This is a genomic window from Halalkalibacter wakoensis JCM 9140, from assembly GCF_000513095.1.
Taxonomy (GTDB): Bacteria; Bacillota; Bacilli; order Bacillales; family Bacillaceae_D; genus Halalkalibacter; species Halalkalibacter wakoensis.
The window spans coordinates 1-51,263 of the sequence record NZ_BAUT01000024.1; the positions used below are offsets into that span (position 1 = coordinate 1).

The 51,263-nt window shown below is 38.8% G+C and carries 47 protein-coding genes, 10 tRNA genes and 5 pseudogenes; 56 read left to right on the forward strand and 6 right to left on the reverse strand.

Annotation, left to right across the window (positions count from 1 at the left end):
• Positions 1-120 precede the first annotated feature (120 nt).
• Positions 121-1,638 (reverse strand): NarK family nitrate/nitrite MFS transporter, encoded by a 1,518-nt coding sequence (locus JCM9140_RS10860; RefSeq protein WP_034746023.1) that lies wholly within the window; start codon positions 1,636-1,638, stop codon positions 121-123.
• Between the two features lie 608 nt (positions 1,639-2,246).
• On the opposite strand from JCM9140_RS10860, the gene cobA reads away from it, so the two are divergent.
• The 10 genes and pseudogenes from cobA (at position 2,247) to JCM9140_RS10910 (ending at position 14,796) form a co-directional block, all read left to right on the forward strand.
• On the forward strand, positions 2,247-3,713 hold the full coding sequence (gene cobA / locus JCM9140_RS10865) for a uroporphyrinogen-III C-methyltransferase (protein WP_034746026.1): 1,467 nt from the start codon (positions 2,247-2,249) through the stop codon (positions 3,711-3,713).
• Positions 3,714-3,725: 12 nt separating this feature from the next.
• Positions 3,726-6,149 (forward strand): nitrite reductase large subunit NirB, encoded by a 2,424-nt coding sequence (gene nirB / locus JCM9140_RS10870; protein ID WP_034746028.1) that lies wholly within the window; start codon positions 3,726-3,728, stop codon positions 6,147-6,149.
• A gap of 17 nt (positions 6,150-6,166) precedes the next feature.
• Entirely contained in the window at positions 6,167-6,496 is a 330-nt protein-coding gene (gene nirD, locus JCM9140_RS10875; RefSeq protein ID WP_034746031.1) for a nitrite reductase small subunit NirD, read from the forward strand.
• Between the two features lie 243 nt (positions 6,497-6,739).
• Complete coding sequence (locus JCM9140_RS10880) at positions 6,740-8,179, forward strand: PTS mannitol transporter subunit IIBC (RefSeq protein WP_034746034.1); 1,440 nt, start codon at positions 6,740-6,742, stop codon at positions 8,177-8,179.
• A gap of 275 nt (positions 8,180-8,454) precedes the next feature.
• Positions 8,455-10,554 (forward strand): BglG family transcription antiterminator, encoded by a 2,100-nt coding sequence (locus tag JCM9140_RS10885; RefSeq protein ID WP_034746037.1) that lies wholly within the window; start codon positions 8,455-8,457, stop codon positions 10,552-10,554.
• A gap of 14 nt (positions 10,555-10,568) precedes the next feature.
• The gene (locus JCM9140_RS10890) at positions 10,569-11,006 is read left to right on the forward strand and encodes a PTS mannitol transporter subunit IIA (RefSeq protein ID WP_034746040.1); all 438 of its coding nucleotides are present in this window, start codon (positions 10,569-10,571) and stop codon (positions 11,004-11,006) included.
• 1 nt (position 11,007) lies between these two features.
• Positions 11,008-12,165, forward strand: coding sequence for a mannitol-1-phosphate 5-dehydrogenase (locus JCM9140_RS10895; RefSeq protein ID WP_034746044.1), 1,158 nt, complete (start codon positions 11,008-11,010; stop codon positions 12,163-12,165).
• A gap of 111 nt (positions 12,166-12,276) precedes the next feature.
• Positions 12,277-13,089, forward strand: coding sequence for a uroporphyrinogen-III synthase (locus JCM9140_RS10900; protein WP_034746047.1), 813 nt, complete (start codon positions 12,277-12,279; stop codon positions 13,087-13,089).
• Positions 13,090-13,244: 155 nt separating this feature from the next.
• A pseudogene (gene pxpB / locus JCM9140_RS10905) lies at positions 13,245-13,960 on the forward strand (5-oxoprolinase subunit PxpB).
• Positions 13,957-14,796 carry a 5-oxoprolinase subunit C family protein gene (locus JCM9140_RS10910; RefSeq protein ID WP_235715326.1) on the forward strand — a complete coding sequence of 280 codons (840 nt, stop codon included), beginning with the start codon at positions 13,957-13,959 and terminating at the stop codon, positions 14,794-14,796. The pseudogene pxpB and the gene JCM9140_RS10910 overlap by 4 nt, the downstream one beginning before the upstream one ends.
• A 128-nt stretch (positions 14,797-14,924) precedes the next feature.
• Here the strand turns inward: JCM9140_RS10910 and JCM9140_RS10915 are convergent, their stop codons facing one another.
• Entirely contained in the window at positions 14,925-15,689 is a 765-nt protein-coding gene (locus tag JCM9140_RS10915) for an IclR family transcriptional regulator (RefSeq protein WP_034746050.1), read from the reverse strand.
• Positions 15,690-15,826: 137 nt separating this feature from the next.
• Here JCM9140_RS10915 and JCM9140_RS10920 point away from each other — a divergent pair.
• From JCM9140_RS10920 to JCM9140_RS10940, 5 genes and pseudogenes are all read left to right on the forward strand, one after another.
• Positions 15,827-17,013, forward strand: a pseudogene (locus JCM9140_RS10920) (NRAMP family divalent metal transporter).
• A 15-nt stretch (positions 17,014-17,028) separates the two neighbouring features.
• Positions 17,029-17,805 (forward strand): annotated as a pseudogene (locus tag JCM9140_RS10925) (5-oxoprolinase subunit PxpA).
• A 362-nt stretch (positions 17,806-18,167) separates the two neighbouring features.
• Positions 18,168-18,779, forward strand: coding sequence for a YitT family protein (locus JCM9140_RS10930; protein WP_034746053.1), 612 nt, complete (start codon positions 18,168-18,170; stop codon positions 18,777-18,779).
• A gap of 189 nt (positions 18,780-18,968) precedes the next feature.
• Positions 18,969-19,484: a GNAT family N-acetyltransferase gene (locus JCM9140_RS10935; protein ID WP_034746056.1), complete on the forward strand. Its 516-nt coding sequence runs from the start codon at positions 18,969-18,971 to the stop codon at positions 19,482-19,484.
• A 315-nt stretch (positions 19,485-19,799) separates the two neighbouring features.
• The gene (locus JCM9140_RS10940) at positions 19,800-21,212 is read left to right on the forward strand and encodes an alanine/glycine:cation symporter family protein (RefSeq protein WP_034746059.1); all 1,413 of its coding nucleotides are present in this window, start codon (positions 19,800-19,802) and stop codon (positions 21,210-21,212) included.
• Positions 21,213-21,354: 142 nt separating this feature from the next.
• Here JCM9140_RS10940 and JCM9140_RS10945 read toward each other — a convergent pair whose 3' ends face one another.
• Positions 21,355-21,663, reverse strand: a complete 309-nt coding sequence (locus tag JCM9140_RS10945; protein ID WP_034746062.1) for a winged helix-turn-helix transcriptional regulator — start codon at positions 21,661-21,663, stop codon at positions 21,355-21,357.
• Between the two features lie 216 nt (positions 21,664-21,879).
• Here JCM9140_RS10945 and JCM9140_RS10950 point away from each other — a divergent pair, with 216 nt between their 5' ends.
• Positions 21,880-22,296: a universal stress protein gene (locus JCM9140_RS10950; protein WP_034746065.1), complete on the forward strand. Its 417-nt coding sequence runs from the start codon at positions 21,880-21,882 to the stop codon at positions 22,294-22,296.
• Positions 22,297-22,443: 147 nt separating this feature from the next.
• A complete protein-coding gene (locus tag JCM9140_RS10955) occupies positions 22,444-22,584 on the forward strand; it encodes a BH0509 family protein (RefSeq protein ID WP_034746068.1) in 141 nt (46 codons plus the stop codon).
• A 344-nt stretch (positions 22,585-22,928) separates the two neighbouring features.
• Here JCM9140_RS10955 and mgtE read toward each other — a convergent pair whose 3' ends face one another.
• A complete protein-coding gene (gene mgtE / locus JCM9140_RS10960) occupies positions 22,929-24,293 on the reverse strand; it encodes a magnesium transporter (protein ID WP_034746071.1) in 1,365 nt (454 codons plus the stop codon).
• 234 nt (positions 24,294-24,527) lie between these two features.
• Between mgtE and JCM9140_RS10965 the strand changes: the two genes are divergently transcribed.
• From JCM9140_RS10965 to JCM9140_RS11020, 14 genes and pseudogenes are all read left to right on the forward strand, one after another.
• Positions 24,528-25,511: a phosphate/phosphite/phosphonate ABC transporter substrate-binding protein gene (locus JCM9140_RS10965; RefSeq protein WP_034746074.1), complete on the forward strand. Its 984-nt coding sequence runs from the start codon at positions 24,528-24,530 to the stop codon at positions 25,509-25,511.
• A gap of 66 nt (positions 25,512-25,577) precedes the next feature.
• Positions 25,578-26,321, forward strand: a complete 744-nt coding sequence (phnC, locus tag JCM9140_RS10970) for a phosphonate ABC transporter ATP-binding protein (RefSeq protein WP_034746077.1) — start codon at positions 25,578-25,580, stop codon at positions 26,319-26,321.
• 14 nt (positions 26,322-26,335) lie between these two features.
• Positions 26,336-27,208 (forward strand): phosphonate ABC transporter, permease protein PhnE, encoded by an 873-nt coding sequence (gene phnE, locus JCM9140_RS10975; RefSeq protein ID WP_052002202.1) that lies wholly within the window; start codon positions 26,336-26,338, stop codon positions 27,206-27,208.
• The gene (locus tag JCM9140_RS22530) at positions 27,205-27,651 is read left to right on the forward strand and encodes a PhnE/PtxC family ABC transporter permease (protein WP_052002203.1); all 447 of its coding nucleotides are present in this window, start codon (positions 27,205-27,207) and stop codon (positions 27,649-27,651) included. The genes phnE and JCM9140_RS22530 overlap by 4 nt, the downstream gene beginning before the upstream one ends.
• Positions 27,621-28,004: a PhnE/PtxC family ABC transporter permease gene (locus tag JCM9140_RS22535; protein WP_052002204.1), complete on the forward strand. Its 384-nt coding sequence runs from the start codon at positions 27,621-27,623 to the stop codon at positions 28,002-28,004. Before JCM9140_RS22530 ends, JCM9140_RS22535 begins: the two co-directional genes overlap by 31 nt.
• A 65-nt stretch (positions 28,005-28,069) precedes the next feature.
• Positions 28,070-28,909 (forward strand): Cof-type HAD-IIB family hydrolase, encoded by an 840-nt coding sequence (locus JCM9140_RS10985; RefSeq protein WP_034746080.1) that lies wholly within the window; start codon positions 28,070-28,072, stop codon positions 28,907-28,909.
• 10 nt (positions 28,910-28,919) lie between these two features.
• Positions 28,920-30,164, forward strand: coding sequence for an MFS transporter (locus JCM9140_RS10990; RefSeq protein WP_034746083.1), 1,245 nt, complete (start codon positions 28,920-28,922; stop codon positions 30,162-30,164).
• A 148-nt stretch (positions 30,165-30,312) separates the two neighbouring features.
• Positions 30,313-31,370: pseudogene (locus JCM9140_RS10995) on the forward strand (ABC transporter ATP-binding protein).
• Between the two features lie 220 nt (positions 31,371-31,590).
• Positions 31,591-32,724 (forward strand): extracellular solute-binding protein, encoded by a 1,134-nt coding sequence (locus JCM9140_RS11000; protein ID WP_034746130.1) that lies wholly within the window; start codon positions 31,591-31,593, stop codon positions 32,722-32,724.
• A gap of 35 nt (positions 32,725-32,759) precedes the next feature.
• A complete protein-coding gene (locus tag JCM9140_RS23705) occupies positions 32,760-32,918 on the forward strand; it encodes a hypothetical protein (protein WP_162232193.1) in 159 nt (52 codons plus the stop codon).
• On the forward strand, positions 32,858-34,444 hold the full coding sequence (locus JCM9140_RS11005) for an ABC transporter permease (protein ID WP_156314849.1): 1,587 nt from the start codon (positions 32,858-32,860) through the stop codon (positions 34,442-34,444). Before JCM9140_RS23705 ends, JCM9140_RS11005 begins: the two co-directional genes overlap by 61 nt.
• A gap of 136 nt (positions 34,445-34,580) precedes the next feature.
• Positions 34,581-34,901 carry a DUF2325 domain-containing protein gene (locus tag JCM9140_RS11010; RefSeq protein ID WP_034746086.1) on the forward strand — a complete coding sequence of 107 codons (321 nt, stop codon included), beginning with the start codon at positions 34,581-34,583 and terminating at the stop codon, positions 34,899-34,901.
• 16 nt (positions 34,902-34,917) lie between these two features.
• The gene (locus JCM9140_RS11015; RefSeq protein ID WP_034746088.1) at positions 34,918-35,460 is read left to right on the forward strand and encodes a hypothetical protein; all 543 of its coding nucleotides are present in this window, start codon (positions 34,918-34,920) and stop codon (positions 35,458-35,460) included.
• Between the two features lie 118 nt (positions 35,461-35,578).
• The gene (locus JCM9140_RS11020; RefSeq protein ID WP_034746091.1) at positions 35,579-36,466 is read left to right on the forward strand and encodes a metal ABC transporter solute-binding protein, Zn/Mn family; all 888 of its coding nucleotides are present in this window, start codon (positions 35,579-35,581) and stop codon (positions 36,464-36,466) included.
• An 849-nt stretch (positions 36,467-37,315) separates the two neighbouring features.
• Here JCM9140_RS11020 and JCM9140_RS11025 read toward each other — a convergent pair.
• Complete coding sequence (locus JCM9140_RS11025; protein ID WP_034746094.1) at positions 37,316-38,065, reverse strand: rhomboid family intramembrane serine protease; 750 nt, start codon at positions 38,063-38,065, stop codon at positions 37,316-37,318.
• A gap of 167 nt (positions 38,066-38,232) precedes the next feature.
• On the opposite strand from JCM9140_RS11025, the pseudogene acpS reads away from it, so the two are divergent.
• The 14 genes and pseudogenes from acpS (at position 38,233) to JCM9140_RS11095 (ending at position 49,371) form a co-directional block, all read left to right on the forward strand.
• Positions 38,233-38,594: pseudogene (gene acpS, locus JCM9140_RS11030) on the forward strand (holo-ACP synthase).
• A gap of 220 nt (positions 38,595-38,814) precedes the next feature.
• Complete coding sequence (locus JCM9140_RS11035; RefSeq protein WP_034746097.1) at positions 38,815-39,825, forward strand: LolA family protein; 1,011 nt, start codon at positions 38,815-38,817, stop codon at positions 39,823-39,825.
• A gap of 116 nt (positions 39,826-39,941) precedes the next feature.
• Complete coding sequence (gene alr / locus JCM9140_RS11040) at positions 39,942-41,075, forward strand: alanine racemase (protein ID WP_173585933.1); 1,134 nt, start codon at positions 39,942-39,944, stop codon at positions 41,073-41,075.
• 187 nt (positions 41,076-41,262) lie between these two features.
• Complete coding sequence (locus JCM9140_RS11045; RefSeq protein ID WP_034631317.1) at positions 41,263-41,547, forward strand: CopG family ribbon-helix-helix protein; 285 nt, start codon at positions 41,263-41,265, stop codon at positions 41,545-41,547.
• Between the two features lie 3 nt (positions 41,548-41,550).
• Positions 41,551-41,901: a type II toxin-antitoxin system PemK/MazF family toxin gene (locus tag JCM9140_RS11050; protein WP_034631315.1), complete on the forward strand. Its 351-nt coding sequence runs from the start codon at positions 41,551-41,553 to the stop codon at positions 41,899-41,901.
• A gap of 252 nt (positions 41,902-42,153) precedes the next feature.
• Complete coding sequence (gene rsbRA, locus JCM9140_RS11055) at positions 42,154-42,972, forward strand: RsbT co-antagonist protein RsbRA (protein WP_034746101.1); 819 nt, start codon at positions 42,154-42,156, stop codon at positions 42,970-42,972.
• A 17-nt stretch (positions 42,973-42,989) separates the two neighbouring features.
• The gene (locus tag JCM9140_RS11060) at positions 42,990-43,346 is read left to right on the forward strand and encodes an STAS domain-containing protein (protein WP_034746104.1); all 357 of its coding nucleotides are present in this window, start codon (positions 42,990-42,992) and stop codon (positions 43,344-43,346) included.
• Between the two features lie 2 nt (positions 43,347-43,348).
• On the forward strand, positions 43,349-43,762 hold the full coding sequence (locus JCM9140_RS11065) for an anti-sigma regulatory factor (RefSeq protein ID WP_034746107.1): 414 nt from the start codon (positions 43,349-43,351) through the stop codon (positions 43,760-43,762).
• Positions 43,763-43,802: 40 nt separating this feature from the next.
• Entirely contained in the window at positions 43,803-44,816 is a 1,014-nt protein-coding gene (locus JCM9140_RS11070) for a PP2C family protein-serine/threonine phosphatase (RefSeq protein ID WP_034746110.1), read from the forward strand.
• 58 nt (positions 44,817-44,874) lie between these two features.
• Entirely contained in the window at positions 44,875-45,198 is a 324-nt protein-coding gene (locus JCM9140_RS11075; protein WP_034746114.1) for an STAS domain-containing protein, read from the forward strand.
• The gene (gene rsbW / locus JCM9140_RS11080; protein ID WP_034746118.1) at positions 45,195-45,683 is read left to right on the forward strand and encodes an anti-sigma B factor RsbW; all 489 of its coding nucleotides are present in this window, start codon (positions 45,195-45,197) and stop codon (positions 45,681-45,683) included. The genes JCM9140_RS11075 and rsbW overlap by 4 nt, the downstream gene beginning before the upstream one ends.
• Entirely contained in the window at positions 45,643-46,431 is a 789-nt protein-coding gene (gene sigB, locus JCM9140_RS11085) for an RNA polymerase sigma factor SigB (RefSeq protein ID WP_034746121.1), read from the forward strand. Before rsbW ends, sigB begins: the two co-directional genes overlap by 41 nt.
• Positions 46,431-47,030 carry a SpoIIE family protein phosphatase gene (locus JCM9140_RS11090; protein WP_052002205.1) on the forward strand — a complete coding sequence of 200 codons (600 nt, stop codon included), beginning with the start codon at positions 46,431-46,433 and terminating at the stop codon, positions 47,028-47,030. Before sigB ends, JCM9140_RS11090 begins: the two co-directional genes overlap by 1 nt.
• 157 nt (positions 47,031-47,187) lie before the next feature.
• Positions 47,188-49,371 (forward strand): Tex family protein, encoded by a 2,184-nt coding sequence (locus tag JCM9140_RS11095; protein ID WP_034746124.1) that lies wholly within the window; start codon positions 47,188-47,190, stop codon positions 49,369-49,371.
• A 54-nt stretch (positions 49,372-49,425) separates the two neighbouring features.
• Here JCM9140_RS11095 and cmpA read toward each other — a convergent pair whose 3' ends face one another.
• Positions 49,426-49,548, reverse strand: a complete 123-nt coding sequence (cmpA, locus tag JCM9140_RS23710) for a cortex morphogenetic protein CmpA (protein ID WP_156314850.1) — start codon at positions 49,546-49,548, stop codon at positions 49,426-49,428.
• Between the two features lie 105 nt (positions 49,549-49,653).
• Here cmpA and JCM9140_RS11100 point away from each other — a divergent pair, with 105 nt between their 5' ends.
• The 11 genes from JCM9140_RS11100 to JCM9140_RS11150 all read left to right on the forward strand — a co-directional run bounded on the left by JCM9140_RS11100 (position 49,654) and on the right by JCM9140_RS11150 (position 51,206).
• Positions 49,654-50,103, forward strand: coding sequence for a SprT family protein (locus JCM9140_RS11100; RefSeq protein ID WP_034746141.1), 450 nt, complete (start codon positions 49,654-49,656; stop codon positions 50,101-50,103).
• Positions 50,104-50,227: 124 nt separating this feature from the next.
• Positions 50,228-50,302, forward strand: a tRNA-Asn gene (locus JCM9140_RS11105).
• Position 50,303: 1 nt separating this feature from the next.
• Positions 50,304-50,394 (forward strand) — tRNA-Ser (locus JCM9140_RS11110).
• A 12-nt stretch (positions 50,395-50,406) separates the two neighbouring features.
• Positions 50,407-50,481: transfer RNA gene (locus JCM9140_RS11115), tRNA-Glu, on the forward strand.
• Positions 50,482-50,502: 21 nt separating this feature from the next.
• A tRNA-Val gene (locus JCM9140_RS11120) sits at positions 50,503-50,578 on the forward strand.
• Positions 50,579-50,585: 7 nt separating this feature from the next.
• Positions 50,586-50,662 (forward strand) — tRNA-Asp (locus JCM9140_RS11125).
• 9 nt (positions 50,663-50,671) lie between these two features.
• A tRNA-Leu gene (locus JCM9140_RS11130) sits at positions 50,672-50,753 on the forward strand.
• 34 nt (positions 50,754-50,787) lie between these two features.
• Positions 50,788-50,874 (forward strand) — tRNA-Leu (locus JCM9140_RS11135).
• A gap of 34 nt (positions 50,875-50,908) precedes the next feature.
• Positions 50,909-50,985: transfer RNA gene (locus JCM9140_RS11140), tRNA-Pro, on the forward strand.
• 28 nt (positions 50,986-51,013) lie between these two features.
• A tRNA-Gly gene (locus tag JCM9140_RS11145) sits at positions 51,014-51,087 on the forward strand.
• A gap of 42 nt (positions 51,088-51,129) precedes the next feature.
• Positions 51,130-51,206: transfer RNA gene (locus JCM9140_RS11150), tRNA-Ile, on the forward strand.
• Positions 51,207-51,263 lie beyond the last annotated feature (57 nt).

The window sequence follows — 51,263 nt, forward strand, 5'->3', positions numbered from 1 at the left end:
CATTCCCCTGCTAGGGTTACTTTTTCATTCATAAATGTATTTATTGTACACACATATAGTGTTGAGAAAAAAGAACACCTAGCTTAAGAGATACCTCAAGCTAGGTGTATTTTTGTTTGATTATAGTGCTTTTTTCGCTAAAGAGCTTTTTGCAAGAGCGGCGTCTGCGTCAGCTTGTTCTTTTAATTCTGCTTCTGTTAAATAGTATTCTTCATCAAACGAGTTTTTAGGCTCCTCTAACGTAAAGAAGCAAATGACGAAACTGACAAAAGCACCTGTTGCTAGAATGAAGAAAAATTGCTGCGGTGTGACAAATGTATAAAGAGTTAAATAGATTGTTGCCCCAACGTTTCCGTAAGCACCAGACATTCCCGCGATTTGACCAGTTACACGCTTTTTAATCATTGGAATGACAGCAAATGTTGCCCCTTCGGCCCCTTGGATAAACATCGATGTTAATACGGTAATAGCAATCGCTAATACTAAAGGCCAACTAGAATCCATGAAGCCCATTAATAGTAGACCAATGGAAATACCGAACATATACACAAGCATAACATTACGACGGCTTCCCATACGATCTGACAGTACTCCGCCTAAAGGTCGAGCAATTAAGTTTACAAAGGCAAAGGATGAGGCAATCAGTCCGGCTTGAGCGGCTGATAATGAGAAAGTTAACTGAAAAAACATGGGTAGCATGGAGATAATAGCAAGTTCCGCACCGAAATTAGCAAAATACGTACTATTTAATGCCCCGACATTTTTAAATTTGTATTTATCTTCCTCAGGAACCCCTTGTTTCAATCTAGGTACATTGACTTTTAAAATGTTGTAAAGCTGATAAACGACTACTAGAGCAATAATACCGTAAATGGTATACAAGATTTCTCTAGACATAAAGCCCATGCCTTCTAATCTCCAAGCACTAACAGCTAATGCACCACCGAGTGGAATCGTCCAAATAATTAATTGAACCAAGTCACCCCAACTGCTTACTTCAAGAGCTGACGCTTTCTTTGGTTTCACTAGTGCTTTTCCTTCAGGCGTATCTCTTACACAAATATAATAGATAATTCCATACACGAAGCAAACAACACCAGTAAGAGCAAGAGCATATCTGTAGCCGTTATCGCCACCTAACATTGTTAAGGCAAACCATGGGAGTACCATAGCGGCTGCAGCGGAACCAAAGTTCCCCCAGCCACCATAAATTCCTTCTGCAAACCCTACATGCTTTGGAGGGAACCACTCAGCAACCATACGAATCCCAATAACGAAACTAGCACCAATACTTCCTAGAATTAAACGAGAGACCATTAGCTGTGCCCACGTATCACCAAAGGCAAACGTAATCGCTGGGATGGACATGATGATTAAAAGACCAGAGTAAACAATTCTTGGACCATATTTATCTAGTAATGATCCAATGATAATTCGAGCTGGAATGGTTAATACGACGTTACAGATTCCAAGTGCAGCTATATGTTGAGGAGTTAACCAACCCATATCCTCCATCATTGTTGTCGCAAGTGGAGCCATACTGTACCACGCAAAGAACGATACAAAAAAGGCAAACCAAGTAAAATGCAATACTTTTACACGCTCACTTTTAAATTTGAATATTTCAGAAACGGTCATGTTCAAACACTCCTTTTAAAATATGGATAATGGATTTAAGTGAATATTCAGTTATTTTTGTCAGTAAATTGGAAAAGCATTTCTATAGAATGGTACGAACTAAGTCAATTCGGATCATCCTCCTTAACTAAGAAAATGATGTTCAGTTTTTTGTCTTCTTCTTTGAAGTTGTTTTATACGGTTAGATGGTTCTGAAGTTGTTAAAAGCAAACTCTAAAATCCTTTTTTAAAATGTTGAAGCATGAAAGAGTATTTTAAATACATTTTCTATCATTACATTGAATTTCACTGTTGTCAGAGAAGTCGGAAGGAATTCTAACAAGGTTTTTCCTTCTCTTATAATGAGAGGGTTTTCATTTTGAAAAGAGATATTTGTTCAATTTAGTGAAATTTTTAGATGGTAGTTAATGATTCCTATTCTCAATTAGTGAAGTTGTAGTTTGGAAAAAAAGATTCTTTTCTATTCAAATAAGAAGAATGAGAGAAACATGAAAAAACTATGTCAGATTAAGTGACAGGATATAACATGCATTCGAAATGTTGGTTTAGGATATAACATATAATTCAAATAATTCTTAAAGAATCAGTGAAAAAAGGGGGAGTGATTAATGAATAAGGGAATGGTCTACTTCGTAGGAGCTGGCCCAGGTGACGTAGATTTAATTACAGTAAAAGGAAAACGGGCTCTACAACAGGCTGATGTAGTCATTTTTGATCGATTAATCAATCCTTTCTTATTAACAGATATAAGAAATGATGCGAAGCTAATTTATTGCGGGAAGCAACCATGTAAGCACACATTAAGACAAGAAGACATTCAAAGAGAAATTCTAATTCATGCCAAAAAAGGAAAAACGGTTGTCCGCTTAAAAGGTGGAGATCCGGCTGTTTTTGGGAGAGTGGGTGAGGAGGCAGAATTGTTAGCTGAACATCGTGTTGCTTATGAAATTATTCCGGGAATTACAGCAGGTATAGCAGCTACGATGTATGCAGGAGTGCCCATTACTCACCGAAACCATTCGAAATCATTTGCGGTTGTAACAGGTCATGCTAGCAAGGAAGATGGAACACCGAAGATTGATTGGCCATCCATTTCAAAAGGAGTCGAAACCATCGTCTTCTATATGGGAGTCAAACATCTAAAAATGATTTCAACTGAATTAGTGAAACATGGAAAAGCGAAAGACACAGGAGCTTTAGTTGTTCAATGGGGAACATATAGTAGGCAAAGGACCATAGAAGGGACTCTTGCTACGATCGCTAATAAAGTAGAACAAGCAAAGATAACGAATCCAGCTATTATCGTGGTAGGAGATGTTGTCAAACTACGAAACAAGCTAGCCTGGTTTGATCAAAAGCCACTTAGTGGGAAAAGTTTTCTTATTCCAAGAAAAATGGAAACGAATGAAAAAACCGTTTCAACACTTAAAGAAAATGGAGCAGATGTGTTTGAACATGATTTGCTAATAAATAGAGAAGAAAAGCAAAACATTAAAAACTTGCTAAACCTTTCATCTAAGAGAGAACTTGTATTTCTTTCAGAAAAAAGCGTCTATGCATTCTTATTAACAGTTGGAACGAACGGTCTGGATCTAAGACAAATCCAATCGACCTTCCTAGCCATTAATGAAAAAGTCCAAAGAACGTTGCAGTCAGTTGGTTTGCAAGCAAATCTTTTTGTTAAACGAGTGGGGATGTCACCAGTTTTAGTTGGAGGAGAATTAGAAATAAATTACTACCAAGACCAATTAAACAACAAAGCAGAAGAACTTGTTCTTACTAAGCAGATCGTTGCTCAAAAAGATGTCGAGTCTTTTACTAGGTTAATAGAGGAGCAGCATGTAAACACGATTTTCGTTTCCAATCCAATGGACGCGTTGACTCTTATAAGATTCATTGAATTAAGTGGCATTTCAATGAAGGATGTTTTAGATAAAGTGAAAGTAATTTGTCAGGGGAAAGAAACCATGCATGTACTAAACAAACATAATGTCCCTTTTGAGTGGGCCATAGAAGATCTACCAGATCTAGTATCAACTTTAGGAGAAGTCGTTTTACAAAAGGAAAGTTCATAAAAAGGAGAGGTTATGATGAGACAAAAATTAGTATTAATTGGAAACGGGATGGCTGGAGTTCGAACAATAGAAGAAATTTTAAAGAATGATCGTGATCGTTTTGATGTGACGATTTTCGGGGAAGAGCCTCATCCTAACTACAACCGAATCTTGCTTTCGTCTGTTTTGCAAGGCGATACAACCGTCGATGATATTGTGTTAAATGAATATAGCTGGTACGAAGAGAATCAAATTGAACTGCTTACAGGCGATCCTGTCGTAAAAGTCGATACAGAAAAACAAGTAGTTGTCAGCCAAAACGGGGTTGAGCGGTCGTATGATAAGTTGATTTTTGCAACAGGTTCGAATCCATTTATGCTTCCACTGCCAGGGGCTGACAAAGAAGGCGTAATCGCATTCCGTAACATAAAAGACTGCGAAACGATGATTGATACAGCGAAAAACTACAAGCGAGCTACGGTAATCGGGGGCGGACTGCTCGGTCTAGAAGCTGCTCGTGGTCTATTAAACTTAAATATGGAAGTAGACGTTATTCATATCGCTGATTATTTAATGGAGCGTCAATTAGATGATCAAGCAGGGAAGATGTTAAAAGAGCAGCTAGAAGCACAAGGTATGACGTTTCATTTACAAAAGAACACAAAAGAAATTGAAGGAAAGAAACGTGTAGAGAGCATTTCGTTCACAGATGGCACAAGATTTAAAACAGACTTAGTTGTTATGGCGGTTGGAATCAAGCCGAATATTACTTTAGCTCAAGAATCGGGTTTAGAGACAGAGCGTGCCATTGTCGTTGATGACTTTATGCAAACGAATGTACCAAACGTCTATGCAGTTGGAGAGTGCGCGCAACATAGAGGGATTGCTTACGGACTTGTTGCCCCACTTTTTGAACAAGGAAAAGTATTGGCTGCTCACATTTGTTCAGAAGATGGAGTGCTTGAGCATGGATATCAAGGTTCACTCGTATATACACAATTAAAGGTTTCTGGTGTAAAAGTGTTTTCAGCTGGTCAATTCCAAGATGCAGAAGACACAAAAGCGATCCGTGTTCATGATGAATTTGAAGGTGTTTACAAAAAAGTTGTCATGAAGGATAACAAAGTGGTTGGTGCTGTTTTATTCGGTGAAACATCCGATTCGACGAGACTTCTAAGTATGATGCGGAAAGAAGAAGATATTTCAGGAATGAGTAAAGTTGCTCTTCTTCCATCTGAAAGTGGAGAAGCACCTGTTAGTCCAGTCGTGGCAATGGCTGACGAAGATAACATTTGTGACTGTAATGGAATTTCAAAAGGGCAAATTTGTTCAGCGATTACAGAAGATGGTCTTAAAACATTCGAACAAGTTAAACAATGTACATCAGCCGGTCGATCTTGTGGAGGCTGTAAACCGTTAATCAATGATCTTCTGACGTTAACAACGGGTGAAGAAGTTGGCAATGTTCCTGAACCGCTTTGTGGTTGTACGACACATACTCATGAAGAAGTGGTCGCTGAGATTCGTGAACTCGGGCTATCTCACCCTCGTGAAGTTATGAATGTTCTTGGTTGGGAATCGGATGAAGGCTGTTCGAAATGTCGTCCAGCGATCAACTACTATTTGAAAATGGTCGATCCGATTAAAAATGCAGACGACCCAACGTCACGCTTTATCAATGAACGTGCTCATGCCAACATTAACCATAACGGAACATTCACGGTTGTCCCACGAATGTACGGTGGGGTAACAAATGCTGAGCAATTAAGGAAAATTGCTGATGTTGCGGATAAATACAACGTTCCATTATTAAAAGTCACAGGTGGTCAGCGTATTGACTTGTTTGGAGTCGAAAAAGAAGATTTACCAAAGGTATGGAATGACCTTGACATGAGATCGGGTTCAGCATATGCAAAAGCGCTTCGTACTGTCAAGACCTGTGTCGGAGAGCAGTTCTGTCGCTTTGGAACACAAGACTCTATCGGTCTGGGTGTCGAGTTAGAAAAGAAATTCGAATACATCAATACACCACATAAAGTAAAAATGGCAGTATCAGCTTGCCCACGTAACTGTGCAGAGTCTGGCATTAAAGATTTTGGTGTTGTCGGTGTTGATGGTGGTTGGGAGCTGTATGTTGGTGGTAATGGTGGGGTTGATCTCCGCGGGGGAGATTTGTTCTGTAAAGTGAAAACGAAAGAAGAAATCATTGATACCATCAGTGCCTTCATGCAGTACTATAGAGAAAATGCAAGATACCTAGAGCGTACCTCACACTTTGTGGAACGTGTTGGATTAGATCATATGAAGAAAGTCGTGTTAGAAGACGCGGAAGGACGTAAAGCTCTCATTGAGAGAATGGACGTAGCCCTTTCAACAGGAAAAGATCCTTGGAAAGAAATTGTGGAGAACGAAGAGCTTCAACAAGAATTTAAGAAAAATGTGGGAGTATTATCATAATAGAGGGGGAGAGTTCTATGAGTAAGGTTGATAGTGCGAATAAGGTAAAAGTAGCAACCGTTTCGGATTTATCTGTTGGAATTGGTCAACGAGTGAATGTAGAGGGGGAAGAAATTGCTCTTTTTAAACAAAAAGATGGAACCATACGCGCTCTGCAAAATAGCTGTCCACATAAAGGTGGACCTTTATCGGAAGGGATTGTTAGCGGTGAACATGTTTTCTGTCCCCTTCATGATTGGAAGATTAGCATGAAAGATGGAATGGTTCAAGCACCAGATGTCGGCTGTGTCAAGAAGTACAATGTAGAGGTTATCGAGGAAGCTGTTTATATTGTAATGGATAAATAAAAATAAAAAATGCAAAGTATAAAAAAGACGGAAACAATAGTTTCTGTCTTTTTTTTGAGAAAACCAAAAGTGAAACTGGACATTTTTGACAAAAAAAGAACAATTACATATCTGTCTTTAATTTTGGCAACAATCCAATTGACAAAACGACCTTTTCTATAGATAGCTTCTTACCTGTAACCGCTTTATTATAAAAGTACAGAAAGAAGCAAAGAAACAAGCAAGATGAAGGGAGATAGAAAAATGGAAGCACAGCAATCTAATTCAAATGTCAAAGTAAAGATTCAGCGCTTTGGTAGTTTTTTAAGTGGCATGATCATGCCAAATATTGGAGCATTTATAGCATGGGGACTTATTACAGCATTATTTATTCCAACAGGTTGGCTGCCGAATGAGAACTTGGCTGAACTTGTTGGTCCAATGATTACGTACTTACTTCCACTATTAATCGGTTTCACTGGTGGTCGTATGGTATATGGCCTTCGAGGCGGGGTCGTTGGTGCGACCGCTACAATGGGGGTAATTGTCGGAGCGGACATCCCAATGTTCTTAGGAGCCATGGTGATGGGTCCACTTGGTGGATGGCTCATTAAACAAGTAGATAAATATTTCGAGAACAAAGTGAAGTCTGGTTTTGAGATGTTAGTGAATAACTTCTCAGCTGGTATCATTGGTGGAGCATTAACCATTGTAGCTTATATTGGGATTGGTCCAATTGTTTACGGATTAAATCAAACACTTGCAGCGGGAGTTAACTTTTTAGTAACAAACAATTTATTGCCACTTGCGAGTCTATTGATTGAACCAGCGAAAGTTTTATTTTTAAACAATGCGATTAACCACGGAATTTTAGGTCCGATTGGAATTGAGCAAGCAGCACGTGAAGGCATGTCCATCTTATTCTTACTAGAGGCAAACCCAGGACCGGGTCTAGGGATCTTACTTGCTTTTATGTTCTTTGGAAAAGGAATGGCCAAACAATCTGCACCTGGTGCAACGATTATTCATTTCTTCGGGGGAATTCATGAGATTTACTTCCCGTATATCCTAATGAAGCCGGCATTGATTATTGCAGCAATTGCTGGTGGAGCAACAGGCGTATTTACGTTATTGTTATTCAACGGTGGACTTGTAGCAGCCCCGTCACCAGGTAGTATCATTGCCGTACTTGCTATGACACCAAGAGGTGGATACTTTGCAGTTATTGCTGGTGTTCTTGCCGCGACAGCCGTTTCATTCATTATCGCTTCAATCATTTTGAAAAGCTCTAAAGCAACAGATGAAGATGATTTAACAAAGGCAACAGAAAAAACATCTGCATTAAAAGGGAAAGAAAGCAGAGCGTCTGTACTAGTTAATAAAGAGGAAGTAAAAGAAGAATCAACGAACAATAATGAAGTAGTAAAAGAAAACGTCAATAAGATCATTTTTGCTTGTGACGCAGGTATGGGTTCGAGTGCGATGGGAGCATCTATTTTACGAAACAAAGTGAAAAAAGCTGGTTTAGATATTTCTGTAACCAATACAGCGATTAATAATATTCCAGATGATGCGGATATCGTAATTTCACATAAAGATTTAACAGATCGTGCAAAAGCAAAACTTCCAACAGCTGTTCATATTTCTGTTGAGAACTTCTTAAACAGTCCGAAATATGACGAGCTAGTAGAAAAACTAAAATAAACGTAATAATTAATTGGATTACTAGTCACCTTGAGAGGAGAACCCACTCCTCTCAAGGTTTTTTTAGGTGGAGGGACTCGCTAATTAAAACTAGTATGTTGTTACAATGGTCAAACTAAGCTTTGAGGTAGTCTCTTTTTAAGTTTTGGCAACAATGCATTTGACGAGATTACAATTATCTTAAATTGAATCAATAAAAAAGGTGGATTAAGATAAAATTATAGTTATAGTAATTTAATTTTGTCATCAACTACTTAAGGATTGAGGTGAACAGATTGTACATCACGGCAAGAGAGAGACAAATTCTCGAACAGCTATTGGCAACAGATCAAGAAATGACAGTAAAAGGGTTAGCTGATTCAATAGATGTTAGTGTTCGTACGGTTCACCGTGATTTAAAAGGTGTTGAGAATATCTTAAAAGATTATGACTTAAAATTAGTAAAAAAATCAGGTGTTGGGATTCAAGTAATTGGACCTGATGAGCAAATAGAAAGTTTAAAATTGTTTCTCTTCAATATTACTCATAACGAGTACACAGCGGAAGAAAGACAAACGATCATTTTGTGCTCACTATTGGAAGCGGTTGAACCAGTGAAATTACTGTCACTAGCAAGTGACCTTAATGTAACAATTGCCACAATAAGCAACGACTTAAACAAAGTGGAAGAATATTTGAGTAAGTATAACCACCTTACATTAGTTCGAAAAAGAGGGTACGGTGTGGAGATTACGGGTGATGAGTCGGCTAAAAGAAAGGCGATGAGTAAAATTATTGCCGAACAGGTAGATGAATTTGACTTGTTATCGCTTATTCGAGAAAACATTCAAAAAAAAACAACCCAGCATACCGAGTTGATTTCGGAGAGGTTGTTGGGACTTGTTGAAAAAAAGAATTTGCTCATTGTAGAAAAAGCCATTGAGGAAATGAACAAGGAATTACCTTACTCCATTGCAGATAGTTCCTACATGGGGCTAGTTGTCCACTTGGCTTTAGCGATGGAACGAATTGTTCGAGGAGAAAATATTTCGATAGATCAAGGATATTTGGAACAATTACAAGTAACATCTGAATATCAAATTGCTGAAAAAATTGTTCAAAAGTTAGAAAAAGTTTTCCAAACAACGATTCCAAAAGCAGAAATAGGTTATATTACAATGCATCTTCGTGGGGCAAAACTAAGACATGATAAGGAATACTTCATTGAAGATAAAAGCCTGCAACTTGCACTAAAAGTAAAAAGCCTTATACATTATGTGGAAAAAAGAACGGGCCAACCGCTAATGGGTAATCATGAACTGCTTCAAGGGTTAGTCGCACATCTGAATCCTGCCATTTTTCGAATTAAAGAAAACATGGGAATAAGCAATCCTCTATTAGATAAGATCAAAAGTGACTACGAAGATATTTTTAACGTCGTAAAAAACGGGGTAGAAGTTGTTTTTCCTGAATTAGATGTTCCTGATGAGGAGATTGGCTATTTAGTTCTTCATTTTGGGTCTGTTTTGCTCAGGGGTGGCTCGAAAGCGTTACGGGCTTTAATCGTCTGTTCAAGTGGGATTGGAACATCAAAGATGCTTGCAACAACAGTTCAAAAAGAAATCCCAGAAATTAAAGTAAGCAGAAGTATTTCTTTATTTGAATTAAACCAAATGAATTATGATGAATATGACGTTATTTTATCGACGATCCGTCTTCCGGATTTAAATAGGGAATACATTGTTGTGAACCCCATCTTAACAAAAGATGAAGTGAAAAAAATAAAGTCGTTCCTATTCAATCAAAAAGAATTACCTGGTACTACCCCGAAGAAAGAAGCAGAATTTACAACCATTAATAAGGCAGAAACGACATTGCAAAGAATGCAGATGGCCAAAGAGTATTCAGAGGCAATTGTTACGATCCTAAAAGGGTTTACGGTAACGTCTTTTGCAGATGATTTAAACATTTCAGAGGTTCTGAAAAAAGCGTGTGAGAGGTTAGAAACAGATGGAATTGTGACTGATGCAGCACTCGCGTTAGAAGACCTATTAACTAGAGAAGAAAAGAGTGGAGTAGGGATTCCAAATACTAGTCTTGCCTTGTATCACGCAAGAAGTGAAGCTGTAACAAAACCATCTTTTACCGTAATGACTTTAGCTCATTCAAAAGAAATTTTGGCTATGGATCAATCTGAAATGGACTTAGAGACTGTTTTGTTGATGCTTTCCCCTATAGAACTTTCTACCCCATCTTTAGAAGTTCTTAGCCATATAAGTACGGTTATTATTGAGAACGAGTATAGTATACTGAGATTTGAATCGAAGGATGAACAAAAGATTTCTTCCTACTTGGCAAGCAAATTAGAAGAGCTTTTTATAGAGAAAACAACTTAAAGGAGTGTTGGGTTATGTCTTTATCCATCTTAACGAAAGAAAATGTTTTATTAAATCAGGAAGTTGATACAAAAGAAAATGCTATTAAAATGACTGGTGAATTACTTGTCGAACGTGGTTATGTTGAACCATCATACATTGACAGAATGTTAGAGAGAGAAGAATTGACATCTACTTATATGGGTAATTTTGTAGCGATACCTCATGGGACGGAAGAAGGGAAATCATCTGTGAAAGAATCAGGAATTGCCATTATTCAAGTTCCAAATGGTGTTGAGTTTGGAGAAGGGAATGTAGTAAAGCTTCTGATTGGTATTGCTGGTAAGGGCGATGAACATTTAGAAATTTTATCTCAGATTGCCATTGTTTGTTCAGAGGAAGAAAATGTAGAAAAAATCGTAGCAGCACAATCAACGGAGGAAATTCTCGAGATTTTCGAAGAGGTGAACTAATATGAAAGCTGTACATTTTGGAGCTGGAAATATCGGAAGGGGCTTTATTGGTTCCTTATTATATGATGCTGGGTATGAAACGATATTTGTTGATGTTAACAAAGAGATTGTCGACTTACTAAATGCAAGAAAAGAATATAATGTGGTATTAGCAGCTCAATCAAAAGAAACGGTTACGATCAAGAATGTGTCGGCGATTAATAGTATGGAACACCCAGATCACGTACTAGAAGCCATTGCAGAAGCCGATCTTATTACAACTGCAGTTGGACCGACTATCTTGCCCACTATAGCTAAAAGCATTGCTCAAGGGTTGCGCTTGCGGGTGGAGGTTAACAAGACCCCTTTAAACATCATTGCATGTGAGAATTTAATTGGTGGAAGTACCATTTTAAAGGAACATGTATTTGATCAATTATCAGAAGCGGAAAAAAACACATATAATGATTATTTTGCCTTTCCAGATGCAGCTGTCGATCGTATTGTTCCAAACCAGGTAAATGAAGATAAGTTGCAAGTTATGGTTGAACCTTATTATGAGTGGGTTGTTGAACGATCGAAAATGATTGGGGTTATTCCGCAAATTGATGGAATCACATATGTTGATGATTTAAAGCCTTATATAGAGAGAAAGCTTTTTACAGTTAATACAGGACATGCGGTTGCGGCATACTTAGGGTATCACGCGAATATTCAAACCATTGATCAAGCACTAGACAATAAAGACATTCGAAATCAATTAGAACAAACGTTATTAGAAACAGGTACATTGCTATCAAAGAAGCATGGGTTCGATCTAGAGGAGCATAAGGAATATATTGAAAAAATCATTAAACGCTTCCTAAATGTTAATTTAGCTGATGATGTGACTCGAGTAGGAAGAGGTCCTCTTCGAAAATTAGGTCCGAATGATCGCTTAGTTGGACCAGCAAAGCAGTTTGTAGAAATTGTGAAAGAAGAGCCCGTTTACTTAGCAAAAGCCATCGCAGCAGCTTTCCATTATGATGTAGAATCCGATGATGAAGCTTTTCAAGTGCAACAACTAATTGAAGAAAAAGGGATTCGTGCTGCTGTAACAGAGGTTACAAAGCTTGAATCAAGCAGTCATTTATTTGAGTTGATTGTAGAACAATATGAGCAACTAAAAACAAGTAAATAATGAAAAGCACAAACCGAAGTATTGGTTTGTGCTTTTTTTTATCCTATAATTAATGTTAGAGAATGTAAGAGAACCGGTAGAGGAAATAGAAAAAAAGAAAGTAGTGAAACCATGAAAACTGGATTGAGTGGAAAAAAGATTGTCCTTGCAGCCTCAAGAAAAACAGATGAAATGAGTAAGCTGGTTGAAAAGCAAAATGGGACGCCGCTTGTTCGATCTTTACAAGGGACTGTCTTTAAAGCAGACGAGCAAGTAAAAGCAGATATTAAAAAGATTGTAAATGAACAGTTTGATTGGATGATTTTCACGACGGGAATTGGTACAAATGCTTTAGTTGATTTAGCGGAAGAGCTTGATCTTTTGCAACCATTTTTACAAGTCATTCAAAAGGCGAAAGTAGGTTCTAGAGGGTACAAAACATTTGCAGCTTTAAAAAAATTAGACGTTGCACCAGATGTGAAAGATGATGACGGGACGATTAAAGGGTTACTAGCAGCTTTTGAAGGAGTTGACTTTGCAGGAAAAAAAGTATTGGTCCAACTTCATGGTGAAAACGCCCCTGCCCTTATTCAATATTTAGAACAAAATGGTGCAGATGTGATGCAAGTTTTGCCATATCAACATGTTGATCCGGACTTTGATGTTGTAGAGAAACTTTGCCAAGAATTGATCCATTCCGAAGTGGATGCTGTTTGTTTTACGGCGGCGATACAAGTACGTTCGTTTTTTAACTATGTGAAGAAAAAAGGTTATGTTGAACAAGTCTTAGAGGCATTTAAGGAAGATGTTCTAGCAGTCGCTGTAGGGAAAGTAACAGCAGAGGCATTAACGGAAGAAGGGGTTGAACGAATTGTGGCACCTGAGTTGGAGAGAATGGGTGCGATGATTGTGGAAATGACACGTTACTATGAACTGAATAAATAAGAGGGAAATGAAGCAAAAGAGTAGAAGGACTCTTTTGCTTTTTATTATTGCTTTTTTTCTTAATATTCCCTTATAATCATTAAAAAGTACTGAAAATTGGTATATAAGTTCCGATAATCGGAACAAAAAGGACGTGAGGACAATTGGTTCAGCTTATTCAAGATTTTGATAAAGAAGTTAAAATAGTGAAGGCAAGCGAATCAGCCGTAACAGTCTATTTTGGAGTAGAAATAAGAATTGATTTACATCAAAAAGTAAAGGCTTTGATGACGTATTTAGAGAACAAGCAGTTTCCGTGGCTAGTTGAAGTGATTCCCGCTTTTTCGAGCGTTACCATCCTTTATAACCCTTTTCAAACTCCTGGTACGTGTTCACCCTCTGATTACGTCTGTCAGAAACTGAAAGACTGTATAATGGCTTTGAAAAAAGAAGATAATCAAAAGGTTAGAACCGTTACGATTCCCGTTTGTTATGGGGGTTCTTTTGGGCCAGACCTCTCTATTGTTGCAAAGCATAATCAGTTATCTCCTGAAGAGGTCATTGATATTCATTCGAGTGGAGAGTATCTCGTTTATATGGTTGGATTTGCGCCAGGGTTTCCGTATTTAGGAGGTATGTCTAATCGAATTGCAACACCGCGAAAAGAGCAACTAGAATGGAAATACCAAAAGGATCAGTAGGGATAGCGGGTGTGCAAACAGGAGTCTATTCCATTTCTACACCGGGTGGATGGCAATTGATTGGGAGAACACCATTGGAGTTGTTTTTGAAAGATGAAGATCCTCCAAGCCTTCTTCAATCAGGAGATGTGGTTCGATTTCAACCGATTACCTCTGAGGAATATTGGGAGTACAAGGAGGGATCAGATTGACGCTATCGATTATAAAGCCTGGTCTATTAACAACCATTCAAGATCTCGGTCGATCAGGGTTTCAAAAACATGGGGTAATCATGAGTGGAGCCATGGACTCGCGATCACTTAGATTGGCCAATTTGTTAGTTGGCAATGAAGAAAGTGAGGCCGCACTTGAGATTACATTAGTTGGCCCTTCCATTAAATTTGAACAAGATGCGCTTATAGCTATCGCAGGTGGTGATCTGTCACCTTCTATTAATCAGCATCCTGTCCCAATGTATCGACAGATTTATGTAAGGAAAAATAGTGTGTTATCGTTTGGTCCTGTTAAGTCAGGGTGTCGGAGTTATTTAGCTGTTTCAGGAGGCTTTTTGGTAGAGAAAGTATTGGGTAGCAAAAGCACTTATTTGCGTGCAAATCTAGGTGGATATAAAGGAAGGCCCATTCAAACAGGAGATGTGTTGGCAGTTGGCGAAGGTTTGCTCAAAGATCAAATAAGAAAAGAAGATGGACCGAGTGGGTTTATTGCAAATCAGTGGGCAATAAGCACTCGTTTTTATAAGCGAAAGGATCCTACCATTCGAGTAATTGCCGGGCCTCACTTTGAACAGTTCTCGGAATGTAGTCAAAAAGCGTTTTTTCAACAACCGTTTCGAGTGACCCCAAAATCAGATCGAATGGGCTATCGTCTTTCAGGGGCTTCATTGACGCTTAAAAAACCATTGGAGTTGGTTTCTGAGGCTGTTCACTTTGGTACGATCCAAGTACCACCTGATGGAAACCCTATTGTTCTTCTTGCAGATCGACAGACCATTGGAGGGTATCCTAAAATGCTCAAATTGTGGCAGTAGATATCCCGGTTGTAGCACAATTAAAGCAGGGGAGAAAATCACTTTCAAGCAAGTATCGATCGATGAGGCCGAACAACTTCTGCTCAAATTTGAAAATGAAATGAAAGAGTTACGAGCAGGTATATTGATCAAACATTTGATTCAGTAAAGCCAAGCTCTTTGGAAATTCGATAGGCTGTTTCTTTTACTTGTTGGGTGAGCTCTTTTATTTTGTCTTCTGTAAAACGAGTTTCTGGACCTGCTACACTCAAGCCACCTGCAATTTGCCCAGCATAATTGAAAATAGGAGCGGCGATGGAAACCGTGTTGTTTTCTAGCTCCGAATAGCTTATCGTATAGCCGTTCAAGCGAGATTGATGTAATACTTCTTTCAACTTAGATTTGCTCGTTATCGTTTTAATGCCAATTGATTCAAGGGTTGTTCTCTCTACATATGCTTCCCGCTCCTGATCTTCCATATAGGCAAGAATAATGCGAGAACAAGCTCCTGTATAAAGCGGGGAACGGCGACCAATTTTAGTAAATAATCTTACGGGATGGTCGGTATCGATTTTTTCAACATAAAGAGCTTCATCACCGTCTCTAATAGTTAAATTAACGGCTTCATTTACTTTATCTCTTAGGTCTTCCATATAGGGTTTGGCAATTTTACGCAAGTTGAGGCGCTCTGAAACAATTTCGCCAAATTCTAAAAAAAGAAGTCCTAATGAGTAAGAGCCTTGATTGTCTTTAGTAAGAAAGCCCATTTCTGTGAGCGATCCTACCATTCGATGGGCTGATGTCTTAGGAAGCTCGGATAAACGAACGATTTCGTTCAATGTGAGGGTAGAATGTTTGCGGAAAAGATTTAAAATCACTAGTGATTTCACGACTGTTTTGTTTTGGCTGTGCAAGAGAAACACCTCGTTAAATTTGTGAGAAAAATCCTTTTTTATTTTACTAGAACACGGATTGTATGTCTATCCAGCCTGATTTGAAAATTAAAAGAGAAGGAAGTCAATATATGAACAATCAACTTCAAAATCATCAAATGACTAACAAAGAAAGACTGAGTGCCATGACAGGTGCTGCGTTCTTAATGGCAACTTCGGCAATTGGTCCCGGCTTTCTTACACAAACAGCTGTGTTTACAGAACAATTGTTAGCGAGCTTCGGCTTTGTCATCTTAGCATCTGTCCTCTTAGATATCGGGGCACAAATGAATATATGGCGGATCATTGCTGTATCGAAAATGAGAGGGCAAGAAATTGCAAATGCTGTATTACCTGGTTTAGGGTATGTTGTTGCCTTTTTTATTGTTCTCGGTGGTTTAGCTTTTAACATCGGAAATGTTGCCGGTGGTGGACTGGGTGTTAATGCGTTGCTCGGACTGGATACAACCATTGGTGCAGTTATGACAGGGGTCATTTGTATTTTTATATTTTTATTAAAAGAAGCCAATATGGCGATGGATAAAATCGTTCGCTATTTAGGAGCGTTAATGATTCTTTTAACAGCTTATGTGATGTTTGTAAGTTCTCCACCTTATACAGAGGCAGTGCTTCGTACGTTTATACCACTTGAAATAGACTTTTTAGCGATTATTACGATTGTTGGGGGAACGGTCGGAGGTTATATTACATTTGCTGGTGGTCATAGGCTGTTGGATGCTGGTGTAACCGGCAAAGAAAATTTACGCTATGTAACAAATACAGCGATATCAGGAATTGTTGTAGCTTCTATCATGAGGGTTATATTGTTTTTAGCTATTTTAGGGGTTGTTTCAGCTGGTTTTGTCTTAAACCCAGATAACCCAACTGCTTCAGTATTTCAAATTGCTGCAGGTGAAGTAGGATACCGGATTTTTGGTCTAGTTTTATGGGCAGCTGGGATTACATCAGTCATAGGTGCCGCGTATACATCTGTTTCATTTTTAACAACGTTTCATCCAGCGATTGAGCGAAATAAAAATTATTGGACCATTGGGTTTATCGTTTTTTCTACAGCTGTTTTCGCCTTAATTGGACGACCTGTTGCATTGTTATTATTAGCAGGGGCATTTAATGGCTTAATTCTTCCTTAACGTTAGGGTGCATTTTGTTAGCGGCTCACCGCGTGAAAATTGTTGGTGATTATAAACATCCAATCTGGATGACAGTCTTTGGAGCAATCGTTGTTGTGTTAACAGCATACCTTGGTGTTCGAACGTTAACGCAAATGATTCCACAACTTTTCTAAAGATGGAGGGGCGACATGAAACGTGTTGATATAAACTGCGATTTAGGAGAAAGCTATGGTGCGTATACAATTGGTGAAGATGAACGCATTTTAGACTTTATTACATCGGCGAACATCGCTTGTGGATATCACGCAGGAGACCACAATGTGATGGCTAAAACAGTAAAAATGGCTGCAGCAAAAAATGTAAACATTGGTGCGCATCCTGGATTTCCTGATTTAATTGGCTTTGGTAGAAGAGTGTAGGAAACGAACCCAGAGGATATTTACAATTTTGTCGTTTATCAAATTGGTGCATTAAAAGGCTTTTGTGAAGCAGAAGGTGTAAGCATGCACCATGTGAAACCGCATGGTGCGTTATATAACGTTGCAGCAAAAGACAAATCGGTTGCTGAAGCAATAGCAAAAGCTGTATATAACGTAGACCCGAACCTTGTATTATTTGGATTAGCCAATAGCCATCTGGTTCAAGAAGGTAGAAAAACGGGTTTGCGAGTGGCAAATGAAGTGTTTGCAGATCGGACGTATCAATCTGACGGCTCGCTTACACCTAGAACAAACGAGCAAGCTCTAATCCACGATCTCGATGTTGCGATTAATCAAGTGGTAACAATGGTAAAACAAGGAGAAGTGACTGCAACGGACGGAACCATTGTCCCGATTCAAGCAGACACGATTTGTGTGCATGGCGATGGGGAAAAAGCATTGCAATTTGTTACTGAACTCAGAACCAGAATTGGAGAGTTAGAAGGAATTTCTCTTTCAATGGACTTTAACTCTGGGTTGGAGTAAAAAACGTAGTAGTTCGGAGAGTCTGCTGGAAAAACCAGGGAAAAAACTCTCGTAAGTTAGTTGATTGTCTATTATGTAACCACACTTTTATCAATCGTCTCTTTTAAAAACAACCTTTTTATTCAAAGAGGTTGTTTTTGTTATTCCGAAATAATGAAAGTCGTTAGCTCTATATAAAAAACACGTAATCCTTTAATCAACAAACGCTTTAAAGTTTAAGCGCTTTTGCGTGAGTATTTGCGGGAGAGAATAAATACTTCTATAATTTACTAATGAGACATTGATTCATTTTACTATCCAATGAAACTATATATCGAGTTGAAAAATGATTGTTAAATAATATTATAGGAGGGAGCGATAATATGAAACTACTGAATGTAGTGTTAGGTTGTTTGGTTGTTAGTATTGGTGTGTTGATTTTGCAAAATTCACAAGTGACAACCGGAGGAACTGCAGGGCTTGCATTAAGCCTCACATATGGGCTTCAAATTCCTTTTTCGGTGATGTTTTTTTTAATTAATATTCCTTTTTATGTTTTGGCCGTTTTTAAAATGGGCTGGAAATTCACGTTGTCAACCATGTTTGCTGTTACGACATTGTCAGTTATCACTGAGGTTCTTCAATTTATTCCGAGCTTTTCCATCATTCCTTGGATGGGCGCCATTTTAGGTGGACTTGTAGCGGGTCTCGGATTATCCATTCTTTTTCTAAATGGTTCATCTTTAGGAGGAGCGAATATTTTAACGCTTTATTTACAAAAACGCTTTAATCTCAATCCGGGGATCACCACGTTTGTATTTGATTTCCTTGTTATTTTTATTGGTTTATTTTCAATTGGTCTGATAAGAGGCTTATATTCTATCTTATCAATTGTGATGATTTCCTATGTGATCAGTTTCTTTAAAGGACGCATTGCAGCAAAACATACAACGAAAAAACGAGCTGTAAGAAATGCTCAACCAAGTGTGTCCTGAAGGTAGTGAAAAAGGTCACTCTCCCCCTTTTTAATATTAAAGCAAAAACCTTAGCTGATTATCTGCTAAGGTTTTTTTGTTTGTACAATCATTAATTAGAGGGAAGTTGAAATAAAAAAGGGAATAGTACTATACAATTATTTTGTGAAGCAGGTTTAGTGACTGCCGAAGAGGTGGGGGAAGGGTCATATGGAAATAAAATTAGAAAGTCTAACGATCGAGCATGCCAAACCCTTATGGCAATTCGAGCGAGAGAATCGAAGTTTTTTTGAAACAATGGTTCCGAGCAGAGGAGACGACTATTATATCTATAATAAATTTATCCAATTCCTACAAGAATTATTAAAAGAACAAGAAAGGGGAGAGGGGCAATACTATCTTATTGTAAATAGTCAAAATACCATTCTAGGACGAATCAATTTATTCAATGTATTGGAGAATCCTTCTTTTTCGGCAGAAATTGGCTATCGGATTGGTGAACCTTACTTATTTAAAGGGATAGCTTCAAGAAGCATAGAGATGGTAATGAAGCATTTAAATAAGAAATATAAAAAAATGGAAGTTATAGCAAAAACGACAAGCCACAACTATGGGTCGCAAAAGATTTTAGAGAAAAATGGATTTAGATTAACAGAGATTGAAAAAGATGGAGCAACTTTAAATTTGGAGTTGTATGATTTTCTTTATTACACATGGAGTAATTGACTAGGCTTGCCCTACAATACTTTTGTGAACTAATAATTTTGTATATCGAAATAATAGAATGATCGTGGAAGCAATTTCTCAACAATTAATTTGGTGAGAAATTGCTTCCATTTTTTGTTTCTAGAAGAAGCGGTCAAGGAAGAAATAAGCATGAAAACCGTGTAAATAAAGGGGTGTAGATGTAAGATTGGAATAGAATCCAAAAAAATTAGGATAAGTATGTTAAATTTTCTGACATTTGTTATTTACAAAATCTTTTGGGTTAGTGTATAGTAGAAAAATAATTTAGATAATTCAAAAAAGAGAGGTGTTCGAATTTTGCAAGCAATTATTGATGCTCTTAATGGTTTTTTATGGACGTATGTAGTTATTGGCGGTTTGTTAGGTGCTGGTTTGTACTTCACGTTTAAAATTCGTTTTATGCAATTCCGTTACATTAAGGAAATGTTCCGTGTTGTAACACAGAAATCAACAGAAGTTGAAGGAATGAAAAGTATTAGTCCCTTTAAGTCGTTCGCTATTGGTGCGGCAACTAGAATTGGAACAGGGAACCTTGCAGGGGTAACGGTTGCCATTGTATTAGGTGGTCCTGGTGCGGTTTTCTGGATGTGGATTGTAGCATTACTTGGTGGTGCAACTAGTTTTATTGAGAGTACATTAGCTCAAGTTTATAAAATTAAAGACAAAGAGTCATATCGTGGGGGCCCAGCTTACTACATTGAAAAAGGGTTAGGTCAACGCTGGTTAGGAATTGTTTTTGCTATTTTAATTGCTATTACATTCGGTCTTATTTTTAACTCTGTACAAAGTAATACAATCGCAGGAGCATTTGATAATGCGTTTGGTGCAAGTCCATTAATGATGGGAATTATTATGACCGTTTTAACGGGTCTGATTATCTTTGGTGGGGTTCATCGTATTGCGAACTTCTCTAGTATCATTGTTCCGGTTATGGCTGTATTGTACATTGTGATTGCATTAGTTGTTGTGGTTATGAATGTTTCAGAAATTCCAGCTGTATTTGGTTTAATTATTCGTAGTGCATTTGGTTTTGAGCAAGCGCTTGGTGGTGGTATTGGTGCTGCTATTATGATGGGTGTTCGTCGTGGTTTATTCTCGAATGAGGCTGGTATGGGTAGTGCACCAAACGCAGCTGCTACGGCAAATGTTTCTCATCCGGCAAAACAAGGTTTTGTTCAAACATTAGGAGTTTATGTTGATACGTTAATCGTATGTTCGGCTACAGCGTTTATCATTCTATTAAACACGGATTATCATGTAAGTGAAGCGGAAGGTATTCAGTTACTACAAAACTCTTTAAGTTTACAAATTGGTGGATGGGCTAGTTACTTTATTGCAGCTGCAATCTTCATGTTTGCATTCAGTTCTATTATCGGTAGTTACTACTATGGTGAAACGAACATCGAGTTCATCAAAAAGAGCAAATTAGCCGTTAACGGATATCGTCTTCTAACTATGGCATTCGTGTTATTCGGCTCTGTCGCGAGCTTAGGGCTTGTATGGGATTTGGCAGATGTATTTATGGCATTAATGACCGTGATTAATATAATCGGTATCTTGTTATTAGGGAAAATTGCGTTTAAAGTTCTTAAAGATTACGAAGATCAACGTAAACAAGGTCTTGATCCTACATTCAGCCCTAAAAAGCTTGGAATTAAAAACACAGAAGCATGGGATGAAGAAAAGTCAGATAAAATGGTTGGATAATAAACTAAGAGAAATAGTTAGCTGCCGTATGGTGGTTAGCTATTTCTTTGTTTTTAAGCTAAAGCACTACTTTTATATAGAGGAACGATATATTTTTAAAGGGGAAAAGAAGACACATCAATCAACTGACGTGTCTTCTTTTCTATGTCCAGCTTTCTCCCCAAGATTGAATGGACTCAATGACTGGTTGAAGGGCAATCCCCTTTTCCGATAATGAATACTCAATCCGAACGGGTTTCTCTGGAAAAACTTCTCTCGTTACAATGTTTTGCTGTTCTAATTCTTTCATGCGTTCTGTTAGTATACGATCACTCATATCGGGAATTTGTGCTTTTATATCTTTAAAACGTTTTGGTCCATCTAAAAGAACTCTAATGATAAGACCAGTCCACCTTTTTCCTAATATGTCAATTGCTTGCTCGAATTTAGGGCACATTTGGCTGTAATCCATTATCATCACCTCAGTTATTTTTAGTTTACCACATTGGTATGCTAGAGATGAAATATAGTCGATTAAATATTGAAAATAACCTAAAAACCTACTTTTTTCATTTGATAATAGGACTAATTAGTCTTAATCAGTAGCCGATTTCCTTAGTTTTTAAGTAATGATGCACCACTTTTTTGTGTATGGATAAGATAAAGTATCTTTTTAAGGAGGGATTTCATGATATCAAAAATAATAGTTGCGTTGGATGGATCAGAACAGTCAATTCGTGCTGCAGAAACAGCAATTGGATTAGCTAAGGTTACTGGTGCCCTTACGTATGTTGTTTATGTTGTTGATGGGACAACTTCAAAAGCCGATATATTAGATACATGGAACTCCTTAGGAATAATCGAGAAACGGAAAAGAAAAATGAAAATGATCGAAAAGAAAGCGAAATCAGAAGGAATTCAGTATGAAGTGAAGATTTTGCGAGGAGCTCCGTCGTCTTCTATTGTAAAGTTTTCAATGGATATCAAAGCTGATTTGCTTGTGATAGGAAGTAGAGGATTAAATCAATTTCAGCGAATGATCCTGGGAAGTGTGAGCCACAAAGTAGTTAAACAAGCAACATGTCCGGTTCTAATTGTTAAATAAAAGAAGGGAATGGCTAATAAGCTATTCTCTTTTTTGTATAAAAAATTTGGGCTTATATTTTAAAAAATAGCATTGACGAATATTTTTTATCTGTTATATAATACAAATAACAAATAATATATTGTATTAATACAGGAGGCGAAGGAAATGAGCAGACAAGAACGCGAGAATATGATTCAATTTCTTACGAAGATGGAAGGAATGACAGAAGGAAAGCTAATGATGTTGACTGATGAGGATGTCGAGCACCTCTATACAAGAGCGTACACTATGTCTGAAAGAGTATAGAAGCAAATCGTTTTCCTTTTTGTTCAAGATAGTGTCAAGCGTAACCTGGCCAAAATGTAGTATACTAACTAGCGAAGGTTGTAAAAAGGTGGTCGGGGTATGAGAATGTCGAATAAGAAACTTTTTCTATTGATTTCCGTGATTGTGATTGTATATGGGCTAGGTTATTGGATTATTGGTGATTTAGTCACTAGATAAAAAAACGAAAGCAACTGGATGGTTGCTTTCGTTTTTTTCTTTTTATAAGGAAGATGTTCTTCTTGTGTTTGTTCGATGCATTAGTGAAGTGGCTTCTACGCATCTTACTTTATGTAGCGACAATCTCCTGAGAAAAAAACCCTTTCTTATAAAGCGGCCAATTGCGTTAAAAATGTAGTGGCAATTCCGAAATAAATGATTAAAGAAAAGATATCGTTTAAGGTCGTAATAAGTGGACCAGATGCAACAGCTGGGTCGACGCCTAAACGATATAACGTTAAAGGTATTATGGTACCAGCTAATGTTCCAATAATTAAAGTGGCTAATAAAGAAATGCCTACGACAAATCCTAAAATCAAGCTACCCATCCAAAAATAAGCAATAAGAAAAATTAAGATACCGCACGTAATTCCTATAATGATTCCGACACGTAATTCTCTAAAGACTAGCTTAATAACAGTTTTTCGATCGGTATCATGTGTGATAATCCCACGAACCACAACAGCTAGGGACTGTGTCCCTGTATTTCCTGTCATCCCAGCAATCATTGGCATAAAGAAAATAAGAGCAACGACTTGTTCCAGTGTTTCTTCAAATCCGCTAATAATACTTCCAGATAGAAGGCCGATAAATAATAGCAAAACAAGCCAAGGAAGCCGACGAACAGAAGCGGTTATCGCCGGTGTGTTAAAGTCTATATCCTTCCCTGTCGCAGATAACTTTTCAATGTCTTCATTTGCCTCTTGAATAACAACATCGATTGCATCATCAACTGTAATAATTCCTTTTAACACATTTTGATCATCGACAACAGGAACAGCAATAAAATCATACCGTTCAATGATTTGAGCTACTTCTTCTTGGTCGTCTTGAACATGGACAGAAACGACTCGAGTAAACATTAAGTCTTCAATTTTTTCATGAAGGTCAGCGATTAATAAATCACGATAGGATACAACTCCAACGAGTTTGTTCTCGTCATTGATAACATACAAATAATAGATGTTTTCAGAGAAGCTAGCATATTCCTTGAGTTTATCAACAGCTTGTCTGACTGTCTGATCAGCGTGAATCCATACAAATTGATTTGTCATGATTCCCCCGGCTGTATCAGCAGGATAACTCATCAATGACTGAATGGATTTCGAATCTTCGTTTTTCATAATATCCAAAAATTCTTGAATCTTATCAACAGATAGCTCATTTAGTAAATCAGCTAGATCATCATTATCCATATGATCCATTACTTTTGAGGATCGTTCGATTCCAAGCTTATGTAAAATTTCTATTTGCATCTCATAGTCTAGTTCTTGAATGAGATCTGCAATTTGAGAAGGAGTTAAAAACGTAAGGAATTTATGGTGATGCTTCTCGGGTAACCCTCTATATAGCTTGGCAAAATCATAAGGGTGTAATTCATCAAGAATTTCTTGGAGAGCACTACGTTTTGCTTCTTTCATGTATTTAATAACTAACACTAACAATTGATCTTCGGTCATGTTTGATATCATATCTTCACCTCACATATGTGTACGTGTTTACTTTAACAGAAAAAATCCTCTAAGAAAGCTACTTTTTGAAAAGGAAGAAAAAAACCTCTGTCCTTTACAATATTTACATACTTTATCTTTTTAACAATCGCGTTACAAATTATCTACAAATGTTTACCTTCAATTAATTTCTCCTTAATAACTAGTCTTTACACTAGAGCATGTACCAAATAAATAGCTTCGGAGGTTGGAGAGATGAAAAAGTATTTAAAAAGGGTAGGATTGTCAATTGCTGCACTTTCAGTAGCCATGTTAGCAGCTTGTGGCGGGAGTGAAGAATCTACAACAGAAATAAGTTCTTCTCAAGCAGAGCCGAGTACAGAGGAAGTTGAAGACGACATTGATCGAACAGGTTGGCCTGAGAAATTTGTATATGGAATTTTACCGACAGAAGATCAAGCCGAGTTAACGAAACAATTTGATCCACTTGTTGACTATATGGAAAATATATTAGGCATTGAATTTGAATTATTTGTTGGAAATGATTATAACGCATTAATTGAGGCGATGAGGAATGGTCACCTTCATGCATCAGGTTTTGGTCCGTTTTCATATATGCTAGCACATGAACGGGGAAATGCAGAAGCTTTTGCAATGGGTGTCGAAGATCCTAGTGCTGCAACGTACAACGCAATTTTTATAACATTAGAGGACTCTGGTTTAGAATCACTAGATGATCTTGAAGGTAAGACAATTGCTTATGCTGATCCGGCATCCACGTCTGGACATATCTTCCCTAAAGGAATGCTGATTAATCACCTTGGCTTAAATATGGATACAGTAGATGATCATTTTTCTTATGTAACGTTTTCTGGCAGTCACGAGGCTTCACTATATTCCATCTTAAATGGAGATGTTGATGTGGCTGGAGTGTGTGATGTTTGTATTGAACGAGTGTTTGAAAGAGTTCAAGATCATCCGAACTTTGATAAATTAAAAATCATTGCTGAATCTGACCCAATTCCTAGAGGTCCTCAAGCAATTAGTATGGATTTACCTGAAAACTTAAGAGAGCTAGTAATCCATGCATTTCACGAGATGCATAATGATCCAGAAGCTACTGCGTTCCTAGAAGAAAGTGGGTACAGTGCATTTATCCCTGCAGAAGATTCAGCCTTTGATATCATCCGTGATACGGCAGCTGCGCTCGAAATGAGTGCAGAAGATCTATTGAAATAAATCAGTGTTAAGGGTGGTGAGGACCTCACCACCTTTTCTATTAACGTATGAAAAGGAGAATTTAAAATGGGTGAAGCCATCTTAAAAGTGGAAGGATTACGCAAAGTTTATCCCGATGGAACAGTGGGATTAAAAGAAATTTCAACGAGTGTTAAAAAAGGGGAACTTATTTCGATTATTGGTCCAAGTGGGGCAGGGAAAAGCACTTTTTTACGTTCGATTAATCGATTAAATGAACCAACTTCCGGAAAGATCTTCATTGATGGTGACGATATTTGCCAAGCAAAAGGAACAAAGCTTCGGAAAATGAGACGAAAAGTAGGAATGGTATTTCAAGGCTACAACCTTATTAAAAGATCATCAACTGTTCAAAATGTCTTGCATGGTAGGTTGGGTTATATGTCTTCACTTAAAGGTGGCTTTGGTCGTTTTTCAGAGAGTGATACAAAAATGGCATTGGAAATTTTAGCTAGAGTGGGATTAGAGGAGCAAGCATTTAAACGTGCAGATGAGCTTTCGGGTGGACAGCAGCAGCGTGTTGGAATTGCTCGTGCTATTGCTCAAAATCCTAGCTTGCTATTAGCTGATGAGCCTATAGCAAGTTTGGACCCAGCATCGTCTGAAAAAGTCATGAGTTATTTAAAAATGATTGGTGAAGAAGATGGAATCACCACGATTGTAAATTTACACCAAGTTGATTTTGCGAAACAATTTGCAGATCGGATTATTGGGATTAAGGCGGGAGAGATTGTGTTTGACGGACCTCCTAATGAGCTGTCTGATTATACCGTTGAGCAACTATATAAATAGAGGAGGGTTGTACGATGAGTATGCCAGCAGAGCAAATAAAGGTTCCACCTCTTGAGCAAGTCAAACAACACGTAAAAAAAGAAGTAAATATAGAGGCCATGTATGAAGATTTACTCAGAAGAAAAAAGCTCGTTCGAAACAACCAACTCGTTATTTTTTTGATTATATTTGCTTTGATTGCGTGGTCGTGGTATGAAACTGGATTCAAATTAAGCTTTCTTTACTCAGGTACTGCAAATATTGCAACATTCATTTTTGAAGACTTGTTACCTCCGGACTTTTCTTCGATTGCTGTCTTTATTAAACCAGCGATTGATACAGTCTTAATGAGTTATGTTGGTATGCTATTTTCAGTCGTCGTTTCGTTAGTATTTGGGTTCTTGGCAGCTAAAAACCTTACCTTTCACCCTGTCGTTGGGGTTATGAGTAGATCCGTTATCGCCTTTCTTCGAGCGGTGCCTGCTTTAGTCTGGGGGATATTAATGGTTGCCGCTTTTGGTCTAGGACCATTTGCGGGAACGGTGGCCCTCGGTCTATCGGGAGTAGGGATTTTGGCTAAGGCTTATGCGGACATTTTAGAGGAGTTAGATCCTGGACAAATAGAAGCGGTACGTTCAACGGGGGCAAGCTGGTTTCAAATTGTCGGTCAAGGAGTATGGCCGCAGTTTAAGGCGGGATTTGTTGGTTGGTCTCTTTATAAGATGGATTTAAACATTCGAGAGGCAGCTGTTCTTGGGTTAATTGGAGCAGGTGGAATTGGAACAGTTCTTCAAAGTTCCATTAGCTTGTTTCAATATCAGCGGGCTGCGGTGGGGATTCTCATAATCTGGCTTCTCATCCTGCTCGTTGAATTTACGACTGCGAAGGTAAGGGAGAGAATCTTATGAAGAAATTCCAAGATAGCAAAGATAAGATGACAAAAAGGATCATTTTGTTTCTAGCGATCGTCTTGTTTGTTTATAGTATTTTTCAGCTTGAGATCATGCCGGACCGAATATTAAAAAGTTGGGAACGAAGTCAACACCTATTATTTGGCATGATTCCTCCAACTTTAGATGAGCCGATTGATATTGCTGGCGCAGCACTTGAATCCCTGCAGGTTGCTGTTATGGGTACGTTATTTGGTGTGATTTTTTCCGTCATCTTAGCTTGTTTTGCCGCTAGAAATCTAGCACCGCATTGGACAATAAGCTATGCAGTAAAAGGGTTTGCTGCCTTCGTGCGAGCTGTACCAGCACTAATCTGGGCAATCTTATTTATCATTGCAGTGGGCCTCGGTCCAACGCCTGGGATACTAGCTTGGCAGTTAATAGTATTGGGATGCTTGTAAAAGTATACGCTGAAGCGATTGAAGAAATTGACAAAGGGGTCATTGAAGCCATAAAAGCAACCGGTGGATCTCAGTTTCAAGTCATCATGCAAGGGGTTTTGCCAACGATTATGAGTGCATTCATCTCTTGGTCTGTCTTCCGTTTTGATGTCAACATCCGCTATGCAGCCGTCCTTGGAATTGTAGGAGCTGGTGGAATTGGCTGGGAACTTGTTCGAGCTTCTCGTGTCATGGCGTATGATCAAGTACTCGGAGTAACACTTGTTATTTTCGGAATGATCATATCAATGGAATTTTTAACAAGATATTTGAAAAAACGCTCAGATGTTGTTAGTGCAAAAGCTGCAAGCTAACAACTTTGTAGAAGCAGGCGACTCGTCGACCTGCTTTTCTATTTTTAGATTAGGAGATGGTAGCAATGAATTTAATCGGAATTGATTTAGATGGAACGTTACTAACGGATAAAGGGACTTTATCTACCTATACGAAAGAAACGATTCAAGCTGTTTGTGAAAAGGGGCATAAAGTAGTTATTGCAACAGGCAGGCATCTACGGTTAACCATGCCGATTGTTGAAGAGCTTAAGTTAGTTGAGGCAGTTGTTTGTTTTAATGGTGCCTACATTCAAACTCCGGACAAACAGGTTCCGAGTAAGCATTCATATCGAGCCCAAGACATCGGAGTATTGGTTAATCTTTTGAATGAATGGTCATGCAAGTATGTAATAGGGGCGGAGAGTGGCTATTTTCTACCTACTACGCTTTCTGAGGAAAAAGAAAAGAGAGCCGGATTGCCAGTGCCAATTCAACTGATTGAGAATATAGCGGAGATAGATGAACCCATTTTTAAAACATCTATATTAGGGACAGAAAAGGAGCTAGAGAAAGTAGAAAGAAACATTGAGGCCGTTATACCTGAGTTACGAGTAGTTCGCAGTGGAGAAGACTCTCTGGATGTCATTCATCCAAAAGCGAGTAAAGGAAGCTCTCTAGCTTGGTTAGCAGAGTATTATGATATTTCACAACAAGATACCATTGCATTTGGTAATTATTATAACGATGTGGATATGCTCTCTTTCGCAAGAGTAGGTGTTGCGATGAAAAATGCCCCCTTACCTATTAAACAAAGTGCTGATTATGTGACGAAAAGAAACGAAGAGGATGGAGTAGCGTTTGTGTTAGATCAATTGTTTTTGCAATCAAAAGGGAAACGCTATGATTTTCTTGAAAAAATGAATATGCAGAAGTCGATCTCGTAGTGGGTTTGTTGTGATTGAGAAATCTAAAAAGAAAAGGCAAGTAACCGTCGTTGCGCTTGTAACAGCACTTTGTTTATTAGGGGACTCCATGCTCTATATTGCTTTGCCTATTTTTTATAAAGAAGTTGGCCTACAGTCACTATGGGAAGTAGGGTTAATTCTTTCTATTAATCGTTTTGTTCGGATTCCAATTAATCCTTTAGTTGGTTTGGCGTATCGCAAACTTCCACTTAGAGCTGGTTTATTTATCTCAGTCATTTTAGCTATTGTAACGACAATCGGTTATGGAGTGGGGACAGGATTAGTCATTTGGATCATCTTGCGACTTGTATGGGGCGTCGCTTGGTCCTTTCTTCGACTAGGAGGATTACTTGCTGTAATTGAAGCTTCAACGGATCGCAATCGTGGTGAATTGATGGGGAGATATAATGGTTTATATCGTTTAGGTAGTTTAGGTGGGATGATTGGAGGCGGGGTATTAGTCGCGACTATTGGCTTTGACTGGACTTCTATCTTATTTGGAATATGTATGATAGCCGGGTTGCCGCTTGTTTACTTCGCCTTGCCTAAAGTTGTCCATCAAGATGAATGGGTCAAAACGAATTCTACCCCAAAAGAGAGCTTAAGGTTTTCAAGAAGAACTATTTCGGTTGTTATTAGTGGGATGATTTTAGCTTTTTTAATTCAAGGAATGTTTAATTCTTCTTTAAGCCTTATTATGTCCGATCATTTTGGGGAACAACTAACCATCGTTGGATTAGTCGTAGGTGTAACGGCTCTAGCGGGAATCCTCCAAGGTGTTCGTTGGGTATGGGAACCTTATTTAGCTGTAAAAATAGGGAAGTGGTCAGACGGTGATAAAGGAAGACTGCCATTGTTTCTAACGGCATTGGGTGTATCAGTTTTAGGTTTTCTTCTTATCCCTTTTTCTCTTCCATTTTTCATATGGGTCTTTGTTGCAATAGGGATCATGATTTCTTCTACAGCTTTAACGACTCTTATTGACGCATTAACATCTGATGTAACAAGAGGAGAAGATGCTAACCAAGTAATGACGACTTATACGGTGTTTCTTGACCTCGGAGCAGCTCTAGGCCCTTTAGTTTCTTATATCCTTTTTTCTCTTGGTGGAAGTGTCTCACATGTGTTCTTTGGTGCTGTTTTCGTGTATTTGTCTTTATTCATCTACTGGGTAAGGGTGTATAAAAAAGGTGAATTTACACCCGTTCAACATACAAACACTTCATCTTTATAAAAAGGAAGAGTATACATGAAATCATGTATGCTCTTTTTTCTTAGTAAACTAGTAGGTTTTGACGTTGACGCTTTCAAAAATAATATGATAAACTTAAATTAAATTGATTTTCATTCTCAAGTTGGACGAAAAAGTAGGGAGGATACATATGAGCTTTATTCAACTCAAACAGCTGACAAAACTGTATTCAAAAACAGATACACCAGCTGTCGATAAAATTGATTTAGAAATTGAAAAAGGCGAAATTATTACACTCCTAGGTCCGAGTGGATGTGGGAAAACAACGACTCTTCGAATGATCGCTGGGTTTGAACAACCGACAAATGGTTCGATTATTATAGATAGTAATGAAGTTTTTAGTAATAGAACATACCTCCCTCCTGAAAAAAGAGGAATTGGTATGGTGTTTCAAGACTATGCATTATTTCCTCATTTAACCATTGAGAAAAATGTAACGTTTGGTTTGACGAAATGGAGCAACCGTGACAAAAAAGATAGAGCAAAAGAAGTTTTAGAATTAGTTGGGTTAGCTGAGTATGGGAAACGATATCCTAATGAGTTATCAGGCGGACAGCAACAACGTGTTGCCTTGGCGAGAGCTTAGCACCGAGACCGCATGTTGTATTGATGGATGAACCGTTCAGTAACTTGGACGCGGGGCTGCGTGAACGAATGCGCCATGATGTAACTGTTATTTTGCGTAAAGCTAATACGACGGCTATTATTGTTACACACGATCAAAAGGATGCATTTGCGGTTTCAGATCGAGTTGTTGTAATGAATGAAGGAATCATTCAACAAATTGCCTCGCCAAGAGAAATGTATCGTTGCCCCAAAAACTGTTTTGTTGCCCAATTTGTAGGAAAAACAAATTTACTTGAGGGTACACTTTGTGCAGATTTAAAACATGTTGATACTTACATTGGTAAGGTGTCTTTGCCTACTCAAAGTGAAAAGTTGTTAGAGGATGTACGTGTTTCGATACGTCCTGAAGGGTGCCACCTAGCTGAAAATGGCCGTTACTCAGGTCGAGTAGAGCGGGTGACATACAGTGGCGAGTATCAGGAAGTAGAAGTCCGACTCGGAGAGCATCATGAAACGTCGCAACCGATGGTCGTTTATGCTCCGATTGAACAAGAAATAGAGATTGGTTCAATTGTTTCGTTTGATATAAAAGCAGAGCTTGTCGCACTTGTTGAAGCATAAAAAATGAAGGAGCTTTGAAAAGGTTAGCCTTTTACAAGCTCTTTTTCTATGGAAGTAATAAAGAAAGTGATGAAAAGTGTATAGCCGTTTTTATAATTGAAAATAAATCTCACTTTATCGTTGACAATGATTATCATTTGCACTATACTACAAATTGTGAGCTGAGGTGATAATGAATATCATTGAAGCGAAAAAATACATATACATTGGGGGAGAAGAGATGAACAAAGCATTAAAAGTATTTTTATTTGGATTAATGGCAATGGCACTATTTGTTATGGCTGCTTGCGGCGGAACAGATGAGGCAGCAGAAACACCAGTAGAGGAACCAGAAGAAACAACGGAAGAATCTGCTGAAGAAATTAGTGACGAAGTAGTGGAACTAGATGGTCAACTTGTAGTATACTCAGCACGTAACGAAAACTTTGTGCAACCTTTACTTGATAAATTTTCAGAAGAAACTGGAATTGAAGTGTTAGCTCTTCACGGAGCAGATCCCCTTCAAATTCAAGAGGAATCTGGAAATGTACAAGCTGATATTTTTATTTCAAATGATATTGGAGCGCTAGGTTACTTGCACGGTGAAGAATTACTAGAAGGTTCGAATCCAGAAGGCATTGATACGATTCCGGCAGAGTTCCGTGCGGATGATAATGCATATTTTGCAATTTCAGCAAGATCTCGCGGATTTATTTATAATAAAGATATGATTACAGAAGAAGAAATGCCAAAGAGCATTGAAGATCTTTTTGATGCAAAATGGGCAGAAGTTGAAAATGGCTATGCGATTACTCGTGGTGGTAATGGCGGAATGATTGGAAACGTATCTGCTTTACGTTATGAGTGGGGCGATGAGAAAACAGCTGAATGGATTGCCGCAATTAAAGACAATGCAGCAGGAATTTTTGAAGGTCATGGTGACATTCGTAGAGCTGTAGGCGCTGGAGAGCATTCATTTGGACTTGTAAACAACTATTATTTCCACCAACAGTTGTTAGAGCCGACCGATAACAATGTAGGATTCATCTACCTAGATCAAGAGGAAGATCAAATGGGTGTAATCGCTAATGCAGCTGGAGTAGGTCTTGTTGCGGGCGCACCAAACGAAGCTAATGCTCATGCGTTCCTTGAGTGGGTATTGTTACCGGAAAACCAAGTTGCATTCGTAGGAGAGTCTTTAGAGTTACTTATTAACTCTGAATATGGGGCTCAATATCCACCGGAAGTAGAACCGCATATTATTGAGTTCGCAGATTTAAAAGTTCAGGACATGCCACTTAAAGAACTTGGAAATTATTTTGAAGATACAAAAGCACTTATTGAAGATTCTGGTTTAGACTTAGACCTTAGATAATTAATATATGCTACGATCTTTTAGGAGAGGGCAACATGGACAACAATCAAGAGAAAAACAAACAATTGAATAGTGATCCGAGTGCCAAGGTTGGGATGAATCTACCCCAACCCTTCTCCATTTTATCCGCAAAATGTGGTTTTCCATTTGGAAAGGAAACCCGCCAGGACTTGTGCTTTTATTATTTGGTTTAGCTGTTGCACTGGTTATGTCGATTCCGATCATCTACGTTATGTGGCGCTCTCTTTTTGCTGGTGTAGATCGGTGGATGCGTTTATTAGATGGGAGAATTCCACAGCTTTTATGGAATACGTTTTCATTGACAGCGGCCGTTACCGTTTGTGCGGTTGCCATTGGTGTCTCTTTAGCATGGATTGTCGTAAGAACAGACATTCCAGGAAGGAAAATGTGGCAATGGGTACTAGCTTTACCATTGGTCATTCCTCCTTATGTCGGGGCAGTAACGTATATTATTATTTTTGGACCAAGTGGTTGGGCGCGTAATCTTTGGAGAGACACTCCTTGGCTTGTGAATACGTTTGGTGATTATCCAATAAACATCTACTCTTTCTGGGGCGTGTTCTTTGTTTTAACGATGTTTACATATCCTTATGTCTTCTTAATTGCAAGTGCTTCGCTTCGGAAAATGAATCGGAATTTTGAAGAAGTCGCTCGCTCGCAAGGAATGAGTACGGCTAAGATTTTTTGGAAAGTAAACTTACCATTTTTACGTCCTGCTATTGGGGCTGGAGCCATTTTAATTTCTCTTTATGTATTATCAGATTTTGGTGCAATTGCGATGATGCGGTATGTAACCTTTACAGCAGCAATCTATTTCCAAAGAGCTAGTTTTGACACCGCTTCAGCTTCCGTACTGAGTTTAGTCCTTATTTTGCTAACTATTTTAATTTTATGGATAGAGGCAAGAACGAGGAGAAAGAATAAATACTATCAAACAACCAATACATTTAGAGAACCTGATATTTTACCATTAGCCAAATGGAAGCCGCTGGCGATCATCTATGTTGGACTAGTCTTCTTGTTATCCATTGTTCTACCAATTGTTGTTCTTGTTTACTGGTCTATTATTGGGATTGGTATGGGAGCTTTAGATGAGAGATTCTTTGGTTTTGCTTGGAATAGTATTAAGGTGTCAGGATTTGCCGCTCTTTTATGTATGATACTAGCTATGCCGATTATCTATTTAAAGTCACGTTATCCTTCCTTTATCTCGAGTGGGATAGATAAATTAAGTTATGCTGGGTACGCACTTCCTGGTGTCATTGTTGGTTTAGGGATGATTTTTATCTTTAATAATCATATTCCAGCTTTGTATAACACCTTTTATATGATTGCTTTAGCATTCGTCGTCCGCTTCCTTCCACAAGCGATGCAAGCTGGAGAGGCTTCATTAAGCCTTGTTTCACCTAGAATTGATGAAGCTGCACGAAGCTTAGGCTATCCGCCATGGAAAGTGATGTTCAAAGTTATTCTGCCGTCGATTTTACCTGGAGTCATGGCTGGAGGGGCTCTTGTCTTTGTAAGCTCCATTAAAGAACTTCCAGCTACACTTATGTTAAGGCCTCCTGGTTTCGATACATTGGCTGTTCGGGTATATGTAGAAGCAACCGAAGCCATTTATCATATGGCGGCGCCGGCTGCACTTTTAATTATTCTCGTATCTATCCTTCCGTTACGGTATTTGCTGAAGAAATATTAGACACACCAACGTATTATGTTGGTGTGTTTTTTTTTATTTGAAAAACATGGTACATATTTACAACAAAGTATTGACAATGAGAATCAATTTCAATTATTATAATGATAATAATTCTCATATGGAAGAGGTGTTTGTTATGTCTGCTTTACTTATTGTGGGAGCTGATCATTTAGGTTCTATACCTAAAAAGTTAGAAGAGATGGGGTTTAATGAAATTATTCATGTTACCGGTCGGAAGGTTCAAATGGTCAAAAAAGAAATTCCTTCACATATTGACCTCGTGCTCGTGTTAACAGACTTTATTAATCATAATTTAACGGGTGTTCTAAAAAAGAAAGCAACAGAACAAGACATCCCGATTTGTTATGCAAAGCGCTCTTGGTGTTCAATCTACCAAGCAATAGGTAAATGTGAATACGGCTGTGAAATGGAAAAAGCATGTCAAGTACGGAAATGAGAATAGGTGATGTTACATGAATATGACAAATCGAAGCCTAATAACAGATGTAAATATAAATGAAGAATTTTTAACATGTCCGTATGATTATTACGACTACGAACTACATAATGTTTCAGTCGAATACAATTGGAAACAAGCGGTACAAAAAACCGTAAACAATATTGTTCGTGAATGTTTAAGTATTCCTTCTATAGATCGGACGCACGGTTGTATATTAAAGTTGATAGGCGAGTACTGGATTCGATTAGACAGACAGCTTTTTGATTCTCTTCAGCAATTCTTTACAGTTTCAGCTGTCATCATTGATCATTTAATGGGTTTTTTAATGAGCAAGGAAGACAAAGGATCAATGGATACAATGACTCTAAGTAACAATGTTAACGCTGGAGATGAACTTATAATGGAAAAGGTGTTACTAGAGGTTGATGAGCAATTGCTTGAAACATACTGTGAAGTGGCTACAGATTATTTTGTTGGGAATAACAAAGAGATCCCAAGTCAAATTGAAGTGATTGATTTGATGAATGCCAAAAGATACGTTCGCTTCTTAACCTAAAGATGGGTATTACGTTGATATATAAAAATTAAATTCAGTTTTTCCTTTCTGCAAGGAACAAAAAGTTGCCCTGATGCATATCTTTGGTAAGGTATCAAATGCAGGGAGGAAGAAAAATATGAAGAAGAAACTGGCTTTATTTTTTACAGCTTTACTGACAGCTTTTGTTGTAGTTGCTTGCGGCGGAGAAGAAGAACGTTCCAATGAGCAATTAAAGGTAGTGACAAGTTTTTCGATCATTGCCGATTTAGCTGGAGAAGTGGCGGGTGACCGAGCGGAGGTGGATTACTTAGTTCCAATTGGTGAGGAACCACATGAATATGAGACCGTTCCGAGTGATTTTCAAAAAGTGAGTGACGCTGATGTGTTTTACGTGAATGGATTCGGGCTTGAAGAATGGTTAGAGCGTCTGGTAGAGAATACGGGCGACGTATCCATTGTGACTGTTTCAGATGGCATCACTCCACTTCCTATTGCTGGTGAAGAAGGAGAAGATCCTCATGCTTGGTTGGATGTTATGAATGTGATTACGTATGTTGAAAACATTCGCGATGATTTAATCGAGCGTGATCTAGAAGGTGCAGAGGAGTACGAAGCCAATGCAGCTGCATATATCAATGAATTAGAAGAGCTTCACTTATGGATTCAATCTGAGGTTGAAGTGCTAGAAAATCCTTCTATTGCAGTTAGTGAAAATGCTTTTCAATATTTTGGCGAACAGTATGGTTTTAACACGTATGGTGTGTGGGAGTTAAATTCCCATGAAGAAGGAACGCCAGGTCAAATTTCAAGACTTGTTGATATCATACAAGATGAGAACATTCCAGCTGTATTTGTGGAAACAACGGTAGATAAGCGCTATATGGAAACTGTTGCAAATGATGCCGGAGTTGACATAGCAGGAGAAGTATACACCGACGCCGTAGGCCTCGATGGCAGCGGAGCAGAAACGTATATTAAAATGATGGAGCATAATGTTACAACATTTGTTGAAGGGTTAAAATAATATAGGTTTAAGTAAATAAAAATCCGAATGACTCCGTATTCTTTATCTTTAAAGAATCGAGTCGTTCGGATTTTTTACATGTCTTCATTCGAGTGGTTTTTTATAAGAAATAAATACACTTAATAGATAAAAAAGGACCCTAGCAGGAGAATGACAGAAGCCAATGAAAAAGTGCTCGTTTATTTTGGACTTGATAGGGAGCTTTACCCTCGCTCCCGGGATGGGGGGCACGCTTTCCGCAGGCGGGCGTTGAACTAACCGGCTGCGCCGGTGGATTTCAACCCTGCCCTTTCCTCCTGCAGGAGTCGACCCCCCATCCCGTCCGCTTCTTTAGAGGAACTATAGAAATTCCAACAGAAAACAAAGTCTAAAAACGTTGCCGATGAATTAAAGAACAGATCGGTAATTTACTCGTGGTTTCATAGGAAAAAGCACGAGACTTGTCATCACCTGTTTGTATTTCTAGTTAGATCATAATCAATCGTACTGCCGTTTATTCTTGGCGGTATTTCCACCTAGTGATCTCTGATGTTGAACCAAAGATCGCTCAAATCCATCCGTTAAAGAGAAAAATTTGTGTTAGAAGAAATCGTAGAAGAGCAAGAGTAACAAGTAATAGATAAGTAGGAGTAACAAAACTAACCCTAGCAGGGGAATGACACGTAGACTCCTGCGGGAGCAGTGACCCATGTGTGAGACCCCGCAGGCGACAGCCGAGGAGGCTCACCGGGCACCCGCGGAAAGCGGAGTGTCATTTCCCTGCGGCAGTTAGACACTTTTTTAGTGGCCTCAAACAAAAAGAAAGCGACTACTAGGTTTGAGGCACTTTCTTTTTGTTGAGAAATAGGATTATAACAGTTGGCCCAGAAGACCAAATAGAACAAGAATCCCAAAACCAATCCAAAGAGCTTGCTTGATCCATTTCGAGTTACGTTGCTTTTTTTGCCACCTGTTTGGATCAAAGACCGGTTCAGTGTGATCAGAATAAACACGCTGGGCCGCGTAAAAAGGTCTCGCTCCTATTAGGAACAATGGAGCAAGTGCTGCTCCTGCAATTAACCCAAAAAGGTGAGCTAGTATATTAATATTTGGATTAACAAAGGTCATCACTAACCCAATTGCAATAATGGTCATCACAAGTTGTGAGTTAGCTCGATCAATTAGATCCTTGCGATTTAGGACGATATAAACATACATACCAAGTAAGCCAAAAATCGCACCAGATGCTCCTAAGTGCGGAGGATATGTTAAGCCACCGAGATAAAACGTGGCAATGTTTGCGATAATACCAGTAAGCAAATAAACGACTATAAATTTACCCTTCCCCAACATTCGTTCAAGAGCAGGCCCAAAGATGACTAATGAAAAGGAATTAAAGATTACATGTCCAGCCCCTATATGCATGAAAATAGGAGTTACCAGTCTCCAATACTCTCCGTTTGCAACAGCAAGGTTATAACCAATTCCAAAAGCTCGAATCCAGTTTCCGAAGGGGAGGAAGTTCATCCAAATAAAGAGAATAAGATGAATCGCTACAAGAACAGTAATGACAGGATAGTTGCGTCTAAAAGAATAAAAGCTTTCATTTCGGATAAACATCGTACGTCCTCCTTTGTAGTAGTTATTATAACAGGAATAGCAGCAATCCTTAAATGAAAAGACCATACATTATAAACTTGTAAATGTAATAGAACTCGATTTCATCCAACTTATTCTATAATATGTAAGAAAGAAAAAGTCATGATCAAATAGATAGGCGGGTTGTTATGATTGTTGGAATTGGCATTGATATTGTAGAGCTAGAACGAATTGAGAAAGTATTAATCCGTCAGCCGAGGTTTGCTGATAAAATTTTGACTGAACGAGAGAAAGAAACGTTTGACTCTTTCTCTCACTGGCGCAAAATTGAATTTCTTGCTGGTAGGTTTGCTGCAAAAGAAGCATTTGTAAAAGCTGTAGGAACAGGAATTTCAAAAAAATTTAGTTGGCATGATATCGAGATTGTGAAAGAAAAGAGTGGGAAGCCAACCTTAGTAGTACCAACCTTCAAGAGCGAATTCTTTTATCTATTTCACATAGCAAGTTGTACGTGGTAGCGCAAGTAATTATTGAAAGCTCGTCAAGCTAGTCTGCATATTGCTCAAGGTTGTCTCATATAGTTGTAGTGCGAATAGAAGAGGTAAACATTCAAGTCGGGTCTAATTTCCACAAGAAGTTCTTAGTTCTCTAAAACTCGTTAAATATCCCAGTCGTATTTGCGAGTCAGAAATAAGAGCACACATCATGAAGTAAGCCAACTCTTGAATGCATTCGCTCTCTTCTTTCAAATGAGACAAAGGGGTGAAAGCATGAAAAAAGCAATTTGGTTCGCTACACTAGGGTTACTACTATCTATAATACTAGTAGGATGCGGCGAAAAAACACAAGAAGACATTATGACAGATTTGGACGAGAAGCTAGAGGAAATGACTGGGTACAAAGCAAAGTCTACAATGACTTTAGAAACAGGGAAGGATCAACAAACATATGAAGTGGATGTTTGGCATCAAAAGAAAAGCTACTATCGTGTAGCTTTAGAAAATCAAAATAAAGATCAAAGCCAAATTATCTTACGCAATGATGATGGGGTTTTCGTGTTGACACCCGCTTTAAACAAAAGTTTCCGTTTTCAGAGTGACTGGCCAACAAACAGCAGTCAAGTCTATCTTTATGAATCTTTAATTCAAGACATTTTAATGGACCCAGAAAGATCGTTCCATGCCGATGAGGATTATTATGTATTCCAAACGAATACAAACTACCAAAACAAAAACTTAAATACGCAAGAAATTAAGTTAAATAAAAAAGATCTATCACCAGCTCAGGTGAAGATTATGAATGCTGACTTAGAGGTTCTTGTTCAGCTTGATTTCACAAGTTTTGAATGGAATGCAAGCTTTAATGAAGGCGATTTTGATATGGAGCGTAATATGACGGGTGCTCAAATGACAGAAGAGCCTGCAATGGCTGAAATGTCAGAGCCTATGACTGTTTACTATCCAATGTATACGCCAGATGGCACTCAATTTGGTTCCTCTCAGAACATTGAGTCTGACACAGGTGAACGCGTCGTTCTTATCTATAATGGCGAACAACCATTCACGTTGATTCAAGAGCAAAGTCAAGTAGTTCCAGCCTCTACACCTATGAATGTTAGTCAAGGTGAGCCTGTTGACCTTGGTTTTACAATTGGTGTGATGACGAGTGAATCATTGCAATGGTCTTACAATGGTGTTGACTTCTTCCTTGCATCTGAAAACTTAAGCGAAGAAGAAATGATGTCCATTGCAAGCTCTGTATATGGAACAGAAGAAAAATAAGTAGGATTACCCTAAGGCTCGGCTAATTAGCTGAGCCTTTTCTTTTGCTGATGTCTTTATGGTAAGATAAAGGCAAAAAAAGACAATGGTTCTGTGGGATATTGGAGGAAAGAGCGATGAGTCATGTGTTTTATCGCGATACATGGGCAGAAATTGATCTGAAGGCGATTGCTCATAATGTATCATCAATTAGTCAATTGTACGAAGGAAAAAATGTCGACATCATGGCCGTCGTAAAAGCGAATGGTTATGGACATGGAGCTTTTGAAGTAGCAAAAACAGCTTTAAAGTCAGGGGCCACGTATTTAGCTGTTGCAATCCTTGATGAAGCACTTGCTTTAAGAGAAGCTGGAATTTCAGCTCCTATTCTTGTGTTAGGACGTATCAGACCTGAAAATGCAGGAGTGGCTGCGCGCTATAACATCATGGTCACCGTTTTTCAAAGTGAGTGGTTAGAACAAGCCAAGGAACATCTTGCTCAGAATGAAGAAATTCAAATCCATGTAAAATTTGATACAGGAATGGGACGGATTGGAATTCGAACAAAAGATGAGGCCAAAAAAGTTTTTCAACTGATAGAACATCACGATTCATTTAATGTTATAGGGGCTTACACGCATTTTGCCACAGCTGACGAGTTAGATCGTTCGTATGTAGAAAAACAGCATAACCGATTTACGGAAATGCTCGCTTGGTTAGAAGAGTGGGGGATTCATATCCCGCTCATTCATAATGGCAACAGTGCTGCTGGTATGCGTTATCCTGAAAAAATGTTTACGCTGTTTAGACTAGGTATTTCCATGTATGGGTTAACTCCTTCCCCTGAAATTACTCGTGAGCTTCCTGTCACGCTAAAACCAGCCTTTTCACTAAAAAGTCGACTTGTTCAAGTGAAAGAGCTACCGCCTGGAGAGTCCATCAGCTACGGAGCAACGTACCAAACAAAAGAGAGCGAATGGATTGGAACGATTCCGATTGGGTATGCAGACGGATGGCTTAGGTATCATAGTACTTCCGGAGGGGAAGTATTGATTAATGGAGAAAGAGCTCCTTTTGTTGGACGTATCTGTATGGATCAATGTATGATTAAATTAAGAAAAGAAGTAGAAACAGGCACGGTCGTAACATTGATTGGGAAAGATGGAAATGATACAATAACAATGGATGAAGTTGCTGCAAGGTTGGGAACTATTAATTATGAAATACCTTGTGTAATTGGCCCGAGAGTTCCGAGGGTTTACCTTTCTTAAATGAAATTTCTTTATAACAATAGGGTTTTCATCATTTCATGACCTAAAACAAAAAAAAGACTAATCGGTCTTTGCATTTTGTTTGGGCTAATGCTATGATTAATTTTGGATATAAATTAGGAAATGTCTGTTTAGACTGGTTCTAAAAAGTAAGAATAAAAAGGTTTATGGTGGATGCTGGGGGTGGATGTTTGTGTCAGAGCAAAACACAAAGCGCATTGTAATCAATTTGCCACAACATTTGTTGAACGAGGTGGACGGTGTGATCAAAAAGGAAAACGTCAATCGTAGTGAATTTATTTCTCAAGCTACAAAGATGTATCTTCGCGAACGTAAGAAACGTCAAATTCGTGAGACGATGCAACAAGGTTACATGGAAATGGCGAAAATTAACCTAAACATTGCGTCAGAATCTTTTCTTGCCGAGGAGGAAGCAGAGAATACCCTCGATCGCTTAGTGAGTGGGGTGTAGCCCTTGATTGTAAAACGAGGCGACGTATACTTTGCGGATCTTTCACCTGTTGTTGGTTCAGAGCAAGGGGGAGTTCGTCCTGTACTCGTCATACAAAATGATATTGGCAATCGTTTCAGCCCTACAGTGATCGTAGCTGCGATTACAGCGCAAATCCAAAAGGCGAAACTACCGACTCATGTTGAAATTAATGCAAAACGCTATGGTTTTGATCGTGATTCTGTCATTTTATTGGAACAAGTACGTACAATTGACAAACAAAGACTTACTGATAAGATTACACATTTAGATGACGACATGATGAATCGTGTAAATGATGCATTGTTTATTAGTTTAGGACTTATTGATTTTTAACAAAGAGCCTCGTATATGTACGAGGCTCTTTTTGTCTTTTTGTAAGGATGTTGCGCGGTTGGGCTCCAGCCACTGTACACTGTACCGTAATGGAACAAAAACGCGTCACTTTACCGAGCCTAATCTACAAGCTATTGGAAGCTAGCTAACTAAATTTGAGGGAATATGTAAAAGTTTCTAATGATTTATCTTTGCAACTCGTTTTTTGTCGTGAAATAATAAGAGTATGATAATAGGACAGGAGGCTTTTGTATGCAACCATATATTGTTTCTTTGCTTACAAATCAAAAGGATGCTGTATTAAAACATTGGGAAAAGGAGTTAGAGGTTGTAAAGTCAAACAACTTCCTCTCGGCCATTAACGACAATGTCTATGAAAATATGAATAAAGAATTTATGGATTTTATTATGACTCAAGTTACGATGGAACAACAAGAAGCGCAGGGGCAACTAAGTTCATTTGCCGAAAAATATATACAGGCTGGCTGGCCCTTGTCTTACTTTACACAAGGACTTCAGGCCTTCCGCCGAGTGTTGCTTGCTTTTTTGATGAGAAATGAGACAGATGTACAAGTTCTAATCTCAACGTTTGGTGACCTTGAAGAATGGATCGATGGGGTAATAAACCAGTTAGTTCATGATTATACCGGCAATTGGGAAGATATTATAGAAATGCAAAAACTATCATTGCTTGAGTTATCTGCACCGTTGATACCGGTATTTGAAGGCGTAACCGTTATGCCGTTAATAGGGACAATTGATACAGCTAGGGCAAAGTTAATCATGGAAAACTTGTTAGAGGGTGTAATTGAACATCGCAGTCAAGTTGTCTTAATTGATATAACAGGTGTTCCAGTTGTCGATACGATGGTAGCTCATCATATTATTCAAGCCTCTGAAGCGGTACGGCTTGTTGGGGCATCGTGTATATTAGTGGGGATACGTCCTGAAATTGCGCAAACGATTGTGAATTTAGGGATTGATTTAAGCAAGTTTCCAACAAAAAGTACGTTGCAAAAAGGGATTGAAACAGCTCTAGAGGTAACGAACAAAAAAATGATTGATTTGTAAGTTGGGGGAAAGTGAAAATGAGAATTCCTATTTTAAAATTACACCAATATTTATTAATTAGTATCCAGGTAGAGTTAGATGATCAAACGGCTTTGCAGTTTCAAGAAGACCTATTAAACAAGATTCATGTAGAGGGCTCACTTGGTGTTGTCATTGATTTAACGTCCGTTGACATGATTGACTCCTTTATAGCGAAAGTTCTTGGAGATGTAGTGGACATGTCAAGTTTGATGGGGGCGAAAGTCGTACTAACAGGAATTCAACCAGCGGTAGCCATTACACTGATTGATATGGGTATTACACTCGATGATGTTCAAACAGCGTTAGACTTAGAGCAAGGTCTTACGAAGTTGCAACAAGAATTGGAGGGGTAAGGATGGAAACCCAATCCTGTGTTGAAGTAAAGAATGAATGGGGAATTGTTGCAGCTAGACAAGCCGGTCGTTCTTTAGCGAAAGAAGTAGGTTTTGGCAGTGTTGATCAAGCTCGGATTACGACTGCTATTTCTGAATTATCAAGAAACATTTATCTGTATGCAAACAGAGGACAAGTTTGTTTGGAAATTGTAGAAAAATCTTCGAAGCTAGGGAAGAAAAAAGGAATCCAAATTATTGCTCGCGATCAAGGTCCTGGGATACCTGATCTACGTCAGGTTATGGTTGACGGATTTACGACTTCTGGGGGTATGGGGGCAGGTTTACCAGGAGTGAAACGGTTAATGGATGAGTTTGGAATCGACTCTGAAGTTGGCAAAGGTACAACGGTTAAAGCGACAAAGTGGCTTAGATAGGGATGAGAGTCTCTTTTATGAAAAATAAGGAGGGGCTTTTGTGAAACAAAGTGTTCAAAGTTTAGAAGATACTTATAAGCAAATATTGACGACTTTTTTGCAACAAAAAAATGAGCAAGGCTTGTACGAAGCCCAACAATTTAGCAAAGTCTTACTTGAACAGCAAATAGCTCCCGAAGAATTAGTTAGTGTTCATCGTGAAGTACTAGAGTCGCTGTTCCCTTCAGTTTCAAATGATGTGATTGATTCATTGGATTTGTTACTTGAGATTATGATGGGGTATGGACTTGCATACCGTGAACATCAAAGTTTGCGTGATCGCCAACGTGAATTAGAGTCAGAAATTAAGGTTGCTGCTAATATGCAACAAACTCTTCTTCCGAAAGAAAAACCAGACGTTGACTGTCTTGATATTGGTGTTATTAGTGTTCCGGCAGCTCAGATGAGTGGAGATTACTATCACTATATTACCGATGATCATCAATGTGTAGGTGTAGCCATTGCTGATATTATTGGGAAAGGTGTCCCGGCAGCACTTTGTATGTCCATGATTAAGTATGCAATGGACAGTTTACCGGAACAACGTTTACAACCAGCTGCCCTCTTGGAAAATTTAAATCGGGTAGTCGAGCAAAATATTGGTGATGACATGTTTGTGACGATGATGTACGGTTCCTATGATCCACGTACTCACGATTTTCATTTTGCGGGTGCTGGACATGAACCGGGCTTTCTCTATCGAGCGGATCGAGATCGGTTTGAGGAATTATTTGCTAAGGGAATTGCTTTAGGAGTTTCTCGGAAGCCAACCTTTAGAGAATATCACAGGAAAATCGAGGTTGGTGATATGATTGTTTTTCTGTCTGATGGTGTTACGGAAAGTCGGATTGGTGATCGATTTATTGAGCGGTCTGAAATCACAAGCCTAATAAAAGACTCAATGCACTTATCAGCTCAAGAGATTGTCGACAACGTTTATTATGAGCTAGCAAAGGCTCAGGAGTTTCTTTTAAAAGACGATTTTACATTAATGATTATTAGACGAAAGGTTTAACGTCTATTGCTTTGTGGTATAGAACATATATGAATATTCGTAAAGGAGGCTAAAAAACATGAATTTATCTATTCGTTATGAGGAAAAAGCAGAACTTGTCGTTGTCTATTTATCTGGGGAAATTGATGCCTATACAGCTCCAAAATTGCGTGAAGAATTGATTCCATTCGCTGAGGAAGGGACTAATGTTAGGATTGACCTTTCTGGTGTTGATTATATTGATAGTACAGGCCTAGGCGTTTTTATTGGGGTATTAAAAGCAACAGATGTACATGACGGACGTTTAACATTGGTTGGAATGTCTCCAAGAGTACAGCGTCTTTTTACGATTACAGGCTTAGATGAAGTGATGACGATTGAAGAGGGGGAAGGTTCAAAATGAATCAAAATGAAGCGGACCACATTGTAATGAGCGTACCTGCTAAGCCGGAATATGTGGGAGTAATCCGTTTGACTGTTTCTGGAATTGCCAATCGGGCTGGTTTTACTTACGACGAAATTGAAGATATGAAGATTGCAGTTGCAGAAGCATGTACCAACGTCGTAACCCATGCATATGAGGACAGCGGTTCGATGAGTATTTCTTATTTGTTGTATGAAGATAGAATGGAAATTATTGTGGCTGATAATGGTCAAAGTTTTGATGTTTCAAAAGTAAAGGAACATCTTGGGCCGGTTGATGCTAATCGGCCGGTAGGGGATTTAAAAGAAGGTGGTCTTGGTTTGTTCTTAATTAGTACGCTGATGGACAAGGTGGAGATCAATGATGAATCAGGTATTGTACTGGTAATGACGAAGTTCCTTCATGGAGATGGGGTGGAACAGAATGTCAGTGGACTCGGGCAAACTACACAACCAGAACAATGAGCAAGTGTATGAATGGATTCAGCATTATCAACAATTTGATGACGATGAATCGCAATTGAAACTTGTAAAACATTATGAGGCACTCGTACGCTCATTAGCCCGTAAGTTTTCGAAAGGGCGCGATTATGATGAGGATATGTTCCAAGTAGGAATGGTTGGGCTTCTAGCTGCCTTAAAACGATATGATGTTGAATTTGGAAAAAGCTTTGAATCTTTTGCGATCCCGACAATAGTCGGAGAAATAAAACGATTTATTCGTGACAAAACGTGGAGTGTCCATGTTCCTAGACGAATTAAAGAGTTAGGGCCAAAGATAAAAAATGCAGTAGAAAAACTAACCGTTGAATTTCAACGGTCACCATTGGTTCATGAACTAGCTGAATACTTAGGTGTCTCTGAAGAAGAAGTGTTAGAGACGATGGAAATGAGCAAAAGTTACCAAGCTCTTTCAGTTGACCGGTCAATTGAGGCTGATCAGGAGGGCGGGGAAGTCACATTATTAGACTTAGTTGGAGATGTTGACGCTGGCTATGAGGAAGCGAATCAAAAGTTATTACTTGAAGAGGCATTTCATGTGCTAGATGATCGTGAAAAGCAAATTTTGATTTGCACGTATTTTGATAACTGTAGTCAAAAAGAGACAGGAGAAAAATTAGGAATGTCTCAAATGCATGTTTCGAGATTACAGCGAAGGGCCTTACAAAAATTGAGGGAATCAATTCAAGTTGAACCTTCGGAGATTTTTTAATGATATCCACATATGCGAATGAAAAAATTAAAGTGACAGCTTATGAGCGAGCGAAGCATGGGAATTCGTGCAGTGGAGATACACATGTATTCATTGAGAGTTCTGACTATGTTGTTTGCGCCGTTATTGATGGATTAGGTAGCGGGGAAGGTGCGTTTCAATCGGCTATTGCCGCTTTAAATGTTATTCAATCGCACCACCACCTTGCTGTTTCACAAATGGTTGGATTGTGTAACGATGCGTTAGGTCAAAAACGTGGTGTTGTTTTAACTGTTGTGAAATTTGATTTAAAAGAACAATTAGTGGATTATTGCAATGTTGGGAACATCGGATTTGTGATGTATTTACCTGATGGAAAAACGATACAACCTGTGCCTGCAAGAGGTTATTTATCTGGTAAAAAGCAAACATTTGCACAAAACTCTTTCCCGTATTTGAAGGACAGTGTCTTTATGCTTTATTCTGATGGAGTGAAGAAGAAACCATCTAAGCAAATGGTAAAAGATTTGGCAATTGGTGAGAATGGATCGGATCAAGTTCTTGAAAATGATTGGTTTGCAGCGGACGATGTGACAATTCTTTTTGGAAAGCTATATTGAGTTTAAATGAGGCTCTCGTTAATTTAATTCTTGGCTTTAACTGTCAAAGAAAAAATTAAGCGGAGCCTCTTTATGTGTAGATGGGCTATAGCTTCTAGAATGAATGAAGAAATGTATGCTATCATAAAAACTAGATTCTAATTGGTGAGGTGTTCGAATGAACGAGGCAAAGCAAAAAGAAACAGTGTTACAAATAGCAAAAGAGCTTAACGTGAAAACATCATACATAGAACAATTAATTACGTTAGTGGCTGAAGGAAATACGGTTCCTTTTATTGCTCGTTATCGTAAAGAGATGACAGGTGGACTTGATGAAGTTCAAATTCGAACGATCGTTGAAAGATGGGAATATTCAAATCAGTTAGCGAACCGTCAAGAGGAAGTCATTCGTTTAATTAATGAGCAAGGGAAGTTGACGGATGAACTTGCTACAAAAATCAACTCAGCTAAAAAGTTGCAAGAAATAGAGGATCTATACCGTCCGTATAAACAAAAAAGAAGAACGAGAGCAACTGTTGCAAAAGAAAAAGGGCTTGAGCCTTTAGCTTTATGGTTGCAATCGTTGCCGAAAACAGGGTCTGTAGAAGAGGAAGCAACAAAGTACTTTTCGGATGAACATGAACTAACGAAAGTTGAAGATGTTCTTGCTGGTGCGAAAGATATTATTGCAGAGTCTGTATCGGACGATGCTGAAATTAGAAAAGCGATCCGACTAATAGGCTTTAAAGATGGAAAAATGAAGACAGCTTCAAAAGATGAAGAAGCGGATGAAAAACAAGTTTTTGAGATGTATTATGAGTATGAAGAGGCGATAAAATCAATCGTACCTCACCGTATATTAGCGATGAATCGTGGTGAGAAAGAGGGAATCCTTCGAGTTTCATTGGTATTTCCAGTGGACCGTATTTTAAAAGAAACAAAAAGGAAGCTCGTGCGCTACCCCAATTCGCCTACAGCTACTATTGTGGAAGAGGCTATTGAAGATGGGTATAAGCGATTAATTGAACCTTCCATAGAAAGAGACATACGTAACGAATTGACGGAAAAAGCCGAAGAGCAAGCAATCCATATTTTTGCTGAAAACCTTCGTCATTTGTTGTTGCAACCTCCAATGAAGGACAAGGTCGTTTTAGGGGTGGATCCTGCTTACCGTACAGGCTGTAAGCTAGCGGTGGTCGATGAGACTGGAAAGGTTCTTGATATTTCAGTTATTTACCCTACTCCTCCTCGTAATGAAACGGAGAAGGCAAAAGCTGTGGTGAAGCAATTTATTGAAAAATATGATGTAGAGATGGTAGCAATCGGAAATGGGACGGCTTCTCGTGAAACAGAGCAATTTATTGCAGATGTTATGAAAGAACTAACGAAGCCTGTATACTATCTAATTGTGAATGAAGCTGGAGCGAGTGTGTACTCTGCCTCTGAACTAGGGAGAGAGGAATTTCCTGATTTGCAAGTGGAGGAACGCAGTGCAGCATCTATTGCTCGTAGGTTGCAAGACCCGTTAGCTGAACTAGTGAAAATTGATCCTAAGTCTGTCGGGGTTGGTCAATATCAGCATGATGTGTCACAAAAAAGGCTAAACGAGTCATTAACCTTTGTTGTCGAAACAGTCGTTAACCAAGTTGGAGTGAATGTGAACACAGCATCTGTGTCTTTATTGCAATATGTTGCCGGCTTATCTAAAGCTGTAGCGACCAATGTTGTCAAAAAACGCGATGAGGAAGGTCGTTTCACAAATCGAAAACAATTGAAGAAGATCCCTCGACTTGGGGCAAAAACGTATGAACAAGCCATTGGATTTTTGAGAATTCAAGACGGAGATCAACCACTTGATTCAACTGCCATCCACCCGGAGAGTTATAAAGAAGTTGAAAGGTTGTTAAAACATATTGATGCGACAGTTCAAGAAATAGGAACGGAAAAAGTGAGGGAACAATTACAAGCGATTAATGTGGAGCAGTTAGCCGCAGAATTAGAAATCGGTGTTCCAACATTAAAGGATATTGTTGATAGTTTGATTCGACCGTCAAGAGATCCTCGTGATGAAGTGGCGAAACCTTTATTAAAGCAAGATGTTTTAAAAATGGAAGATTTACAAGTCGGTATGGAGCTACAAGGGACGGTTCGGAATGTCGTCGACTTCGGAGCTTTTGTAGATATCGGTGTGAAACAAGATGGACTTGTCCATATTTCAAAAATAACTAATCGTTTTATTAAGCATCCACTTGAAGTTGTTGCGGTTGGTCAGATCGTAACGGTTTGGGTCGAACAAGTCGATGTACAAAAAGGCAGAGTTTCTTTAACGATGAAGCAACCAGAGGTTCAACACGTATCCTAATGAAAAAGGTGCCAAAAGGGTAATGATACCTTTTGGCATTTTTTATTTCAAAAATTAATAATTAACCTCTGATTCTTTTTCTTTGTAATAAAACCAACATTGGTTCAGCACTTTGATTTGATAGCGGTCCTTTTCTAAATACGCTCGTTTTAACTGTTGTCTTAGCCAAGTAGGCATAAGAATCAGCTCCTTAACAACTTACTCTATTTGGATTATTATATGTAAGAGGGTTTGTCAAAGTTGAGGGATTGGTGAAGATTAATGGATAAAATTCAAAATGAAATGACAAGTGGTCAATTACAAAGCTTGGTAGAGCGGATTTCATTGAGGGAGTTTGGGTGGGAATTCAAGCACAAAGCCATGTTTAATAATAGACTTAGAACAACCGGAGGACGTTATTTGTTGAGGAGCCACAATATTGAGATTAATCCGAAACAGCTTGTTTATTTTGGAGAGGAAGCACTTGTAGGAATCATTAAACATGAACTTTGTCATTATCATTTGCATTTACAAGGGAAAGGGTACCAACATCGTGACCAAGATTTTAAAGATTTAATGGAACGAGTTGGAGCACCGCGGTTTTGTGATATCGTTCCTGGAACGCTGAATCAATCATCCGTTATCCATCAGTATGCTTGTACAAAATGCAGTCTAGTTTATAAAAGAAAAAGAAAGTTAGACGTTAAAAAATTTGTCTGTGGGAAATGCAAAGGGAAACTTAAAAAAATATAAAAAAGAGTATTGCAAACTAATCTAGTCCTGTGCTATATTATAGAAGTCGCCTGAGCGAAAGATGTTTTAAAAAAGGTTGACACGCTTTAGGTAATAGATTAAAATATCTAAAGTCGCAAGATATTCCACAGTAGCTCAGTGGTAGAGCTATCGGCTGTTAACCGATCGGTCGTAGGTTCGAGTCCTACCTGTGGAGCCATGGAGAAGTACCCAAGTGGCTGAAGGGGCGCCCCTGCTAAGGGTGTAGGTCGTTTACGCGGCGCGAGGGTTCAAATCCCTCCTTCTCCGCCACATATTTTAAGTGGCCCGTTGGTCAAGTGGTTAAGACACCGCCCTTTCACGGCGGTAACACGGGTTCGAATCCCGTACGGGTCACCATTTAGTTTATTTTAGAAATTCGGAGGATTAGCTCAGCTGGGAGAGCACCTGCCTTACAAGCAGGGGGTCGGCGGTTCGATCCCGTCATCCTCCACCATATTTTTGGTCCGGTAGTTCAGTTGGTTAGAATGCCTGCCTGTCACGCAGGAGGTCGCGGGTTCGAGTCCCGTCCGGACCGCCATTCACCTTTGCGGGTGTGGCGGAATTGGCAGACGCGCTAGACTTAGGATCTAGTGTCTTATGACGTGGGGGTTCGACTCCCTTCACCCGCACTGTATAACTGTTATGAATATGTTTGGTGTGAACGCGGTTGTGGCGGAATGGCAGACGCGCTAGGTTGAGGGCCTAGTGGGGGATAACCCCGTGGAGGTTCGAGTCCTCTCAACCGCACCATTAATATAGTAGTTTTTGGTTTTTATAGTTTTTGCGGGAAGTGGCTCAGCTTGGTAGAGCACCTGGTTTGGGACCAGGGGGTCGCAGGTTCAAATCCTGTCTTCCCGACCATTTCTTTTTGATTAGTGAATTATTTTATGCGGGTGTAGTTTAGTGGTAAAACCTCAGCCTTCCAAGCTGATGTCGTGAGTTCGATTCTCATCACCCGCTCCAATTTAATGTTTAGATTTAGGTGCTTTTTTTATGCCTTTTTTAGGGCCTGTAGCTCAGCTGGTTAGAGTGCACGCCTGATAAGCGTGAGGTCGGTGGTTCGAGTCCACTCAGGCCCACCAAAAAAAGTTCTTGACTATTAAAAGATAACCTAAGTAATATAGGTTAAGTAGCTACAA

Bases quoted from the DNA above. Each gene is read 5' to 3' on its own strand.
- JCM9140_RS10860 (WP_034746023.1), bottom strand. From the start codon at position 1,638: ATGACCGTTTCTGAAATATTCAAATTTAAAAGTGAGCGTGTAAAAGTA.
- cobA (WP_034746026.1), top strand. From the start codon at position 2,247: ATGAATAAGGGAATGGTCTACTTCGTAGGAGCTGGCCCAGGTGACGTA.
- nirB (WP_034746028.1), top strand. From the start codon at position 3,726: ATGATGAGACAAAAATTAGTATTAATTGGAAACGGGATGGCTGGAGTT.
- nirD (WP_034746031.1), top strand. From the start codon at position 6,167: ATGAGTAAGGTTGATAGTGCGAATAAGGTAAAAGTAGCAACCGTTTCG.
- JCM9140_RS10880 (WP_034746034.1), top strand. From the start codon at position 6,740: ATGGAAGCACAGCAATCTAATTCAAATGTCAAAGTAAAGATTCAGCGC.
- JCM9140_RS10890 (WP_034746040.1), top strand. From the start codon at position 10,569: ATGTCTTTATCCATCTTAACGAAAGAAAATGTTTTATTAAATCAGGAA.
- JCM9140_RS10895 (WP_034746044.1), top strand. From the start codon at position 11,008: ATGAAAGCTGTACATTTTGGAGCTGGAAATATCGGAAGGGGCTTTATT.
- JCM9140_RS10900 (WP_034746047.1), top strand. From the start codon at position 12,277: ATGAAAACTGGATTGAGTGGAAAAAAGATTGTCCTTGCAGCCTCAAGA.
- JCM9140_RS10930 (WP_034746053.1), top strand. From the start codon at position 18,168: ATGAAACTACTGAATGTAGTGTTAGGTTGTTTGGTTGTTAGTATTGGT.
- JCM9140_RS10935 (WP_034746056.1), top strand. From the start codon at position 18,969: ATGGAAATAAAATTAGAAAGTCTAACGATCGAGCATGCCAAACCCTTA.
- JCM9140_RS10945 (WP_034746062.1), bottom strand. From the start codon at position 21,663: ATGGATTACAGCCAAATGTGCCCTAAATTCGAGCAAGCAATTGACATA.
- JCM9140_RS10950 (WP_034746065.1), top strand. From the start codon at position 21,880: ATGATATCAAAAATAATAGTTGCGTTGGATGGATCAGAACAGTCAATT.
- JCM9140_RS10955 (WP_034746068.1), top strand. From the start codon at position 22,444: ATGAGCAGACAAGAACGCGAGAATATGATTCAATTTCTTACGAAGATG.
- mgtE (WP_034746071.1), bottom strand. From the start codon at position 24,293: ATGATATCAAACATGACCGAAGATCAATTGTTAGTGTTAGTTATTAAA.
- JCM9140_RS10965 (WP_034746074.1), top strand. From the start codon at position 24,528: ATGAAAAAGTATTTAAAAAGGGTAGGATTGTCAATTGCTGCACTTTCA.
- phnC (WP_034746077.1), top strand. From the start codon at position 25,578: ATGGGTGAAGCCATCTTAAAAGTGGAAGGATTACGCAAAGTTTATCCC.
- phnE (WP_052002202.1), top strand. From the start codon at position 26,336: ATGAGTATGCCAGCAGAGCAAATAAAGGTTCCACCTCTTGAGCAAGTC.
- JCM9140_RS22530 (WP_052002203.1), top strand. From the start codon at position 27,205: ATGAAGAAATTCCAAGATAGCAAAGATAAGATGACAAAAAGGATCATT.
- JCM9140_RS10985 (WP_034746080.1), top strand. From the start codon at position 28,070: ATGAATTTAATCGGAATTGATTTAGATGGAACGTTACTAACGGATAAA.
- JCM9140_RS11000 (WP_034746130.1), top strand. From the start codon at position 31,591: ATGAACAAAGCATTAAAAGTATTTTTATTTGGATTAATGGCAATGGCA.
- JCM9140_RS23705 (WP_162232193.1), top strand. From the start codon at position 32,760: ATGGACAACAATCAAGAGAAAAACAAACAATTGAATAGTGATCCGAGT.
- JCM9140_RS11005 (WP_156314849.1), top strand. From the start codon at position 32,858: ATGTGGTTTTCCATTTGGAAAGGAAACCCGCCAGGACTTGTGCTTTTA.
- JCM9140_RS11010 (WP_034746086.1), top strand. From the start codon at position 34,581: ATGTCTGCTTTACTTATTGTGGGAGCTGATCATTTAGGTTCTATACCT.
- JCM9140_RS11015 (WP_034746088.1), top strand. From the start codon at position 34,918: ATGAATATGACAAATCGAAGCCTAATAACAGATGTAAATATAAATGAA.
- JCM9140_RS11020 (WP_034746091.1), top strand. From the start codon at position 35,579: ATGAAGAAGAAACTGGCTTTATTTTTTACAGCTTTACTGACAGCTTTT.
- JCM9140_RS11025 (WP_034746094.1), bottom strand. From the start codon at position 38,065: ATGTTTATCCGAAATGAAAGCTTTTATTCTTTTAGACGCAACTATCCT.
- JCM9140_RS11035 (WP_034746097.1), top strand. From the start codon at position 38,815: ATGAAAAAAGCAATTTGGTTCGCTACACTAGGGTTACTACTATCTATA.
- alr (WP_173585933.1), top strand. From the start codon at position 39,942: ATGAGTCATGTGTTTTATCGCGATACATGGGCAGAAATTGATCTGAAG.
- JCM9140_RS11045 (WP_034631317.1), top strand. From the start codon at position 41,263: ATGTTTGTGTCAGAGCAAAACACAAAGCGCATTGTAATCAATTTGCCA.
- rsbRA (WP_034746101.1), top strand. From the start codon at position 42,154: ATGCAACCATATATTGTTTCTTTGCTTACAAATCAAAAGGATGCTGTA.
- JCM9140_RS11060 (WP_034746104.1), top strand. From the start codon at position 42,990: ATGAGAATTCCTATTTTAAAATTACACCAATATTTATTAATTAGTATC.
- JCM9140_RS11065 (WP_034746107.1), top strand. From the start codon at position 43,349: ATGGAAACCCAATCCTGTGTTGAAGTAAAGAATGAATGGGGAATTGTT.
- JCM9140_RS11075 (WP_034746114.1), top strand. From the start codon at position 44,875: ATGAATTTATCTATTCGTTATGAGGAAAAAGCAGAACTTGTCGTTGTC.
- rsbW (WP_034746118.1), top strand. From the start codon at position 45,195: ATGAATCAAAATGAAGCGGACCACATTGTAATGAGCGTACCTGCTAAG.
- sigB (WP_034746121.1), top strand. From the start codon at position 45,643: ATGTCAGTGGACTCGGGCAAACTACACAACCAGAACAATGAGCAAGTG.
- JCM9140_RS11090 (WP_052002205.1), top strand. From the start codon at position 46,431: ATGATATCCACATATGCGAATGAAAAAATTAAAGTGACAGCTTATGAG.
- JCM9140_RS11095 (WP_034746124.1), top strand. From the start codon at position 47,188: ATGAACGAGGCAAAGCAAAAAGAAACAGTGTTACAAATAGCAAAAGAG.
- cmpA (WP_156314850.1), bottom strand. From the start codon at position 49,548: ATGCCTACTTGGCTAAGACAACAGTTAAAACGAGCGTATTTAGAAAAG.
- JCM9140_RS11100 (WP_034746141.1), top strand. From the start codon at position 49,654: ATGACAAGTGGTCAATTACAAAGCTTGGTAGAGCGGATTTCATTGAGG.